This window comes from Streptomyces chiangmaiensis, assembly GCF_036281785.1.
In the GTDB taxonomy this organism is placed as follows: domain Bacteria; phylum Actinomycetota; class Actinomycetes; order Streptomycetales; family Streptomycetaceae; genus Streptomyces; species Streptomyces chiangmaiensis.
Genome location: NZ_JAYWVC010000048.1, coordinates 1 through 45,399, shown reverse-complemented (window position 1 = coordinate 45,399; position 45,399 = coordinate 1). Strand labels below are relative to the sequence as shown.

Genomic DNA, 45,399 nt, shown 5'->3' with positions numbered 1-45,399 from the left:
TCACCGCCTGGGCGACGGCACGGTGATCACGGTCCCGATGAACGCGGCCTGGTTCGACGAGTACGGCTGGTCGGTGGAGAACCGGGGCGTGGAGCCGGACCTGGAGATCCTGCGCACCCCGCTGGACTGGGCCGAGGGCCGTTACAAGCAGCTGGAGGACGCGGTGCGACTGGCCCTGGACCTCCTCCACGCCAACCCGCCCGCGACACCACCCGACTACGACGACGTCCCCGACCGGACCCGCCCGAAACTGCCTCCGCGAACGACAGGTTGACCAACGGCAGGTCGGTCGCCGTACCGGTGCCACTACGAATGTCCGCGGGTGCCGAAAGTGGGGTGCCCCGAAGAGAGAGGGCACCCCACTCGACGGCCGAAGCCGGGTACAACGCCTAGGCGTCGTAGTCCTGGTTGAAGCGGTCCTCCGCCTCTTCCTGCTGCCGCCGCGCGTCCTGCTGAGCCTGCTGACCACGCTGCTGAGCCTGCTGGCCGCGCTGCTGAGCCTGCTGGCCGCGCTGCTGGGCCTGCTGTTTGCCCTGCTCCATCTTGCGCTTGGCCTGCTGCTTCGCCTGCCCGGACTTCTCCTGGAACTGGTCCTTCATGCCCATGGGTGTTCACTCCCGTAGTGGGTGAGGGGATTGGGCCTCGACCAGACTGACACGCATGGACAAACAACGCATTTCGATCAGTTACGCAGCGTACTGCTCTGCTGCTCGTAGGCCTCTCCGCCGGCTCCCACCAGGCCCGTGCTCACGCTCCCCAGCCGCGGCTCGAACCTCCGCATGTCCCGCTGCCCCAGCGTCGCGACGATCCCCGGCAGATACCCGCGAACGGTCTGCATCCCGCGCAGCCACCCCTGCCCGTACACATGGCTCGACCGACGTTCGATCCCGGCCACGATCCGGTCCACCGCCGGCCCCAGCGGATAGGTCTTGTTGGAGGGCCACGGCAGTCGCTGCCGCAGCTCCCGCATCACCTCGTCCCGGTCGGCGCCCCGCACCATGTCCGTGTCGGTCCACGACAGATAGCCGACCCCGACCCGGACACCCCTGTGCGCGACCTCGGCCCGCAGACTGTGCGCGTACGCCTCCACGCCCGACTTGGACGCACAGTACGCCGTCATCATCGGCGCGGGCGTGATCGCCGCGAGCGAGGCGATCTGGAGCAGATAGCCGCGGCTCTCCAACAGCACCGGCAGGAAGGCGCGGGCGGTCACCGCGGAGCCGATCAGATTGACCTCGATGACCCGGCGCCACGACTCGGGGTCGGAGCCGGTGAACGGACCGCCGTTCGCCACACCGGCGTTGGCGACGACGATGTCGACCTTCCCGAACCGCTCCTTCACCTCCCGCGCGACCCGCGTCATCGCCTCATGGTCGGTGACGTCGGCGTGCCAGTGTCCGTTGTCCCCGTACAACTGCTCCGAGACCTTCTTGAGCGCGTCCGGCTCCAATCCGACGAGCGCCACCTTCGCCCCGCGCGCCGACAACTTGCGGGCCAGCAGCTCCCCCACACCCCGCGCGGCGCCGGTGACGACCGCGACCTGCCCCTCCAGGCTCACCCTGCTCATGCGCCCTCCTCGTTCCGCACGCCCGCCGCGTACGCCGCGACCAGTTCCCGGATCCGCCCGGTCACCAGCTCCGGTGCCTCCACCGGTGTCATATGGCCGAGGCCCGGCAGCTCCGTGCTGCCCACGCAGTGCGGCAGCGTGGAGACCAGCGCCCGGGCGTGCACCGGCGGTGTGAGCCGGTCGGCCGTCCCCACCACGACCTCCGTCGGCGCCGTCAACTCCCGTATGCCGGCTGCCAGATCCAGCCCTTCGAGCACGCGCGACCAGGCGTGGCGGACATCGCGGGGACAGGCGTGCACCACGTACGCGCACGCCTCGACCATGTCCGGCGTCGAACCGGCGCCCATGGTGGCGTACTTGAGGATGCGTTTGGCCAGCGGAGTGACCGGACCGAGCGGAGCGCGGGAACCCAGGATGCGCGCCGTGAGCCAGGTACGTACGCGTCCGGCCGGCAGCGGCACCACCAGCGCCTCGGCGACCAGATGCGAACTCCCCGTGCTGCACAGCAGGACCGCCGCCGTGTGCGCCCGGAAGCGCGGGCGTGCGGCCGCCGCCAGCACGGTCATCCCGCCCATGGAGTGCCCCACCACCACGGCCTTCTCGCCCGGCGCGAGCGTGGCGGCGAGAACCGCCTCCAGATCGTCAGCGAGCGCCTCCGTGCTGCACGCGGGGCTCGCGGGGCTGCGCCCGTGTCCGCGCTGGTCGTACGCGATCACCCGGTGGTCGGCGGCGAGATCCCGGATCTGCGCCGCCCAGAAGGCGGTCGAGCAGGTCCAGCCGTGGGAGAGGACGACCGGCGGCGCGGCCTCGGGTCCGTGCACCTCCACGTGCAGCCGGGCGCCGTCGGCGGAGCGGACGGTCAGCTCACGGGCGGCAGCCGGGGGCGCGTACGGCCCGCTCCTCACATGCGTCACCCTGCTCATGCGCCCACCCCCAGCTTCGTCTCCTCGGAGCCTCTGCCCGGCTCCGCCGCCCCGGTGCCGCGGAGCACCTCGTACTCCGCGAGGTCCACACGCCGCGTCGCGCCCCGGAACTCCGACGTCGTACCGGGCCAGATGGTGGTGTTGCGGCCGCGGGCGTCCAGGTACCAGCTGGTGCAGCCACCGGTGTTCCACACCGTGCGCTTCATGCGTTCCTGCACCGTGTGGTTCCAGGCGTCGATGGCGCGCGGCCGGGCGTCGAACGCGACCCGGCCGCCGAGGACGTTCAACTGCCGCAGGTAGTCGGCCATGTAGTTCAGCTGGGACTCGATCATCAGGATCATCGAGGAGTTCCCGAGACCCGTGTTGGGCCCGATGATCGTCATCCAGTTGGGGAAGCCGGCCGCGGTGGCCCCTCGCAGGGCCGCCATCCCGTCCTTCCATGCCTCCGCCAGGGTCCTGCCGTCCGCCCCGACCACCCGCTCGGCGATCGGCATGTCCGTGACGTGGAAGCCCGTCCCGAAGATGATCGTGTCGACCTCCGCCTCGGTCCCGTCGACGGCGACGAGGGTCGATCCACGGACCTCGGTCAGCCCACTGGCGACGACGTCCACATTGGGCTGCGTCAGAGCCGGGTAGTAGCTGCTGGACAGCAGGATCCGCTTGCAGCCGATGCGGTAGTCGGGGGTGAGTTTCGCCCGCAGTGCCGGGTCCTTGATCGCGCGGGCCATGTTGCGCTTGGCCAGCCGCTCGACGAAGCCGAGTTCGTCGGGGTGCTTGGTGAACGCCTGGACCTGCAGCTCCCGGATGCCCCACAGCAGTCCGCGCCGCAGTTGCGTCGTGAAGGGCAACGCCCGGTGCAGCCCGCGTTCGAAACCGCTGATAGGGCGGTCGACGCGGGGCATCACCCAGGGCGGGGTGCGCTGGAAGAGAGTGAGTTTCGCGACGTCGGGCTGGATGGACGGCACGATCTGGATGGCCGACGCACCTGTGCCGATCAGGGCGACGCGCTTGCCCCGCAGGTCGTACTCGTGGTCCCAGCGTGCGGAGTGGAAGACCTTGCCGGGAAAGGAGTCGAGGCCGGGGATGTCCGGGATCCTGGGATCGGACAGCGGCCCGGTGGCGGAGACGACGACGTCCGCGGTCAGGCTGCCGCTACTGGTCTCGATCGACCAGTGCAGCCGCTCCGCGTCCCAAGTCATCAGCTTGACCTCGGAGTCGAAGCGGATGTGGGGGCGCAGCCGGAAGACGTCCGTCACATGCTCCAGATACGCGCGGATGTGCTCCTGCCCGGAAAAAGTGCGTGGCCAGTCGGGGTTGGGCGCGAAGGAGAAGGAGTACAGATGCGAGGGCACGTCGCAGGCGCACCCGGGGTAGCTGTTGTCGCGCCAGGTTCCACCCACGGCGCCGGCCCGCTCCAGGACGACGAAGTCCGTGACTCCCTCGCGGCGCAACCGCACTGCGGCGCCGAGCCCGCCGAAGCCGGACCCGATCACCGCCACTCGTACATGAGGCACATGCTCGTGCTCGGCCATCCCGACGCCCCTCCATGCCTACGTGACTCCGCCAGTGAACACTGGCGCAATGGGAGGGTAGGCCAGCGGCGTACCGATGGGTAGGGGGCGGGACAAGGAAAGTTACCCGGGGTACGACGTAGGGTGCGGGAGTGGCAGACGGCGGGGAGCGGCGCGAGTACCGCATGGATGAGCTGGCCGAGGAGGCCGGCATCACAGTGCGCACCCTGCGCTTCTACCGCGAGCGCAGGCTCATCCAGCCGCCGCGCCGCGAGGGCCGCATCGCCTGGTACGACGACACACATCTGGCCAGACTGCGCACGATCTCGGCCCTCCTGGAACGCGGCCACACCCTGAACGGCATCGCGGAACTGGCCGAGGCCTTCGACCACGGACGCGGCGTCGGGGACCTGCTCGGTCTCGGCGCGCCCACCGAGGAGACCCCGGTCCGCCTCACCCCCGAGGACCTGGCCGACGTCTTCGGTTCCGAGGCGACGCCGGAGAACCTCGCCGCGGCCCTCGACCTCGGCTACCTCGGCACGGACGGCGGCGAGATCGTCCACATCAGCCGCCGACTGCTGGACGTCTCGGCGGCCCTGGTCCGCGAGGGCATCCCGCTCGCGGATGTCCTCGCCGCCGGCCGCCGCGTCCGCGAGCACGCGGAGGCCCTGGCGGAGGTCTTCGCGGATCTGATGACCGCCCACAACCGCACTGCGGAGGACGCCCGACGCCTGCGCCCGCTGGCGAAGAGCGTCGCGGAGGCGGAACTCTCTCTGGCCATGGACCGGCGCCTGCGCGAACGGTAGGGCCGTTTCGGAACGCCCCGCAAGGCCGTTGCTACCGCTCGAAGGTCACCGACACGGGAGCGTGGTCGGACCAACGTTCGCCATGGGTGGCCGCTCGCTCCACGACCGCCTTGACGGCCCGCCCGGCGAGCCCGGGGGTCGCCACGGCCAGGTCGATCCTCCACCCCGTGTCGTTGTCGAAGGCCCGCCCACGGTAGGACCACCACGTGTACGGCCCCTCGACGTCGGGGTGCAGCGCCCGCACCACATCGACATAGCCGCCGTCCTCGGGGTCGAAGACCCGGCCCAGCCACTGTCGTTCCTCGGGCAGGAAACCGGAGTTCTTCCGATTGCCGCGCCAGTTCCTCAGGTCGGCCTCACGGTGGGCGATGTTCCAGTCGCCGCAGACCAGGACCTCGCGGCCGTCGGCGGCGGCTCGCTGCCGCAGGTCCTTCAGGTGACCGAGGAACTCGGCCATGAAGCGGGTCTTCTCGTCCTGCCGCGCGGTCCCGACCTCTCCGGAGGGGAGGTAGAGAGAGGCCACCGTGACACCCGGCAGATCGGCCTCGACGTACCGGCCGCTGCCGTCGAACTCGGCCGACCCGAACCCGACCCGCACCCGGTCCGGCTCGCGCCGCGTGTAGAGCGACACCCCGGCACGCCCCTTGACGGCGGCGGGCGCGTGGACGACATGCCACCCCTCGGGCTCCCGGACGCTCTCCGGCATCTGTCCCGGCTCGGCGCGCACCTCCTGGAGGCACAGCACATCGGCCGAGGTCTCCGCCAGCCACTCCGCGAAGCCCTTCTTCGCGGCGGCGCGAATCCCGTTCACATTCACGGAGGTCACCGTCAGCAAAACACTCTCCTCGACCTCACAGTGGACCCCCGTCGACAGGACGCTTTGTCGGAGGTCACAGTCGGCACGCGGGAACCCTACCGGCACACTGGAGAGGCCATCATGTCCGCCTATGCATAGATGTACGATGATCAGCATGAATGTTCGTCCCGCCCCGTTCGACCACCCCGACGCCGTCAAGCTCAACGACCAGGTCCAGGCCGAGTACCACGTGCGCTACGGCGACGGGGGCGACGCCACCCACCTGGACCCGGCGATGTTCGTGCCTCCGGCCGGGCTCTACCTGATTGCGTACGACGAGCAGGACCGTCCCGTCGCCACCGGCGGCTGGCGCACCCAGGACGAGAGCGAAGAGGGCTACCTGGACGGGGACGCCGAACTCAAGCGGATGTACGTCATAGAGGAACTGCGCGGCCGCGGCCTGGCCCGGCGCATCCTGGCGGCGCTGGAGGAGGACGCCCGCGCGGCCGGCCGTACCCGCATGGTCCTGGAGACGGGCAGCAAGCAGCCGGAGGCCGTGGCCCTCTACACCTCCAGCGGCTACGAACCGTGCGCCAAGTTCGGCTACTACCGCTTCCACGAACTCAGCATGTGCTTCGCGAAGCCGTTGTAGACCCCCGTGGGGGCCGGGCGACTCCGGCTCCCACACGCCACTTACCGCCGTGAACTCTGCGCCGTCCGCGCCGGGTTCACCGGCTTCGGGGTACAACAAAGATCCCGCCCGATCTTCCGATCGGACGGGATCTTCTCAACTGCCCTGAACCTCAGGGAGTTGTTGCGGTGGACCTGAGGGGATTTGAACCCCTGGCCCCCTCGATGCGAACGAGGTGCGCTACCGGACTGCGCCACAGGCCCTTGCAACGAATGAAACTCTAGCATCCTCATCGGCCCGCCCGGAAATCCGTTCCGCCCTGGTCAGCACCGGGGGTGCACGAACGTCGTCGGCACACCCCCACCTACTCGTTGGCGGCCCGGGGCCGTTCGCCGTCCTCGTACTGGTCGAACAGCGGAGTGCGCCCCCGTTCCCGGGAGCGCCGCGCTGATGCCGCCCGCCGGGCGTCGCTGCGGCCGCCGTCCCCGGGCTCGGCCCGCTGCTCCGCCCCGGCTCCGGCCTCCCCGGAGTCCGTCTCGGCGCCTGCCCCGGACACCCCGGGCACGGGCGCCGCCGCCTCCGCCGCACTGGACCGGGCGGAGCTCCACGCGTCCGGCGCCCCGAGGTCCACGCTCGGTGTCGCACGCGGGGCGACCGGGGCGGTCACATACGTCGGCAGGGGCACCGGCACCGGGTCCCAGCTCTCCCCGTGGCCCGGTCGGCACTGCCGCTCGCGCTGCTGGTCCACCCACTCCGCGTGATCGGTCTGCTCGACGAGCGCCCGGCGGTCGGCCGCGAGCGTGGACAGCCCGGGGTCGCTCTCCGGCGCGGGGGCGTCCCGCGACTCGTCCGCGCCGGAGTCGGCCGGCGGCCGCCGCCTGGGCTGCCGCTCCCGTAGCCGCTGCGCCGCCGCCTCGGCCCGGCGGCGGTCCATCGTGTAGGTGAACCGCTTGCGCTCCTGCGCCCGCAGATATGCGATGTATGCGCTGAGCAGCACCGCGGGCACACTGGGCGCCCACAGGAAGGCGAGGCCCCCGACCGCGGCGACGATCGCGCCGAGTGTGAACGCCACGAAGAGCAGGATGGTCGTACGCCGTCTGCGCGCGAGCGCCTTCGAGCGGCGGGCACGCGCCATGGCCTCCGCGGAGGACGCCTTCCGCGCCCGCGGCACGCCCTTGCCCGCGGGGGGCCGGGCGCTCTTCGGCTCGGGGGCGGCGGGAGGGCCCTTGGCGGAACGCCGGCCCGCCGCGGCCCGGGACGGGGCCGGAGTGCCGGATGTGGACGCCCCCGGGGCTGCCGGCTCGCGCCGGGCCGTCCCCTCCGGCTCCACCCGGGCCCGCGCCTGCTGCCCGGTGGGAGGCATGGCAAAGGCCCGGACGTCCACCGAATCGGTGACGCCGTCCGGGTCGGCGTTGTGCTCCCCCTCTTCGGTGGAGCGCGCCCGCAGGTCCTTGGCGTATCGGCGCTCCATGCCCGCCCGTCCGGACAGCAGCCGGATGGCGGTGCTGAAGCGTTCCGTCGGACGAGACTCGTTGAGCTCGTCCTGCCTACGGAGCCACATCGGCACCAAGTAGGCGGCCCAGGCCCCGACAATGACTGCGTAGATGAGGCCGCTGCTGCTCACGCCTCACACGGTAGAGGGGTTTGCGTGAGGCCATCTGCCAATTGCGCCGGTGTGTCGCACGATCTGGCTGATATTTCGAACTTTTTTTGGGACCGATGCGATCAGCTGGCCGACGTGCCCGCTAATTCATTGGGCCCACGCGATCGCCACCCGATCAATTTCGAACATACTTTTTATTTGCCGGGGTGCGCCGGCTTGCTCGGATCGGCGCCCGTACTCTTCGCATGTGCCTGCTTCTGGCGTGCCCGGTGCCAGCGTGCCAGCAACCCCTCGGGCACCTCTTCCGCGGTGAGCGCGAACACCAGATGGTCCCGCCAGGCCCCGTCGATGTGCAGATAACGCGGACGGAGCCCCTCCTCACGGAATCCGAGTTTCTCCACGACCCGGCGGCTCGGCGCGTTCTCGGGGCGAATACAGACTTCGATGCGGTGCAGTCCGACGGTCCTGAAGCAGTGGTCGACGACGAGTGCCACGGCCGTCGGCATCACCCCGCGCCCCGCGACCGCCTGGTCCACCCAGTAACCGACATGCCCCGAGCACATCGAGCCCCAGGTGATCCCGGCCACCGTCAACTGCCCGACGAGCCGGCCCTGGTACTCGATGACGAAGGGCAGCATCCGGCCCGCGTTGGCCTCGCTGCGCAGATGCCGGACCATCTGGCGGTAGGTCGGCCGGTGCGTGATCGGACCACCGGGCGTGGGCGGCGGAACAGTCGCCTCCCACGGCCGCAGCCAGTCCCGGTTGCGGCGGTTGACCTCGCGCCAGACCCGCTGGTCGCGCAGCCTTATCGGCCGGAGGACGACATCGCCGTCCGCCAGCTCGACGGGCCAGGATGGGCTGTTCAGCTCGCACCCCCACTCGGTCTGGTGCGGTCCTCGCCGACCGGGGACCCGGTCGCCTCGGCCCTCGGGTGGTCACCGCCGCGGATCTGGTCGACGGCGTGTACCAACAGGGGCTCCAGGACGGCCAGTCCGTCCTTCACCCCGCCGGTGGAGCCCGGCAGGTTGACGATCAGCGTCCTGCCGGCGACTCCCGCGAGTCCCCGGGACAGGGCCGCTGTCGGCACCTTCTCTCTTCCGAACGCCCTGATGGCCTCGGGAATGCCCGGCACCTCGAAGTCGATCACGGCCCGGGTCGCCTCGGGCGTGCGGTCGGTGGGCGAGATGCCGGTGCCCCCGGTCGTCACGATCACGTCGTAGCCCGCACGGGCGCCGGTCCGCAGCGCGTTCTCCACCGGATCCCCGTCCGGGACCACCCAGGGCCCGTCGACCGCGAAGCCGAACCGGATGAGCGCCTGTGCGATGAGGGGCCCGCCCTTGTCCTCGTACACGCCCGCGGCCGCCCGGTTGGAGGCGGTGACCACCAGGGCCGCGTACGGCGCCGACAGGGCGCCGCCGACCGCCGGCCCTTCCGGTGCGGTCATGCCCGGCTCCAGTCGCCCGATGTGCCGCCCGTCTTCCGCTCCACGCGCACGTCCGTGATCACCGCCGCCTTGTCGACCGCCTTGACCATGTCGATCACGGTCAGCGCCGCGACACTGACCGCGGTGAGCGCCTCCATCTCGACGCCCGTGCGGTCGGTGGTCTTCACGGTCGCCGTGATCTCGACGGCATCGTCCACGACGGACAGGTCCAGCTTCACACCGGAGACCGCGAGCGGGTGGCACAGGGGAATCAGGTCCGGCGTGCGCTTCGCGCCCATGATCCCCGCGATACGCGCGGTGGCGAGCGCATCACCCTTGGGGACCCCCTCGCCGCGCAGCAGCTCCACCACGCGCGGCGAAACGAGCACGCGACCGCTGGCGCGTGCGGTGCGCTCGGTCACGTCCTTCCCGGAGACGTCGACCATGCGGGCTGCCCCCGCGTCGTCGATGTGGGTCAGTCGGTCGTGCGTACTCATCTGCTGCGGCGCTCCCGGTCTCGGCCCGGCACGGTACGGCGCGCGGGCCTGCTGTGCGCGACACGGTACCGCCACCCGGGCAGGATCAGCGGAGCAAGGTCCCGGGTACGGACCGCCCGACCAGGAACGGGCCGCGGACGGGGCGTCCCGGCGGCCGGGAGCGCCTGTCCGGTAGCGCCGCGCGGTGCGCGCGGGCGGTCAGCCGAGGAGGAGCACCTCGACCTCGGCACCCGGCTCGACGGACCTGTCGTCCTCGGGGACGACGATCAGGGCGTCGGCGTGCGCGAGGGCCGCGATCAGGTGCGAGCCGGCGCCGCCGACCGGGGTCACGTGCCCGTCGGCGTACTTCCCGCGGAGGAACTGCCTGCGGCCCGCGGGCGAGGTCAGCGCCTTGTCCGCGCTGAGGACGGCCCTGACCCGGGGGCGGTGCACGTCCTTCAGCCCCATCAGGGTGCGGATCGCGGGGCGTACGAACAGCTCGAAGGAGACGTACGACGACACCGGGTTGCCCGGCAGCGCGAGCAGCGGGGTGTGGTCGGGGCCGATGGAACCGAAGCCCTGGGGCTTGCCGGGCTGCATGGCGAGCTTGCGGAACTCGATGCCGCTGCCCGGCTCGTCCTCGTCCCCGACGGAGGAGAGCGCCTCCTTGACGACGTCGTACGCCCCCACGCTCACCCCGCCCGTGGTGACCACGAGGTCGGCGCGGACGAGCTGGTCCTCGACGGTGGACCGGAGGGTGTCGGCGTCGTCGGCCACCGCGCCGACCCGGTAGGCGATGGCTCCGGCGTCCCGCGCCGCGGCGGTGAGGGCGAAGCTGTTGGAGTCGTAGATCTGGCCGCCGGCCAACTCCTCGTCGGGCTGGATCAGTTCGCTCCCGGTGGACAGGACGACCACGCGCGGGCGCGGACGCACCCGCACCGTGCCGCGGCCGATGGCGGCGAGCAGCCCGATCTGCGGCGGACCGAGCACGGTGCCCGCCTCGAGGGCGAGCTCGCCGGCCTTCACGTCGCTGCCCTTCTCCCGCACATGCGCGCGCGCCTCGGCCGGGCGGTGCACCCGCACCTGCCCTGAGGCGCCCTCGGGGGACAGGCTGCGGGCCGGCATCGCGGAGACGGGTCCGCCGCCGAGCCCTCCGTCGGTCCACTCCACCGGGACGACGGTCTCCGCGCCGGGCGGCAGCGGAGCGCCGGTCATGATGCGCGCGGCCTCGCCCGGCCCCACCTGGAGCTTGCCGGTCGAGCCCGCCGCGACGTCCCCGACCACCGTGAGGGCGGCCGGGAACTCCTCGCTCGCGCCCGCGACATCCGCGACCCGTACCGCGTATCCATCCATCGAGCTGTTGTCGAACGGCGGCAGGGAGACCGGCACCGTGACGTCGTCGACCAGCACGCACCCCTGGGCGTCGAGCAGCTGCAGCTCAATGGGCTCCAGAGGCTGGACGCCGGCGAGGATGTCCTCTAGGTGGTCGTCCACCGACCAGAGAGGGTCCTGGCCGGTGTTGCGGGTCGCGGCGGCGCTCAAAATCCCTACATCTCCTCGGTCACATAACTGCGAAGCCAGGTCTGGAAGTCCGGACCCAGATCTTCACGTTCGCACGCGAGTCTGACAATGGCACGCAGGTAGTCGCCACGGTCACCGGTGTCATAACGGCGGCCCTTGAAGACGACGCCGAACACGGGGCCGCCGACCTTCTCGTCCTCCGCGAGCTGCTGAAGCGCGTCGGTGAGCTGGATCTCGCCACCCCGGCCCGGCTCTGTCTTGCGGAGTATCTCGAAGATCCGCGGGTCGAGGACGTAGCGGCCGATGACCGCGTAGTTCGACGGGGCGTCCTTCGGGTCCGGCTTCTCGACCAGGCCGGTCACCTTGACGACGTCGCTTTCCTCGGTGGGTTCGACGGCCGCGCTGCCGTAGAGGTGGATCTGCTCGGGCGCGACCTCCATGAGGGCGATGACGCTGCCGCCGTTGCGCTCCTGGATCTCGACCATGCGGGCCAGCAGGGGGTCGCGCGGGTCGATCAGGTCGTCACCGAGCAGGACGGCGAAGGGCTCGTGGCCGACGTGCGGAGCGGCGCACAGAACGGCGTGCCCGAGGCCCCTGGGATCGCCCTGGCGCACGTAGTGCATCGTGGCGAGGTCGCTGGACTCCCGAACCTTCGCGAGCCGTTCGGCGTCGCCCTTCTTCTCGAGGGCGGACTCGAGCTCGTAGTTGCGGTCGAAGTGGTCCTCAAGGGGCCGCTTGTTGCGGCCGGTGATCATCAGAACGTCGTCGAGCCCCGCGGACACGGCCTCCTCGACCACGTACTGGATCGCGGGCTTGTCGACGACCGGCAGCATCTCTTTGGGGGTGGCTTTAGTGGCCGGCAGGAACCGGGTGCCGAGGCCTGCTGCGGGAATGACAGCCTTGGTCATCCTGGGGTGCGACTCAGTCATGTCCGCAACCATATCCGGTGGCTATGCACTGAATCTGTGCCTCCGGTTAATTCGCTCTCAAATGAGCGCATTGAGGAAGGCAGGGCACTGACCAGTGGTTCCCATGGAACGCGAGGCCGAGCGTGGCAAGCGAATGTTGCGGCGACGGCTACGCGAGATGAGAAGCAGGTTGACGTCCGATGACGTTCGTGAGGCGGCAGCCGCACTGGCCGAGCGGGCGCTGGAGCTGCCGGAACTCGCGCACGCGCGCACGGTGGCCGCGTACGTCTCGGTGGGTGGCGAACCCGGCACCATGCCTCTGCTGGAGGCGCTGCGCGCACGGGACGTGCGTGTGCTGCTGCCGGCGCTCCGCACCGACAACGACCTCGACTGGGGCGCGTACGCCGGACCCGACTCCCTGGTACGCGTCCGGCACGGCGGGAAGATGGCCCTCCTGGAACCCGCGGGCGTGCGCCTGGGTCCGGAGGCCGTGGGGCGGGCCGACGCCGTGCTGCTGCCCGGCCTGGCGGTCGACGCGCGGGGGATGCGCCTCGGGCGCGGCGGGGGCTCGTACGACCGCGTACTGGCCCGGCTGGAGCGTGCGGGCGCCGACCCGGCCCTGGTGGTGCTCCTGTACGACACGGAGGTCGTGGAACGCGTCCCCGAGGAGCCCCACGACCGCCCGGTGCACGCGGTGGTGACCCCCTCGGGCGTGCGCCGCTTCCGGGAATCCCCGCCCGGGCACTAGCGGCCCCCTCGCCCCATCGGGAATCGGGCCCTGCACGCACGCGTGCAGGGCCCGATTCCCGATACGTCGTCCGTCAGGGCTTGAGCGCCAGGGTGTCGGCAGTGCTCTTGTCGACCGCGCTCTTGGAGAAGTTCCACGACAGCAGCTCGCCCTGCGCCCACTCGTCCGTCTGGTCGGTGTAGTGGGCGCTGTAGGCATGCCCGGAGGCACCCGTGAGGTTGATCCACTTGGACTTGTCGAGATCGTCCAGGTTGACCACCATCCGCATCGACGGAACCCAGATGACGCCATAGCCGCCCGCCGCGTTCCAGCCGGTGGCATCCACGGCCGCCTCGCCGCCGTCGAGCTTCCAGGGACCACGGTTCAGCATGTACTGCAGCACTCCGGGACCGCTGGTGCCCAGGGTCTGGTTCTTCAGGAACAGGCGGTGCAGCCGGCCCCAGCTCCAGGTGTCGAGGTCCTTGCCGAGCTTGGCGGTCAGCTCCCAGCGCGCGTCCGTCATGGCGCGCTTGAACAGCTCGTCGCGCGTCGTGGTGGCCTTCTGGGTGCGCGTCTTGGGCAAGTGCCACCAGTCGTTGGTCTGGTCGTCGATGATGTTGCTCACCACCTGGAACCAGCGGTCGCCACCGTCCGGCTGCGCCTGGTCCGCGTCCCGCTCACCGCACTCCCGCACCTTCTGGTCCTCGTCCGCGGGCCCGGTGCTGTCGGCCCTCTCGACCCACAGGCACTGGCCCTTGACGCGCAGTTCCTTGGGCAGCTTGTTGCCGAAGGCGAGCTTGAGGATGTTGCGCCAGACGGCGTTGAAGTACGCGGCCGCCGCCGAGTCGGCGTCCTGTGTGTAGTCCCAGCCCTCGAGCAGCTTCTGCGCCTCGCGGACGTTCTTGTCGGAGATATCGATCTTGAGGAGCTTGCGCACCAGCAGCCTTGCGATCTCACTGCTGTTGTCGAGCTGCATCTGGCGCATGTCGTCGGTCGAGATCATGCCGCCGCCCTTGATCTTCGACTCGATCAGGTCGTTGATCCGCTGACTGCGTGTGCCGTAGCCCCAGTCCGTGGTGAGCGTGTAGCGGTACTTGTCCTTGTCGATCACGGCCTGGTTGGCGGTGACGATGTAGCCGCGCTTCGGGTTGAACTCGTAGGGCAGCGCGTTCTGGGGGATGTACCCGGTCCAGCTGTACTTGGAGTCCCAGCCGGGTGCCGGGATCGAACCGCTGTTGCCCTTCGCGCGCGTGGGGATCTTGCCCGGCAGCTGGTAACCGATGTTGCCCTTGGTGTCCGCGTAGATCAGGTTCTGCGAGGGGACGTCGAAGGACCGGGACGCCTCGACGAACTCCTTCCAGTTCGACGCCTTGTCGATCTCGAAGACGGCGTCCATGGAAGTCCCGGGGTCCAGGGCGGTCCAGCGCAGCGCGATGCCGTAGCCGTCGCCGCGGTCGGGCGCCGCGGTGTCGACCGTCGCCTTCTTGCCGACCTTGACCAGCTCGTCGTCGCGGTCGGACAGCAGCGGGCCGTTGTTCGTCTCCCGCACGACGATCTTCTTGGACTCGCCGCCGGCGACCTTGATCGTCTCGGTACGGGTGGTGAACGGGCGCACCTTCCTGTCGTAGAGGTAACCGCTGCCCGACAGCTTCTCCAGGTAGAGGTCGGTGACGTCGACCCCGGAGTTGGTCATGCCCCAGGCGATGTGCTGGTTGTGGCCGATTATCACGCCGGGCATGCCCGCGAAGGTGTAGCCGGTGACGTCGTACTGGCACTTGCTGGAGACCGCGGTGCAGTGCAGGCCCATCTGGTACCAGACCGACGGCAGTGCGGGCGACAGGTGCGGGTCGTTGGCCAGCAGCGGCTTGCCGGTGATGGTGTGGCTGCCCGCCACGACCCAGGAGTTGGAGCCGATGCCGTTGCCGTTCACGCCGACGGCCGCCGGAATGCCGTCCAGGACGTTGTAGAGGCCCGCCAGCTGGCCCTGCAGGGCCGAGGAGGCCGGCGTGGAGGTGCCGGTCGACGACTGCGTGCCCGTGGAGCCACTCCCCTTGAACGTCTTGGTGAGCTCGTCGTACTGGCCCTCCCGGACGATCGGCTTGTTGCGGTCGTAGGGGTACTCCGGGTAGAGGTCCGCGATCTGCTGGGGGCCGAGGCGGCTGGTCATCAGGGAGCGGTCGATCTCCTCCTGCATGTTGCCGCGCAGGTCCCAGGCCATCGCCTTGAGCCAGGAGACCGAGTCGACGGGCGTCCACTGCTCGGGCTTGTAGTCGTTGGCGAACCCCAGGGCCGCGTACTCCAGGGAGATGTCCTTGCCGTCCTTGCCCTTCAGAAAGGCGTTCACGCCCTTGGCGTACGCCTGGAGGTACTTCTTCGTCGCGGGGGACAGCTTGGTGTCGTACTCCTGCTGCGCCACCCGGTCCCAGCCGAGGGTGCGCAGGAACTCGTCGTTCTCGACCTGGTCCTTGCCGAACATCTCGGACAGGCGCCCGGACGTCAGATGGCGGCGCACGTCCATCTCGTAGAACCGGTCCTGCGCCTGGACGTAGCCCTGCGCCATGAAGAGGTCCTCGTCGGACGAGCCGTAGATCTGCGGGATCCCGTAACCGTCGCGTTTGACGTCGACGGGGCCCGACAGGCCTTCGAGCGTGATCGACCCCTCGGTCTGTGGAAGGGAGGCACGCACGGTGCTGACGGACCAGTACCCTCCGTAACCGAACCCTCCCACAAGGGCCAGAACCAGGACGATCAGAAGCAGACGGGCTCTGCGCCCCTTCTTCCTGCCGGACTTGCCGGGCTTCTGGCCGGAAGAGGCGTTGGTGTTGGCGGGCATCGCTGTCCTTGCTGTCCTCACACGAGCGGCAGGGCGGGCTGTGCTTTCTACTGAGCGCTGGAGCAACCATAGGCGCAGGACCCGGCACGCCTTGACGCGGAGTCCGGAACCAGCCCGGACTTCAGTTCGAACACACGGCCGGAACGTCAAGAAAGCGTCAAGAGTTAGGTAAGGTAACGAAGTACTTGTACTGATGTCCTCACCCATGTCGGGCTTCAGGTACTCGGATCGGGGCGTTCGCATTGCGGCTCCCGGACTGGCGAGAAGGGAACGGCCGCTGACTGTCCACCACCTCAACCAGCTCCTGCTCGTCTGCTCGCTCGTTCTGCTCATCGCGGTGGCAGCGGTTCGGATCTCGTCGCGCAGCGGGCTCCCCAGCCTGCTCATCTACCTGGGCATCGGCATCGCGATGGGCCAGGACGGCATCGGCGACATCCACTTCGACAACGCCGAACTCACCCAGGTCATCGGATACGCGGCGCTGGTCGTGATCCTGGCGGAGGGCGGTCTCGGCACGAAGTGGAAGGACATCCGGCCGGCCCTGTCGGCGGCCACCTCCATGGCGCTCATCGGTGTTGCGGTGAGCGTCGGAGTCACGGCGGTCGGCGCACACTTTCTGAGCGGTCTCGAGTGGCGGCAGTCGCTCATCATCGGAGCGGTGGTGTCCTCGACCGACGCGGCGGCGGTCTTCTCGGTGCTGCGGAGGGTCCCCCTCCCCGCGCGCGTGGCGGGCGTCCTGGAGGCCGAGTCCGGCTTCAACGACGCCCCGGTGGTCATCCTGGTCGTCGCCTTCTCCACGGCCGGCCCGGTGCAGCACTGGTACACGCTGCTGCTGACGATCGTCGGGGAGCTGGCCGTCGGAGCCGCGATCGGCCTCGCGGTGGGCTGGCTGGGCTCCTGGGGTATGCGGCACGTGGCCCTGCCCGCCTCCGGCCTCTACCCGATCGCTGTCATGGCCATCGCGGTCGCGGCCTACGCGGCCGGCGCGCTGGCCCATGGCAGCGGCTTCCTCGCCGTGTACCTCGCGTCGATGCTGCTCGGAAATGCGAAGCTGCCGCACTGGCCCGCGACGCGCGGCTTCGCCGAGGGGCTCGGCTGGATCGCACAGATCGGCATGTTCGTCCTGCTCGGTCTGCTGGTGACCCCGCACGAACTGGGCGCCGACGTCCTGCCCGCCCTGGTCATCGGCCTGGTGCTGACCATGGTCGCGCGGCCGCTGAGCGTGGTGGTGAGCCTTGCGCCCTTCCGGCTGCCGTGGCAGGAACAGACACTGATGTCATGGGCCGGTCTGCGCGGTGCAGTACCCATCATCCTGGCGACGATCCCCATGGTGAACGGCGTCGACGCCAGCCGGCACATCTTCAACATCGTCTTCGTCCTGGTGGTCGCGTACACCCTCGTCCAGGGTCCGACGCTGCCCTGGCTGGCCCGCACGCTGCGCCTGGCCGGCGGCCCCGAGGCCTCCGACCTCGGCATCGAGTCGGCACCCCTGGAGCGGCTGCGCGGGCATCTGCTGTCCGTGGCGATCCCCGAGGGTTCACGGATGCACGGCGTCGAGGTCAACGAACTGCGCCTGCCGACCGGCTCCGCGGTCACCCTCGTGGTCCGGGAGGGCAAGTCGTTCGTGCCCCTGCCGACGACGGAGCTTCGACGTGGGGACGAACTCCTGGTGGTCACCACCGACCAGGTCCGCGACGCGGCGGAGAGGCGCCTGCGGGCGGTCGGCCAGGGCGGGAAGCTCGCCGGATGGCTCGGCATGACCGGGAACGGGACGCCCGGCCGCAGACGTTGAGGGCACGTTTCGGACAGTTCACATATCTGGTAATCCCAGGTGGAGGACAGCACGGTGCCCCGTTTCACAGGTGTCCTGACCCTTCGCCTCTGTACAATCAAGGCGCACCCTGATCGAACCAACTCTGCCTGACGCAGAGCTGGCGCGACCGTATGGCGGCCGGGACGCCCCCGCAGCGGGCGCCGGTATCTACCGCAGTCCGCGCAAGAGGACAGCTCTCGGCGCCCTCGCGCTACCAGGCGGCAGAAAGGCACGGGCCGTGGCGTCCACGGTCACCCCGAAGTCGTCCCGTCCGGGCTACGGACAACTGCTGCGCACCCGAGGCGCGTGGACGTTCCTGTTCCCCGGCTTCGCGGCGCGTCAGCCGTTCGCGATGCTCACCCTCTCCATCGTGCTGCTCGTGCAGCACACGACCGGCTCCTACGGCGCCGCGGGCGCCGTCGCGGCGGTCACCGGCGTCTCCATGGCCCTGTTCGCGCCCTACAGCGGCCGTCTAGCCGACCGCCACGGCCAGCGGGCGGTCCTGCTTCCCGGCGTCCTGGTGCACACCGTCGCGGTCGCGTCCCTGACGGCGCTGGCACTGGCCCACGCGCCGTTGTGGGCCCTGTTCCTGGCGGCCGTCCCGACCGGCGCCTCGGTGCCGCAGATCGGCCCCATGGTGCGGGCCCGCTGGGGCGTGAAGCTTCAGGACTCGCCCCTGATGACGACGGCCGCGGCCTTCGAGTCCGTCACCGACGAGCTGACCTTCGTGCTCGGCCCGCTGCTGGCGACGGCGCTGTGCACGGCGGTCGCCCCGGCCGCGGGCCTGCTCGCCGAGGCGACGCTGACACTGGTCGGCGGCATGCTGTTCGCGGCGCAGAAGGGCACCCAGCCGCCCGTCGCCGCCGTGACACACGCTCGGGTGGACCAGGTTTCCGCGCTGCGCGTCCCGGGTGTGCGGGTGCTGATCGCGGCCTTCCTGGGCATCGGCTCCGTCTTCGGCGGCATGCAGGTCTCGCTCGCCGCGTTCAGCGAGTCGATCGGCGAGCCCGGCCTGAACGGCATCCTGTACGGGATCTTCGCTGCGGGCAACATGCTCTCCGGCATCGTGTGCGGCGCCATCGCCTGGAAGGCCGCCCCGCAGCGCCGCCTGGTCATCGGCTACACGGCCCTCGCGCTGGCCGCCTCCGGTCTGTGGACCGCGCACTCGGTGGTGGTCCTCGCCGGCCTCGGCCTCCTGGTGGGTATGAGCATCGCGCCGTCCCTGATCACCGGCTACACACTGGTCGAGGGGCTGGTCCCGGCCGCGGCGCGCACCGAGGCCTTCACCTGGCTCACCGGCGCGGTCGCGCTCGGCCAGGCGGCCGCGGTCACGGTTGCGGGACAATTGGAGGACCGCCTGTGGGACGGCGCCGGTTTCCTGGTCCCGATGGCCGGGACGGTGCTGGCACTGGCGACGCTGTTGTCCCTGCGGTCACGGCTGACGGCGGGCCCGGGCGGCCGCACCGTGGCACGTGGCGTCGGTCACCGCGTGCCGCTCTCGGTGGACTGATCCCAAGGAATACGTCACTATAGATCGTCGTTAGCACTCACTGAGTAAGAGTGCCAGGAGGAAGACAAGTGCCGACCTACCAGTACCAGTGCACCGAGTGCGGCGAGGGCCTCGAGGCGGTGCAGAAGTTCACCGACGACGCCCTGACCGAGTGCCCCAACTGCGGTGGCCGCCTGAAGAAGGTGTTCTCGGCCGTCGGCATCGTCTTCAAGGGCTCCGGCTTCTACCGCAACGACAGCCGCGGCTCCTCCTCGAGCAGCAGCCCGGCGTCGTCGAAGTCGTCGAGTTCCACCTCGTCGTCCGGCTCCTCTTCCTCGTCGGACTCCGGCTCGTCGTCGACGAGCAGCACCTCCTCCAGCTCCAGCTCCGCCGCATAGGGTCGGCCGACCCGGCCCGGCCGTCACGCGACGGCGGGGCCAGGGCCTCTCCCCGGCCAGCTACTGTGCTCGTCATGGAGAACGCAGAGATAGGTGTCATCGGCGGCTCGGGTTTCTACTCCTTCCTCGACGACGTGACCGAGATCCGTGTCGACACCCCCTATGGGGCACCCAGCGACTCCCTCTTCCTCGGCGAGATCGCCGGCCGACGGGTCGCCTTCCTCCCCCGCCACGGCCGCGGCCACCATCTGCCGCCCCACCGCATCAACTACCGCGCCAACCTCTGGGCCCTTCGCTCCCTCGGCGTACGGCAGGTCCTCGGGCCGTGCGCGGTGGGCGGGCTGCAGCCCGAGCTCGGCCCCGGGACCCTGCTCGTCCCGGACCAGCTGGTGGACCGTACGAAGGCGCGTACGCAGACGTACTTCGACGGACTCCCCCTGCCCGACGGCACTGTGCCGAACGTGGTGCACGTGTCCCTCGCCGACCCGTACTGCCCCGTCGGCCGTGCGGCCGCGCTGCGTGCGGCACGCGGACGGGACTGGGAGCCGGTGGACGGCGGCACGCTGGTGGTGATCGAGGGCCCGCGCTTCTCCACCCGCGCCGAATCGTTGTGGCACCGGGCGCAGGGCTGGTCGGTGGTGGGCATGACGGGTCATCCCGAGGCGGCGCTCGCCCGCGAACTGGAGCTCTGCTACACCTCGTTGACCCTCGTCACGGATCTGGACGCGGGCGCCGAGACCGGGGAGGGCGTCTCGCACGACGAGGTGCTGAGGGTCTTCGCGGGGAATGTGGACCGGCTGCGGGGCGTGCTGTTCGACGCGGTGGCCGCACTGCCGGCGAACGAGAAGCGGGACTGCCTGTGCAAGGCGGCGCTGGGCGGGATGGATCCGGGGTTCGAGCTGCCGTGACCGGGGCGGTGGAGGGGGGCGGGGACGGAGGCTCCCGGAACATCTCGTTCGAGTGAGCGAGTTGTCCACAACCGGCCGGTAGTGCACGGGCGTCCGCGGACTTCGCCGCGAGGCCCCATCGTTGATCGCGTCCCGATCTCGCGATGCAGGTGGTGATCAGCATGGCCCGGTTCTCGCCCTCCCCACGTCCCTCGTACATGGCCGCTTCGGTGCCGCGCTTCGGCGCGCACGGCTCCATGAAACGCACGCCGTCGGACGCGTCCACACCTCCGCCGGACGGGTCCACACCCTCGCCGTACGGTGAGGCCCTCCTGGGTCCTCCGTACGGGGAAGACCTGGTTCGGCGGACGCGCGGGGAGGCCTTCGGTCACCTGTCGTGCGGCGACGCTCCCGTGGTCCCGCCGTATGCCGATGCCCTGCCGCGCCCGGCGGGGGTGGGCCTCCCGGGCCGCGCGGACACACCTGCGACGTGCTCGGTGCCGCACTTCGCTCCCGTCCGCGTGCGCAGCGGGTGCCACGGGTTGCGGCGCCTCGTGCGGCACCGGAGCAGGGCCGTGGCCATGGGCCTGGCGGTCACGGCGGCCACGTTCGTGGCGGCCGGGCCGGGCGGCTCCGAGGACGCACGAGGGCACACGGACGCCGCCGCGCACCCGCGGGCGGCGCCCGAGCCCTCGCGGGAGCGGGTCGCGGTCGAGATGGTGACGGCGCCGGTGCGGATCGCGGACGGGGCCACGGTGCGACTGCTGCGGCCCGGCGCCAAGGTCGACGTGATCGCCGCCGACAGCGGCGGCGGCGGCGCCAAGGTCGTGGCGGCAGGCGCCCTCGTCACGCGGGTGCCGGACGTCGACCCCACCGAGAACGGCGCGCTGGTCGTGCTCTCCGTGCCGCGGACCACGGCGGCGCTGCTGGCCGGTGCCGGCGCCACCTCACGGCTGGCGGTGACGCTTGGCTGAGCGGGCCGACGGACCCGTCACCGGGCCCGGATTGCGGCTTCCCTGGCCTGGGCTGGACAGGTACGGGACACCGTGCCGTAGGTTGCGGAGCTGTTCGTTCCGCAGTCTGTGCAGTCGAAGAGGAGCTCACTGGTGAGCGAGAAGAAGGTGCCGGAAGTCTGGCAGGGCTTCAAGGCCTTCCTGATGCGGGGAAACGTCGTCGATCTGGCGGTCGCGGTGGTCATCGGCGCCGCCTTCACCAACATCGTCAACTCCGTGGTGAAGGGGGTCATCAACCCGGTCGTGGGTGCGCTCGGCACCAAGAGCCTGGACAGCTACAACTCCTGCCTCCGGGGACCCTGCACGGGCACCGGCGACACCGCGACGGGCGTGCGCATCCTGTGGGGCTCGGTCCTCGGCGCGACGCTCAACTTCGTGATCACCGCCGCCGTCGTCTACTTCCTGATGGTCCTGCCCATGGCCAAGTACCTGGCCCGCCAGGAGGCCCGCCGCAAGGTCAGACAAGGCACCCAGGGCGAGATGGTGGACGTGACCGAGCTGGAGGTGCTCAAGGACATACGCGACACGCTGGTCGCACAGCGCGGCCCCAGCCGCAGCGAGTCGTAGCTCACAGGCGGCGGGGCGGCACCGCGCGGCGGCCGCTCACAGATGGTGGGGCGGCTTCTCGTCGAGGAAGCGCGCCAGGTCGGCGGCGCTGTCCCCGCTCGACTCGGGTCGCTCGCCCCACCCCTGGTCCGTGTCGTCCGAGGACTGCCGGCTCAGCGGGTCGTCGAAGACGAGGGCGTCCTTGGGGTCGGACTTCGGGTCCCGTGGATCGCGGGCGGGGGTGGTGCTCATGCCACCAGCGTACGTCCAGGGCGTCCGGGGCGGGCGTCGCAGGATCCGCGCGCCCCTGCGTCCGCCGGTGACCGCAGGGGCGACACCGGTCGCGTGGCCCTCACCCGGGTGGTGGTGACCGACGGGAGACGAAGGATCATGGGGCCATGACAGTTGACGCGTTGACAGATGTCATGAATCTGCGTGTGGGACACGCCACACGGACGGGCGACGGCTGGCTCACCGGCACCACGGTCGTCCTCGCCCCGGAGGGCGGGGCAGTGGCGGCCGTGGACGTGCGGGGCGGCGGGCCCGGCACCAAGGAGACCGACGCGCTCGATCCCCGCAACCTGGTACAGAAGGTCGAAGCGGTCGTGCTCACCGGCGGCAGCGCATACGGGCTCGACTCGGCGTCGGGCGTGATGGCCTGGCTGGAGGAGCGCGGGCGTGGTGTGCGAGTCGGTCCACAACCGACGCACGTGGTGCCGGTCGTGCCCGCCGCCTGCGTCTTCGACCTGGGACGCGGCGGCGACTTCAGGGCCCGGCCCGACGCGGCCGTCGGCCGGGACGCCGTGGAGGCGGCCGCTGCGAGCGAGCCGGGCGCGCCGGTGGCGGAAGGCTGCGTGGGGGCGGGCACGGGAGCGACGATCGGGCCGGTCAAGGGTGGCGTCGGCACCGCGAGCACCGTGCTCGACTCGGGGATCACGGTGGGCGCTCTGGTGGTGTGCAACGCGGTGGGTTCGGCGGTCGACCCGGAAACGGGTGCCCTGTACGGGGAGTTGTTCCAGGGCCGGGTCGACCGTCCCGCACCAGAGGTGCACGACGCGGCACAGCGGCGGCTCGCCGAGCTCGCCGCGCACAGACCCCAGCCCCCGCTCAACACCACCATCGCCGTCGTGGCGACCGACGCCGAACTCACCAAGGCCCAGGCACAGAAGCTCGCCGGTGTGGCGCACGACGGTATCGCGCGGGCCGTACGGCCGGTGCACCTGCTCAACGACGGGGACACGGTGTTCGCGCTGGCGACCGGCGCGCGTCCGCTCGACTCCACAAGCCCCCTTGCGCTCAACGAGGTGCTCGCGGCGGGCGCGGACCTCGTGACACGCGCGATCGTACGGGCCGTGCGCGCCGCCGAGTCGGTGGAAGGACCGGGCGGAGTGTGGCCCTCGTACGAGGAGTTGTACGGCGACCACTAGTCGCCGGGACGGGCGATTGTCCCGGTTCTGTCACGTGATGGCGTGGACCGCGACGACCGGGAACCCGTGGCCGTGGCATTCGCTCTTTCTCCACGTACTCGAGCGGAACCCCCACACCACGACGAATCTGGAGAAGCCCGTGGCAACGCCGGACCTGCGAGCGCGGCGCGTACTGGCGGCCTGTGCCGCCCTGATGGCCGGCGCCCTCGCCCTCACTGCCTGCGGCGGCAACGCCAATGCCGACAACAAGGACGGAGCCGGCTCACAGGACTCCGCCAAGACCTCGACCGCCACGATCGTCATCTCCGCGAAGGACGGTTCGACCGGCGCCTCGATCAACACGACCGGGGTGAAGGTCAGCGACGGAAGGCTGACCGAGGTGAAGATGACGGTGGCGGAGACGGGCACAGTCGTGCCCGGGGAGACGTCCGCGGACGGAACGTCCTGGAAGCCGAAGCAGCAGCTGGAGCGCGGGGCCAAGTACGAGATCTCGGCCACCGCCAAGGATGCGGGCAACCGCGTGGCGGCCGCCAACTCGATCTTCACCACGGTCACATCGGCCAACAGCTTCATCGGGACGTACACGCCCGACAACGGGACGACGGTCGGCGTCGGGATGCCGCTCTCCTTCACCTTCGACAAGGCGATCAGCGACAGGAAGACCGTGCAGTCCCACATCACGGTGACCTCCAGCAGCGGGCAGCAGGTCGTCGGGCACTGGTTCGGGGCGCAGCGCCTGGACTTCCGGCCCGAGGACTACTGGAAGGCCGGTTCCAAGGTCACGATGAAGCTCGACCTCGACGGGGTCGAGGGCGCGAACGGCGTCTACGGAGTGCAGAAGAAGACCGTGTCCTTCACCGTCGGCCGCTCACAGGTCTCCACGGTCGACGTCCGCACCCAGACGATGACGGTCGTGCGGGACGGCAGGACCCTCAGGACGGTCCCGATCTCGTCGGGCAGCCCGCAGCACACCACGTACAACGGGCAGATGGTGATCTCCGAGAAGTTCGTCCAGACCCGTATGAACAGCCAGACGGTCGCCCTGGGCGGCGAGTACGACATACCGGATGTCCCGCACGCGATGCGGCTGACCACCTCGGGGACGTTCATCCACGGCAACTACTGGTACAACAAGGCCAACCCGCCCTTCGGCCGCGAGGGCACCAGTCACGGCTGTGTCGGAATGCCGGACGTGCGGGGCGCGCGGGGGGACACGATCGCCAAGTGGTTCTACGACAACTCACTCGTCGGGGACGTCGTGATCGTCACGAACTCCCCCGACCGGACGGTCGCGCCGGACAACGGGCTCAACGGCTGGAACATGCCGTGGAGCGCCTGGAGTGCGGAAAGTGCCGCCTGACCGGGGGCGCATGACGATACATCGGACCGCGCGGGAACGCACCGCGCGGCCCGTCCGTTTTCCCACCGTACGTTTTCTCGGTTCCCGGACATGATGTCCGACCGAGGGGCTACGGTATGCACCCACAAGGTGACATGCAGCGACGCCGGGAGAAACCTTGAGCGTTCCGTACGAGACGGCGGCGTACGAGCCAGCCGAGTCGCCCGAGTCTCCGGAGGAGCACCTCGCGCGACTCCTCGGCCGCGCCCTGAACTCCTTCGACCTGCCCGACGAGACGATAGGACGGCTCGACTGCGCGCTGGCGTACGACAGTTCTCTGCACTCCGCGCACCACAGCGCGGGGCTGCACCGCGAGACGTACCGGCACACATGGCTGCTCGCAGACGGTTCGGCGGTCACCCTGTCGGAGCTCGTGCACAACACCGGGCCGGACGGTCACCTGGAGCACGAGGTGTACGTGGACGAAGAGGAGCTGCGCGCGGCCACGTCCCGGCTTCCGCTGCCGCCGGACACCCCCGATTTCGAGCTGCCCGTACTGGTGCAGTCGCCACCCGTTTCCGAGCTCCGTCACGCCTACGTACCGGACGACTCGGCGGACCACGCGCGGCGGCTGCTGCGCCGGGCGGAGAACCCGGACCCGCCGGACTCGGATCTCGCGGCGTTACTGCTGCGCTCCGCGCTGGCCCACGAGATCACACAGGCCTTCGGCCGCCCGTTCCGGGCCGGCCGCCAGGCGGGGCTGTCCTACGCGCTCTACGAACACGCGTTCCTGCTGCGTGACGGCCGCGAGGTGTCCCTGTGGGAGGTCGAGCACACGGCGACACCGGACGGCCGGCACATGTGCGAGGTGTACGCGTCCGAGGAGGCGGCGAGAGAGGCGATGGAGCGACGCGCGGCGGCGCTCGGCTGACCCCAGCCCCAGGACGGCGTCTGCGGCGCGCGGTCTAGGAGCGGCCCTCGTCGAACTGCCGCATCAGGCCCGCGAAGGCGTCGCGTTCGGCCGGGGTGAGTTCGACGGACTCCAGGGCCGGACCCCCCTTCCGCTGGTCCGGAAGGGACCCGAGCCGGTTGCGGTAACGCCGTGCGGCCTCCTCGAAGCGACGGCGACGCAGAATGCGACCCGCGCAGACGATCCAGATGGCGCTCGCCAGGGCGAGGAGGGGCACACCCAACAGCTGGAAGGTCGACGCGTCCGCAGGCATGCCCCAAGTAGACACCACGATCCGGGCTTTTGGCGCCGGACCGTGACGCATATCGCAGATACGACGAGTGCCCCGAAGGGTTCAGATGGGCCGCAATGGGCCCCTTGGAACCGGCCTCGGCCACGCACGGGGCGCGACACACCTCCCGCGCGGGGCGCGACGCGCCTCCCGCCTGTCGCACGTCGGCCGCAACACCGTCAAGGGGGTTGCGGACGACGTCTGATGGGTGTTGCCGCTCGTCAGGCGGCGACCGGCTGCCGGGATTCGTCGCGGGCCGCTGTCGCCACTCCCGGGGCCTCCTTCGCCGCACCCTCGGGGCTCTGCCGGCGCATTCCCTTCAGGACCACCACCAGGGCCGTGGTCACGCACACACCGGCGGCGATGGCGACGAGATAGAGGAGCGGGTTGCCGATCAGCGGGACCACGAAGATGCCGCCGTGCGGGGCGCGCAGAGTGGCACCGAAGGACATCGACAGGGCTCCGGTGACCGCACCGCCGATCATCGACGAGGGGATCACGCGCAGCGGATCGGCCGCCGCGAACGGGATCGCGCCCTCGGAGATGAAGGAGGCGCCCAGCACCCAGGCGGCCTTGCCGTTCTCACGCTCGGTCTGCGTGAACAGCCTGCCGCGCACGGTCGTGGCCAGCGCCATCGCCAGCGGCGGGACCATACCTGCGGCCATCACCGCGGCCATGATCTTCATCGCCGAGTCGCTCGGGTCGGAGACGGCGATACCGGCCGTCGCGAAGGTGTAGGCGACCTTGTTGACGGGGCCGCCGAGGTCGAAGCACATCATCAGGCCGAGGAGCACGCCGAGCAGGATGGCGTTGGCGCCGGAGAGGCCGTTCAGCCAGTCGGTCATGCCCTTCTGCGCGGAGGCGATGGGCTTGCCGACGACCACGAACATCAGGAACCCGACGACCGCCGAGGAGATCAGCGGGATCACCACCACCGGCATGATGCCGCGCAGCGCCTGGGGGATGTGGATCCTCTGGATCGCCATCACCACACCGCCGGCGAGCAGACCGGCCACCAGGCCGCCGAGGAAGCCCGCGTTGATGGTGAGGGAGATCGAGCCGCCGACGAAGCCGGGCACGAGACCCGGCCGGTCCGCCATGCCGTAGGCGATGTACCCGGCCAGGACCGGGATGAGGAAGCTGAAGGCCACGCCGCCGATCTGGAACAACAGGGCGCCCCAGCTGTCCGCCTGCGTCCACACGAAGTGGTCCATGACCGAAGGCGCCTTGTTGATCCTGTAGCCGCCGATCGCGAAGCCGAGGGCGATGAGCAGACCGCCCGCGGCGACGAACGGAACCATGTAACTCACGCCGGACATCAGCCACTTGCGCAGCCTGGTGCCGTAGCCCTCGCCGGGGTCACCGGAGCGCTCGACCGGCGTCCCCGGAGCGGTCGCCGCGGTCACCTCGCCGCGCGCGGCTTTGCCACGCACGTCGGCGATGAGCTCGGCGGGGCGGTTGATGCCCGCCTTCACCCCGACGTCGACGGTCGGCTTGCCGGCGAAGCGGTCCTTGTCCCGCACGGGGACGTCGTGGGCGAAGATCACGCCGTCCGCCGCCTCGATCACGGCCGGGTCGAGCCGGGTGAACCCGGCCGAGCCCTGTGTCTCGACGACGACCTCGACGCCCGCATCACGGCCCGCGTTCTCCAGCGACTCGGCGGCCATGTAGGTGTGCGCGATGCCGGTGGGGCAGGAGGTGACGGCGACGATGCGGAACGGGCGGGCGGCGGCACCGGGCTGCGCGGCGGTCTCGCCCTCCACGCCGGCACCCGACACCGAGGCCGTGCCGTCCACCGCAGCGCCGGAGGAGGCCGACGATCCGGCCGGGGCCGCTGCGGCGTCCTCGGAGCCGGCCGTCGCAGCCCCGGCCGCGGCCGCCTCGTCCCCACGGATGAGCGCGGCCGCGGCCGCGGCGTCGTCCACCGCCCGCAGCGCGGACGTGAACTCGGCGTTCATGAGCTGGCGGGCGAGGGAGGACAGGATCGTCAGGTGTGCGTCGTCCGCGCCCGCCGGAGCGGCGATCAGGAAGATCAGGTCGGCCGGACCGTCCGGAGCACCGAAGTCGATGCCTTGCGTGCTGCGCCCGAAGGCGAGCGTCGGCTCGGTGACGTACTCGCTGCGGCAGTGCGGGATCCCGATGCCGCCGTCGAGCCCGGTCGGCATCTGTGCCTCGCGCGCCGCGACGTCGGCGAGGAAGCCGTCCAGGTCCGTCACCCGGCCCTCGGCCACCATCCGCTCGGCGAGGGCGCGTGCCGCCGCCTCCTTGGTGTCGGCGGACAGGTCGAGGTCGACCAGGTCCTCGTTGATCATCTCGCTCATCGCGGGCTCCTTCGCACGCGTATCGCCCGGGGAGTCTCATGGGCGGTGGTGGGGACGGGAATGCAGTGAGGTGGTACGGCGGGAAAGGGGACGCCCGGGCGGCCCGGGGAACCCCGTCTCCCCGTGGCGGTGGGAGTGGTCGGGTCCCCCCGCGGCTCAGGGGGTGTGAGACAGGCGCTCATGAGACGGGCTCCGTCAGAACGCGGTCCACGGGTACCTCCGGCGTGACCGTCACGGCGGAGGGGTCAAGGTCGGCCGGGGTCGGCATCACACTGCCGGGCAGCTGAACCGCCGCGGCCCCGTGGGCGACGGCGGAGGCCAGGGCCTTCGGGCCGCTGCCGCCGGCGATCAGAAAGCCGGCGAGGGAGGAGTCGCCTGCGCCGACGTTGCTGCGTACGACGTCGACGCGCGCGGTGCCGAACCAGACGCCGTCGGCGGACACGAGCAGCTGGCCGTCCGCACCGAGGCTCGCGAGCACGGCGCCTGCGCCCAGCTCGCGCAGTTCCTCGGCCGCCTTCACCGCGTCGCCCACCGTGGCCAGGGGGCGCCCGACGGCCTCGGCGAGCTCCTCGGCGTTCGGCTTCACCACGTCGGGGCACTCCCGCAACGCCTCCAGCAGGGCGGGCCCCGAGGTGTCGAGCGCGATCCGGGCGCCCGCGGCATGGGCGCGGGCCACCAGGTCCGCGTACCAGGAGGGGGCCAGCCCGCGCGGGAGACTGCCGCAGCAGGTGATCCAGGTGGTCTCGGCCGCGCGGTACTGCTCGCGGACCGTCTCCAGAAGAAGCTCGGCCTCGGCGGCGGAGAGTTCGGGACCAGGCGCGTTGATCTTGGTGAGGGTGCCGTCGGGCTCGGCGACCGAGATGTTGGAGCGGGTGGCCCCGGCCACCGGTACGGGCGCGGCCTCGATGCCCTGCGCGTACAGCAGGTCGGCGACGAGCGCGCCCGGCGCGCCTCCGAGGGGCAGGACGGCGACCGTGCGCCGTCCGGCGGCCGCGACCGCGCGCGAGACGTTCACGCCCTTGCCGCCCGGGTCCATACGTTCGCCGGTGGCCCGGATGACCTCACCGCGATCGAGGGACGGGACCTCGTAGGTGCGGTCGAGGGACGGGTTCGGGGTGACGGTGAGAATCATGCGCGCACTACTTCCGTGCCGCCGCGCTCGATCGCCGTGGCCTCCTCGAGGCTCAGCCCGCTGTCGGTGATGAGCAGATCCACGTCGCCGAGCTCTCCGAAGCGGGCGAAGTGCTCCTGGCCGTGCTTGGAGGAGTCGGCGAGCAGCACCACGCGGCGTGCGGCGCGGATCGCGGCGCGCTTGACGGCGGCCTCGGCGAGGTCGGGCGTGGTCAGTCCGTGGTCGGCGGAGAAGCCGTTGGCCGCGATGAACACGACGTCGGCCCGGATCTCGCCGTACGCGCGCAGCGCCCAGGCGTCCACGGCGGCGCGCGTACGGTGCCGTACGCGTCCCCCGACCAGATGGAGCTGGATGCCGGGGTGATCCGCGAGGCGGGCCGCGGTGGGCAGGCTGTGCGTGACCACGGTCAGCGTCGTGTCCAGGGGGATGGCACCGGCCAGCCGGGCGACGGTCGAGCCGGCGTCGAGGATCATCGTGCCCTCGCCCGGCAGCTCCGCGACGGCCGCCTTCGCGATCCGGTCCTTCTCGTCGGCCGCGGTGGACTCCCGTTCCGCGAGGTCCGGCTCGAAGTCCAGGCGTCCGACGGGTATGGCACCGCCGTGCACCCGGCGCACGAGGCCGGCCCGGTCCAGAGCCTTCAGATCGCGGCGGATCGTTTCGGCCGTGACCTGGAACTCCTCGGCCAGCGACACCACGTCCACCCGCCCGCCGTCACGGGCGAGCCGGAGAATCTCCTGCTGCCGCTCCGGTGCGTACATGCCCGTTCACCTCCGACTTATGCCCGAACGTGTGGTTTCCTCCGGAGGCTACGTCTGGATTGCCGAAAAGTAAACGGGTTCGGGCAGCAACTCGGACACAAACGGGCCTCAGCCCCGGAGGGCCGGGATTTCCTGCGGGCGCCCCCACGCGGCGGGGCCCGGCGGACTCGCGCAGAACGCGACCCGCCGGGCGCCATCGACCACCGCTCCAAAGACGACCACCGCTCAGGGAACGAGCACCGGCTCCGGCTCCCCGGCCGGCTCCTTCTCCGTGTCCGCCTCCGCCCCCTCCATGTGCTGCGCCGGCCGCCTCGGCAGGGCGAACATCAGCAGGAAGATCACCGCCAGCACGGCCGCGACCCAGCCCAGCGCGTACTGGAAGGCGTGCGCGAAGGCGGGGCCGACCTGCGTCGGAGTCAGCCGGTCGCCGATCTCGCCGAAGAAGACCACCGACACCAGGCCGAGACCCAGCGCGTTGCCCATCTGCTGCACCGTGTTGATCAAGCCGGAGGCCGAACCCGAGTGCTCCCGCGGCACCTCGGACAGGACCGCGTCCGTCAGCGGGGCGACGATGAGCCCCATGCCGACGCCCATGACCACCAGCGGCAGCGCCATCTGCCAGGAGGCTATGGCGAGGCCGTACCGGTCGGACTCCCAGATGTAGAGGAGCACGCCCGCCCCCATCACCAGCGCCCCGGCCTGCAGCACCTTGCGGCCGAAGCGCGGGACCAGTTTCTGCACGGACATCCCGGCAGCCGTGGAGACCGCGAGCGAGAACGGCACACCCGTCAGACCGGCCCGCAGTGCACTCCAGCCCAGCCCGACCTGCATGTACAGCGTCCAGACCAGGAAGAAGATCCCGAGGCCGACCCCGAAGACCGTCTGCACCGCGATGCCCGCCGCGAAGCTCTTCACGCGGAAGAGGGAGAGCTCGACGAGCGGAGACCCGTCCAGCCGGGTCTTCCGCCTCTCGTACGCCACGAGCGTCGCGAAGACGACGAGCGCGCCCGCCATCGACGCGTACCCCCACAGCGGCCAGCCCAGTTCCCGGCCGCGCGTGAGCGGGTAGAGCAGCATCAGCAGGCCCAGCGTGACCAGGGCGACGCCGACGAGGTCGAGGCGCAGGGCACGCGGGGCCCTGGACTCCGTGATGAAGGGACGGCCCAGCAGGAAGGCGCCGACGCCGACCGGCAGGTTGATCAGGAAGATGGGCCGCCACTCGAGCCCGAAGAGGTTCCACTCGGTCAGCAGCGCACCGAGGAGCGGTCCGGAGACGGCCCCGAGGCCGACGATCGCGCCGAACAGGCCGAAGACCTTGCCCCGCTCGTGTGCCGGGAAGGTGGCGTGCACGATCGACAGCACCTGCGGCACCATCAGCGCGGCCATCGCGCCCTGGAGGATCCGCGACGCGACGAGCATCTCCGGGTTCACCGCGAACCCGCACAGCGCCGAGGCTAGGGTGAAGCCGCCTATGCCAATCAGGAAGAGGCGCTTGCGCCCGTGGATGTCACCCAGCCGCCCGCCGGTGATGAGCCCGGCGGCGAAGGCGAGCGCGTACCCCGCGGTGATCCACTGGATCTGGCTGAAGGATGCGCCCGCGTCCCGCTGGATCGACGGGATCGCGATGTTGACGATCGTGACGTCGACCAGGTCCATGAAGGCCGCGGTCATCACGATGGCGAGCGCAAACCAACGCCTGCGATCGCCCGCGCCGCGGCCGGCCGCGGTGCTGCTGAGTGTGCTCTCGGTGGAGGTCATGGTCCGAAGGTAGGGCCCTATTAGGTCAGATCATGTCCTAGTCATCGGGCATCATCGGATTCATGACGACCGACACTCCCGCCCGGCTCCTGCAGCTGCTCTCCCTGCTCCAGACCCCGCGCGAGTGGCCCGGCGGTGAGCTCGCCGAGCGGCTCGGGGTCTCCCGGCGCACGGTCCGCCGGGACATCGACCGGCTGCGCGAGCTGGGCTACCCGGTCCAGGCCACCAAGGGCGCCGACGGCGGATACCGACTGGTCGCCGGGAAGGCCATGCCGCCGCTCCTGCTCGACGACGAGGAGGCGGTGGCGATCGCGGTCGGGCTGCGCGCCGGCGCCGCGCACGCGGTCGAGGGCGTCGACGAGGCGTCCGTGCGGGCCTTGGCCAAGCTGGAACAGGTCCTGCCGGCCCGGCTGCGCCATCGCGTCGCCACGTTCCAGGCCGCCACCACTCATCTGACCAGTGGTGACGGGGCGAGCATCGCGCCCGAGACACTGACCGTGATGGCCTCGACGATCGCGGGCCGCGAGCGGCTGCGGTTCGCCTACCGCTCCGGGGACGGAACCCGGTCACGGCGCCTGACCGAGCCATACCGGCTGGTCTCGACGGGGCGCCGCTGGTACCTCGTCGCCTACGACCTCGAGCGCGACGACTGGCGCACATTCCGGGTCGACCGGGTCGCCGAGCCGTTGGCGACGGGCGCCCGGTTCGCACCGCGGGAACTGCCGGCGGGGAGCGCGGCGGAGTATCTGCGGCAGTCGGTGTACCGGCGGCAGGAGACGTACGAGTTCGAGGCGACGTTCGCCGCGCCGGCGAACGTGGTCGCCGCGCGCCTGCCCCACTGGTTCGACGCACCCGAGCCGCTCGACGAGGACAGCTGCCGGCTGCACGGCGCGACAACCGACTCCATGGAGTGGCTCGCGGTGCGGCTCGCCATGATCGGCTGCGAGTTCACGGTGCACCGCCCTGACGAACTGGTCACACGCATACGGGACTTGGGGGATCTTCTGAGTCGGGCGGCGCAGGCGCGGCAGGACTGAGAGGCAGGGCTCAGCCGATCTCCCACACGAAGTCCCGCAGGGCTTCCAGGTTCCGGACGGCGAGGCAGGCCGGACCGCTCGGTCCGACGGCCGGTTCATCGCCCGCGGCCCAGCTCTCCACCGCCACGCGCACGGAGGCACTGGCGAGAGCGGCGGCGAAACGGAGAGCGGGGGTGACGTTCACTGACGCCTGGTCACCACCCTGCGTCCGCACCGCCAGCACCTCCGCCAACTCCCGTTCCCCGGCCTGACAGATCTCGGCCCACACCTTGGTGAGCGCGGGGTTGGTGCCGGTGAGGCGCAGCAGGGCGCGAACGCACTCCAGGGACCTCGCGGAGACGCCTGCGCCGGGGGTCAGGGTGTGGACCGCCGCATGGTGCAGGGCCTCGGCGACGGAGAGGCCCACGGGGGCATCACGGACGGCCTGCGACCACTGGTGCGCGCCCGCCGAGAACAGCGGGGCGAGCGCCTCCTCCTTGGTCGCGAAGTAGCGGTAGAAGGTGCGCGGTGCGACCCCGGCGGAACGGGCGATGTCCTCGGCACGGGTGGCCCGCAGGCCGTTCGCCATGAAGAGCCCCGCGGCGGCCCGGGCGATCTCCATCCGGGTCGCCGCCTTGCGCCGCTCGGTGAGTGACATGCCCTCGGGTTCTTGCGTCGTACGGCCGGACGAAGCCCCGGTCATACGCCTGGTACCGGTCACGACGGCAGGTTATGCCGCTGTGGCACAATCTGCCATTCGAGGCCGCCCCGGGGTTCAGGTCCGGGGCGGCCCGTCGATCTGTCCTGCCCGCGACGGGGCAGGAAAAGAGCCGGGCCCCGGCGCCAGGGGGGAGTGGCGCCGAAGCCCGGCTCGGGGAGAGTCCCGGCACCGGGGGGAAGTGCGTCGGGACTCGGCTCTCGGGGACGCGAACGGTGCGTCCGGCCCGTACCCTGCGGGACCTGGAGGTCTTGTGCCCCGGACCCGGCGAGTTGAAGCGATGGAACGCGCCAACTCCGTGCGACGCGGCGGGCGGCCTGACGGCTTCCGCCCGGGCGGAAGCCGTCAGGCCGCCGCGTCGAAGCCCGTCTGCCGTGCCATCTTCTTCAGCTCGAGCAGCGCGTGCTTCTCGATCTGCCGGATGCGCTCGCGCGTCAGACCGTGCTCCTTGCCGACCTCCGTCAGGGTGCGCTCCCGGCCGTCCTCGATGCCGTACCGCATCTTGATGATGGACGCCGTCCGCTCGTCGAGTCGTCCGATGAGGTCGTCCAGTTCCTCGCTGCGCAGCAGCGTGAGCACCGACTGCTCCGGGGACACCGCGGACGTGTCCTCCAGCAGGTCGCCGAACTGGGTCTCGCCCTCGTCGTCCACCGACATGTTCAGTGAGACCGGGTCACGGGCCCAGTCGAGGACGTCGCTGATGCGGTCCGGCGTGGAGTCCAGCTCGGCCGCGATCTCGCCCGGCTCGGGGTCCCGCCCGTGCTCACGGTTGAACTCCCGCTGGACACGGCGGATCCGGCCCAGTTCCTCGACCAGGTGCACGGGCAGCCGGATGGTCCGGGACTGGTCCGCGATGGACCGGGTGATCGCCTGACGGATCCACCAGGTCGCGTAGGTCGAGAACTTGAAGCCCTTGCGGTAGTCGAACTTCTCGACTGCGCGCACCAGGCCCGCGTTGCCTTCCTGGATCAGGTCGAGCAGCGGGAGACCGCTGCGCGGATAGCGTCGCGCCACGGCGACGACGAGCCGGAGGTTCGAGCGGATGAAGATGTCCTTGGCCCGCTCGCCCTCGGCGACCAGGGCCTCGAGTTCCTCACGGGTGGCGTCGGCCCTCGCCTCCTCCTCCCCGTCGAGGATCTGGCGCGCGAACACACCCGCCTCGATGATCTGGGACAGCTCGACCTCCCGGGCGGCGTCGAGCAGCGGCGTACGCGCGATCTCATCGAGGTACATGCCGACCAGGTCGCGATCGGCGATCTCGCCGCCATGGGCGCGAACACTGTTTGCCGCGTCGGCGGTCTCGCTCTCGGCGGACTTGCGACGGGCGACGGCACGGGTTGCCATGCGTGCTCCCTTGCGATGGTGGGCTGGCGAATGGTCCAGTGACGCTTCGGACACCCTTCCGGGTGCCCTGCATCCGATGGAAACAACGACTGGAATCAGGACAGAATTCCCAACCGGCACCTCAATTTTTCTGATCATGCAGTACCCTGTCCCGCCACGAGGGAGGCCGGATGCTGCCGGAACCTAGAGAGGTGCAGGTCAGGCCGGGAGTCGAGAGTGACCTCGGGGCCCTCACCGACCTCTACAACCACTATGTGCGCGAGACGCCCATCACCTTCGACACCGCGGCCTTCACCCCGAAGGAGCGGCGTCCTTGGCTGCTCTCCCACCCTGAAGACGGGCCGCACCGGCTCATGGTTGCCGTGGATCCCGACACACAGGGGATTCTCGGGTACGCCGCATCCAGCGCCTTCCGCCCCAAGCCGGCGTAGGCGACCTCGGTGGAGGTGACGGTCTACCTCGCCCCGCGGGCCACGGGCCGCGGCGTCGGCACTCGGCTCTACAGCGCCCTCTTCGCGTCTCTCACCGGGGAAAACCTCCACCGGGCGTACGCGGGTGTGGCCCAACCCAACGAAGCGTCCGTACGACTGCACGAACGCTTCGGCTTCCGCCACATCGGCACGTACCGCGAGGTGGGGTACAAGTTCGGACGGTACTGGGACGTGGCCTGGTACGAGAAGGAGCTGTAGCCCCGGCGGCCGGTCAGCCGAACTGCACCGACCTCTTCGCCAGCCCCATCCAGAACCCGTCGATCACCGACTTCTGCGCGTCGAGTTCCCCGCTCGCGTCCGCCGCGCCCAGGGCCACGAACAGCGGGGCGAAGTGCTCCGTGCGGGGGTGGGCGAGCCGGCCCGCCGGAGACTTGCGGATGAAGCCGACCAGCGCGTCGACGTCGCCGGCCTCCAGCGCGCGATGCCCCCAGTCGTCGAACTCCGCCGACCAGCCCGGCACTCCCCCGCCCGCCTGCCGCAGGGCCGCCAGGTTGTGGGTGAAGAAGCCCGAGCCGATGATCAGGACACCCTCGTCGCGCAACGGGGCCAGCTTGCGGCCGATCTCCAGGAGCTTTTGCGGGTCGAGGGTCGGCATGGAGACCTGCAGGACCGGGATGTCGGCGCCGGGGTACATCTCGACCAGCGGAACGTAGGCGCCGTGGTCGAGGCCGCGGTCGGGTACGTCCTGCACGGGGGTGCCGGGAGCGCGCAGCAGCTTGCGCACCGCCTCGGCGAGCTCGGGAGCGCCCGGGGCGCCGTATGTCACCCGGTAGTAGTGCTCGGGGAAGCCCCAGAAGTCGTAGACCAGCGGAACCGTCTCCACGGCACCGAGCGCCAGCGGCGCCTCCTCCCAGTGGGCGGAGACCACGAGGATCGCCTTCGGGCGCGGCAGGTCCGCGGACCAGGCGGCCAGCTGGCCGGGCCAGACCGGGTCGTCGGCGAGCGGGGGTGCGCCATGGCTCAGGTAGAGGGCGGGCATGCGCTCGGGCGCGGTGCGCTCCTCGATGACAGCGGACATGGCGCCGCTCCCTTCCCCGTTTACTTGAAGACTCAAGTTGTAACGGGAGCGTACCCCTCACTTGTTTAAACTTCAAGGAGGAGCCTCGTAAAGTGGTCTCATGACGACGGCATCCGCTGATGACACACGCTGGCTCACCGACGCGCAACAGCGCACCTGGCGTGCGTACATGCACGCCGTCACCCTGCTCGAGGACCATCTCGACCGTCAGCTGCAGCGCGACGCGGGCATGCCGCACGTGTATTACGGACTGCTCGTCCATCTCGCCGAGGCACCGCACGGGCGGCTGCGGATGACGGAGCTGGCCAGGCGGGCGAAGATCACGCGCTCCCGGCTCTCGCACGCCGTCGCCCGCCTGGAGAACCACGGCTGGGTGCGGCGCGAGGACTGTCCCTCCGACAAGCGCGGACAGCTCGCGGCCCTCACCGACGCGGGGTACGCGGTGCTGTCGCGCACCGCACCCGGACACGTGGCGGCCGTGCGCCAGGCCCTTTTCGACCGGCTCACCCCCGAACAGCAGAAGTCCCTCGGCGAGATCATGTCGATCATCGCCGAGGGACTGCAGCCCAAGGAGGCCGGGGCGGACCTTCCCTGGATGCGCTGAGGCGCCGGGCGGGACAGCGCGGACGCAGGTCCGCGCCGGCCCCGCGAGGTTGCGGGTGCCGGGGCGGACCCGGAGTGCTCGGGCGAGGCGCCCTGCCCTCGCCCGTGGTGTCCCGCTCGCCTCCGGGGCGCCGAAGCCCCTCGGGCTCACTCCCGTGACCTGCCGATGGACGGACACCCGCCGGGCACGATCAGTGGGCGACCACCGGAACCTGCACCTCGTCCTCGGCGCCCTTGCCCGCACCCTGGCCGGAGACCGAGGCCGCGCCCGGGCGGCCGGCGTTGACGAAGGTCAGGGCGATGACCGCGGCGAGCACGAGGATGCCGACGGCGAACCAGATCGCGTTCGCGTAGCCGTGCACCTGACCCTGCAACTGGACCAGCTGCGCCTGCGACTTGGAGGTGGCGGTCGCGATGTGGTCCTTGATGTAGGACGTGGTCGCCGAGGCCGCGATCGTGTTCAGCAGGGCTGTGCCGATCGCGCCGCCCACCTGCTGGGAGGTGTTGACCATCGCGGAGGCGACACCGGCGTCCCGCGGCTGGACTCCGTACGTGGCCAGGGCCATGGCCGGCATGAACGCCGTACCCATGCCGAGGCCGAGCAGCAGCATGGCCGGCAGCACCAGGGCCGCATACGACGAACCGAGCTCCAGCTGGGCCAGCAGGAACATGCCGGTGGCGGCGACCAGGAAGCCGGGACCCATCAGCAGCCGCGCCGGCACGCGGGTCATCAGCCGCGTACCGATCTGGGTGGAGCTCGTGATCATGCCCGCGATCATGGGCAAAAAGGCGAAGCCGGTCTTGACCGGCGAGAAGCCCTTCACGACCTGCAGGTAGTAGGTGAGGAAGAGGAACGTGCCGAACATCGCGATGATCGCGAGACCGAGGGAGAGGTAGACGCCTCCGCGGTTGCGGTCGGTGATGACGCGCAGCGGCAGCAGCGGGGTCTTGACCTTGGACTCGGTGACCACGAAGGCCACGAGCAGCACGGCGGACGCGGCGAACAGGCCGACGGTCAGGGTGTCGCCCCAGCCGTCCGACTCGGCGCGCGTGAAGCCGTAGACGAGCGAGACCAGGCCGAGGGTGGAGAGGATGACGCCCGGGATGTCGAGCGACGAGCGGTTGCGGCCACCCTCCGGCTCCCGGATGACGAAGTAGGCGCCGGCCGCCGCGACGACGGCGAAGGGGATGTTGACGTAGAACGTCCAGCGCCAGTCCAGGTACTCGGTGAGGAAGCCGCCGAGGATCAGGCCGACGGCGCCGCCGCCACCGGCGATCGCACCGTAGATGCCGAAGGCCTTGGCACGTTCCTTGGCGTCCGTGAACATCACCGCGAGCAGGGACAGCGCGGCAGGCGCGAGAAGTGCGCCGAAGACGCCCTGGAGGGCGCGGGAGCCGAACATCATCGCGCCGCTCTGCGCCGCGCCGCCGAGCGCGGAGGCGAGGGCGAAGCCGGCGAGGCCGATGACGAAGGCACGCTTGCGGCCCCACAGGTCGGCGACCCGGCCGCCGAAGAGCAGCAGACCACCGAAGGCGAGGGCGTAGGCGGTGACGACCCACTGGCGGTTGCCGTCCGATATCCCCAGGTCCTGCTGGGCGGACGGAAGCGCGATGTTCACGATGGTGGCGTCGAGGACGACCATCAGCTGGGCAAGCGCGATGAAGACGAGGGCCCGCCAGCGACTGGAGTCGGGAGCGGAAGCGCCCGGGATGTTTCGGGCTGTTTCAGACATGGAGGTATCCACTTCGGGACTTCGTGACGGAAATGTCAGGACTCGGGAGCGAAAAGAGATCAGACGGAAGAGGGGCAAGCGGAATGGGGTGCGGGAGGGCGCGGCCTGTCGACGGTGACGACCTGAGCGCCTGTCATGTCACGGATTTCTGACGTCTTGCAGACGGGCGGAGCACGCGGAACTCATCGCTCAGGACTGGCGCAGATCCTCCATGGTCGCGGTCGTACCGGGCAGTTCGGAGCGGGCCGGGGCCCGCAGGCCGTCCAGGAACAGTTGCAGATGGCGGTGGACGAAGCGGTCGAGGCTCACGCAACCGGTGCCGGCCGGCGGCCTGCTCAGTTGCGCGACGGCGATCATCAGGTCCCCGACGCCGATGTCGGGGCGGAGCTGCCCGGCCGCGCAGGCGCGGTCCATGAGCTCTGCGATCAGTCGCCCGACCCGTTCGCGCGCCGCTTCCAGGTCGGGGTGGTGCTTGTCGAACGCGCCGGCCGCCATCGGACACAGCGCGCTGATCCGCTCGTCGGCGGCGGTGTGCACAAAGCGCGAGAGCGCCTCGAAGGCGTCGCCGCTCTCGGCGAGGGCCCGTTCGGCGTCTTCGGCCGTTCGGTCCATGACCCAGCAGACGACCTCGCTGGCGAGTGCGTCGCGGTCAGGGAAGTTGCGGTACACCGTGGCGTTGCCGACACCGGCCCGGCGGGCGATCTCGTCGAACGGCACCTCGGGGCCGAACTCGACGAACATCTCCCGGGCTGCGGTGAGGATCCGCTCCCGGTTGCGCAGAGCATCGGCACGCGGCCGGGACGCTCGGCGCGGCACGGGGGGTGCGGTCTGCACGGCGTACTCCTCGGGTGGAGTGGAAACGCGTTCCGGGGAATCAGTCCCCGTTTCGCTCGGACACAGGGCTAAACGGGGAATCGGTCCCCGGTTATTTCCCGGCCCGGCACCGACTCGATGTGAGCTGAGACACATTCGACACCCGGCCGGGCGACCCCTGACTACCGGCCGCCGACCGCCCGGCCGCTTCGGGCCACCGCCCCCTCCGCCCGCCTCTCCGCGGCCGTCGGACCGTCACCCTTTCCGTGTCCGCGAACCCCTCGTTCGGGCTGCTCCAGCGCGCGGCCCGACCCCCCTTCGACACAGGGTGAGCCCAAGGGGGCAGTCGGTGACCGGCGGCTGCCGTGGAGCGAAGGGTCACCGCATGCAGCTGTCCCGCCGCCGGATACGCTCCCGCCGCGTCGCCTCGCTCGCCTCAGTCGCAGTCCTGACACTCGCGGTCTCCACCTCCGCCGGCACCGGACATCTGGTGACGGGCTCCACGACACCGGGACCCATCGCACCGGGCCGTGACTCTGCGCTACGCGCCTGCATGATCCACGGCCACAGCGGCGTCCAGATGCCTGAAGGCATCCCGACCCCCGCCGGGTACGTCCGCTCCACCGGCACCGTCCACGCCCTGAACCTGATGATCGACTTCTCCGACGCACCCGGCCAGGGCAGCGCGTCGGCCCGGTTCGCGGAGTTCTTCCCGCAGACCCAGAAGTGGTTCATGACCAGCTCCTACGGCCGGCTCGACTACCGCCCGGAGACCCCGATAGATCACTGGCTGCGCATGCCCAAGCCGTTCGCGGCATACGGCATAGAGCGCGGCGCACCCTTCGACCCCGGCTACCGCCGGCTGGTGCAGGACATAGTGGCCGCCGCCGACCCCCAAGTGGACTTCCGCCGCTACGACCTGCTGAATGTACTGGTCACACCGAACGCGGGCCCCTCCGCCCTGGACACCGTTCTGTCGGTGACCTTCGCGGGCAACACCGACGCCCCGGTCGCCGACGGCGTGCCGCTGTCCAACGCGTCCTTCATCTACAGCCGCCAGGACGACGGCTCCGGCTCCTACGCCCGGACCGGCTACCGGGTCCTGCCGCACGAGAACAGCCACACCTTCGGCCTGCCCGACCTCTACACCCAGGACGGCGGAGGCGCCGTCGGGCACTGGGACATCATGAGCGAGGACTGGGGCGCCGACAACGACCTGCTGGCCTGGCACAAATGGAAGCTCGGCTGGCTCGACGACTCCCAGGTCAGATGTGTCAGCACCCGCGGCACCGCCGTCTACCCGCTGACCCCGCTGGGCCGCCGCGGCGGCCGCAAGCTGGTCTTCATACCGATCAGCTCCCGGGCCGGATACGCCCTCGAACTGCGCACCCGCGCCGGCAACGACGCGGCGGTGTGCCGGCCCGGCATCCTCGTCTACCGGGTCGACGCGGACGTCGACACCGGCAACGGGCCCATCACGGTCTACGACGCCGAGCGCGACAGCGGCGGCTGCACCCGCAGTCCCAATGTCCACGCCGAACTGTCCGACGCCACGTTCCTCCCCGGCCAGACCTTCGCGGATCCGAAAGCAGAAATCGTCGTCACCGTCGTGGGCACCGATGGATCCGGGGACTTCCGCGTGCGCGTGACACGACGGTGAGGCGTCCCCGGGGGCATCCGGGGCCAGGGGCGGCGCACGACGCGGGCGAACACGGCGGACCGGTCCTGCCCGGCATTACCGTGATTCCATGCGCCCGAACGCCACTCCCGCCCAGGACTCGGCCGCCCCCGCCGAAGCCGTCACGCCCCTGATGCGTGGGCTCACCGTGCTGCGGCGGCTCACCGACGCGGACGGCAGCTGCAGCCTCAGCGCCCTGGAGCGGGCCAGCGGGCTCGCCCGCTCCACGGTCGACCGGATCACGGCGACGCTCGCCCGCATGGGGTACGTACGGCTCGACGGGCGGGACGCCGTTCTCGCCCCACGGCTGATGGAACTGGGCAACTCCTATCTGGCCGCGCTGCGGCTGCCCAAGCTGCTGGATCCGCACGCGGATGCACTCGCCGACGAGCTCGACGAGTCGGTGTCGCTCGCCGTCGCCGACCGGGACGGCATCCGCTTCATCCACCAGGCGACCCGCCGCCGCGCGATGTCGCTGAGTTTCCGCATCGGCGATCTGCTGCCCGCGGAGCGAACCGCCCCCGGGCCGCTGTTCGCCACCGAGTGGGACGAGACGGAGTGGAAGCGGTGGCGCGAGCGGCGGGTCGCGGACCCCGAGGACCGCCGTTTCCCTGCGGTGCCGGTCCGCAGCCGCCCACTCGACGGGTCCGACGGCAGCACCCTGGGCGACGACTTCGAGGAGCGCACGGAGCAGGCCCGCGACCGGGGATGGGCACTGGACGACCAGCTGATCGAGCCGGGTCTGGTGGCGCTCGCCATGCCCGTACGGGAGGCGGTCGGCCGCATCGCCTGTGTGGTCAGTGTGGTCAGCCACACCAGCCGGCACTCCGCGGACGATCTGTACCAGGCCCTGCTGCCCCGGCTGCGCTCGGCGGTGGCGGCGATGGAACGCGAACTGCGCGAGGCGCCGCCCGCCACTCCGGACGTGCCGTCAGGGCTCGCGACCTGGACCGGGACGTCCAAGCAGGAGCTAGGGCGGGAGTTCGTGGAGTCGCTGGCCCGCGGCCTGACGGTGATCACGTCCTTCGGGGAAGGACGCCGCGAACTGACACTCACCGAGGTGGCCGAGGCGACAGGGCTGGCGCGGGCGACGGCCCGGCGGGCACTGATCACACTGGAGCACCTCGGGTACGTCACCGCACACGACCGTGTCTTCCGGCTCACCCCACGCGTCCTGGGCCTCGGCTATCCGCCGCTGTCCCGGGTCACGTTGCCGGACATCGCCGCTCCCCATCTGACCGCCCTGTCCGAGCTGGTGCACGAGTCGACCTCGTTGGCGGTGCTGACGGGTGACGAGATCCAGTACACGGCCCGCGTGGCCCCGCGTCGCATCATGAGCGTCAACGTCACCCTCGGAACCCGGCTGCCCGCGTATCCGACGTCGCTGGGCCGGGTCATGCTGGCGGACCTGGCGGAGCCGAGGCTGCCCGAGATCACCTCGCTGACACCGCGGACGGTCACGGACCCCGGCGAGCTGAGGGCCGTGCTGGGCCGCGTCCGGCGCGAGGGATACGCCTTGGTCGACGAGGAGTTGGAGGAGGGGCTGCGGTCGATCGCGGTGCCGGTGCGGGATCGCGGGGGCAGGGTGGTCGCGGCGGTGAACGTCGCCATGCACAGCAGCCGCCGGACGGTCGAGGAGTGCGTGACCGAGGTGCTGCCGGTACTGCGCGCGACCGCGGCACGGATCGAGGCGGATCTGCATATGGCGGGGCGGTTCAGGAAGGTGCCGAGCATCTGATGGAGGCCCGTGCCGGGGACCGTCGCACTCCGTCGTCCGGAAGGCACGGTTGCGCTCGAGCCCATGCGTACCGCAGGGTCCTCGGCCCGGAGAAGGTCGCGCACGCCTGAGCCGCCACACCCATGTGGGCCACCTCGTCTCCCCGATGAGAATGCAGTGCGGGACCGGCGAAGGAGAGTGCGTCAGGGCCTGCGCGAGCCGTGCAGCGACAGCCCCGGAGCCGTACTCGGCCTTCCTCCGAGCAGCCGCCGCTTCCCCCAAGGACCGGATATGTACGTCCTCGTGAAGCTGCGGGTTTGTGTGTGACGTGATCCCATAATCGCGAGAGCGCATGGCGAATACGCCGCGATGCATGCCCTGCTCGCGAGATCCGAAGTCGCCGGTTCCGAGTCTCGTGCTGACCACGCTCCAACACCCGACCGTTCGCGGGGATGAGATCGACCGTGCGGGAACGCCCACGTCGACGTGCCTCCGGTCCCGCGATGACGAGAGAACCTGACATGCAAGCAATCACCGTTCGAGACCGTGATGTTGGTGTCGCCGGACTGTCCTTGACGGAAACGCCCTATCCCCATGCGGCCGAGAACGACGTCATCGTGCGGGTCCACGCCGCGGGGTTCACCACCGGAGAGCTGGACTGGCCGGCCACGTGGACCGATCGCGCCGGCCGCGACCGGACCCCGAGCGTGCTCGGGCACGAGTTGTCCGGTGTCGTCGTCGAACTGGGGTACGGGACCACCGGCCTCACCGTCGGCCAGCGGGTGTTCGGACTGACCGACTGGGCCCGCAACGGCTCACTGGCCGAGTACACCGCGGTCGAGGCGCGCAACCTTGCTCCCCTTCCGGCGGACGTCGACCACACCGTGGCCGCCGCATTGCCGATCTCCGGCCTGACCGCATGGCAGGGCCTGTTCGACCACGGCAGGCTCACGACGGGCCAGACCCTCCTGATCCACGGCGCCGTGGGCGGAGTCGGGTCGATCGCGGTGCAGCTCGCGCGCGAGGCGGGCGTCCGGGTGATCGGTACCGGCCGGGCCTCCGGCAGGGACGCGGCAGTCGCTCTCGGCGTGGATGCCTTCGTGGACCTGCAGGCCGAACGGCTGGAGGACATCGGCGAGGTCGACGTGGTGTTCAACGCGATCGGCGGAGACGTCCTCGACCGTTCGGCCGCGCTGGTACGCGCCGGCGGCACGCTCGTCTCCATCGCCACGCCGCCCAGGGTCCGGCCCAAGGACGGACGTGCCGTCTTCTTCGTCGTCGAACCCGACCGCGCCCGGCTGGCCGAGCTCGCCCAGCGGCTCAGGGAGGGACGGCTCAAGCCCGTCGTCGGGGCGGTGCGGCCGCTCACCGAAGCGCCGGCCGCGTTCGCCCCCGACCGACGCACCCCAGGCAAGACGATCATCCGGGTCACCGAGGACTGAAGTGATCGCCCAGGTCACCGGAGGCCCAAGAAGGAGAGCAATCATGATCGGAACATGGATCGCCGGCGGCTTTCTGGCCGCCGGCATAGCGGCCACGGCCACCGCGTGCTCCCCCGCTACAGACCGTGCCACGGCCACCGCGCAGGTGGCGCCGGCCCCTGCCGTGGCCTCGCCACGCCCGACCGAGACGCTGACGCCCGTGTTCGAACAACCACTACCGGATGTCCAGGGCAAGACCTTCACCACGGCGATCGTGGACTTCCCGCCCGATTCCCATGCGCTGCCGCATCGGCACGGCGCGGCCTTCGTCTACGCCTACGTACTCGAGGGCACGGTACGCAGCCGGCTCGCCGGGGAGCCGACCCGCACATACCACCAGGGCCAGCACTGGGTCGAACCACCGGGCGCCCACCATGTGCTCACGGAGAACACCAGCCGGACGAAGCCGGCGAAACTGCTGGTCATCTTCATCACCGACACGGGAGACAAACTCAAGATCGACGATTCGCCGGCACCGGCACCGACACAGGGCACCGGCTCCACGACGGGCTGACAGCCAGTCGTTCCAGGTACCGACCGGCAGGCGCAGGTACGCATCGTCCGGAAAGTTCCCTGGGCGGACCATTCCCCTACGGCGTCGAGGCCAGGCCCCCTGCCCCTCGGCTTCGTACTCGTATGGACCTCGAGCGGCCACATGCTGCACCGGGGAGGAGCACGTCTGCCGAGCCACAGGGCCGAACCACGTCGACTTGGCTCCCCGACACCAACGCCCGCCCCACCCCAGATCCGGTACGCTGTGGATCGAGCGCCCCGGCAGGGCGCTGCGGCGTGTCACGCGGGTCCCGCGCGCTCTTCGCAGCAGCCTGCCCCAGGTCGCTCAGGGCTTGACCACGAGACCTGGCTCCGACCCGCACATCGAGTTCCGAGCAAGGTTTCACACAAGCAACGCCTTCGTAGCTCAGGGGATAGAGCACCGCTC

Annotated in this window: 42 protein-coding genes, 1 tRNA gene and 1 pseudogene; 20 read left to right on the top strand and 24 right to left on the bottom strand. The window is 70.7% G+C overall.

Going from position 1 to position 45,399, the window contains the following annotated elements:
• The coding region (locus tag VXC91_RS16925; RefSeq protein ID WP_329508085.1) for a S41 family peptidase at window positions 1-274 on the top strand (274 nt) is incomplete at its 5' end.
• 115 nt (window positions 275-389) lie between these two features.
• Here VXC91_RS16925 and VXC91_RS16920 read toward each other — a convergent pair.
• The 4 genes from VXC91_RS16920 to VXC91_RS16905 form a co-directional block, all read right to left on the bottom strand.
• A complete protein-coding gene (locus VXC91_RS16920) occupies window positions 390-605 on the bottom strand; it encodes a hypothetical protein (RefSeq protein WP_329508084.1) in 216 nt (71 codons plus the stop codon).
• Window positions 606-682: 77 nt separating this feature from the next.
• Entirely contained in the window at window positions 683-1,567 is an 885-nt protein-coding gene (locus VXC91_RS16915; RefSeq protein ID WP_329508083.1) for an SDR family oxidoreductase, read from the bottom strand.
• Window positions 1,564-2,490: an alpha/beta fold hydrolase gene (locus VXC91_RS16910; RefSeq protein WP_329508082.1), complete on the bottom strand. Its 927-nt coding sequence runs from the start codon at window positions 2,488-2,490 to the stop codon at window positions 1,564-1,566. Before VXC91_RS16910 ends, VXC91_RS16915 begins: the two co-directional genes overlap by 4 nt.
• On the bottom strand, window positions 2,487-4,022 hold the full coding sequence (locus tag VXC91_RS16905; protein WP_329508081.1) for a flavin-containing monooxygenase: 1,536 nt from the start codon (window positions 4,020-4,022) through the stop codon (window positions 2,487-2,489). Before VXC91_RS16905 ends, VXC91_RS16910 begins: the two co-directional genes overlap by 4 nt.
• Before the next feature lie 164 nt (window positions 4,023-4,186).
• Here VXC91_RS16905 and VXC91_RS16900 point away from each other — a divergent pair, with 164 nt between their 5' ends.
• Entirely contained in the window at window positions 4,187-4,807 is a 621-nt protein-coding gene (locus VXC91_RS16900; protein WP_408057398.1) for a MerR family transcriptional regulator, read from the top strand.
• A gap of 31 nt (window positions 4,808-4,838) precedes the next feature.
• On the opposite strand, the gene VXC91_RS16895 is transcribed toward VXC91_RS16900, so the two are convergent.
• Window positions 4,839-5,642: an exodeoxyribonuclease III gene (locus VXC91_RS16895; RefSeq protein WP_329508079.1), complete on the bottom strand. Its 804-nt coding sequence runs from the start codon at window positions 5,640-5,642 to the stop codon at window positions 4,839-4,841.
• 136 nt (window positions 5,643-5,778) lie between these two features.
• Here VXC91_RS16895 and VXC91_RS16890 point away from each other — a divergent pair, with 136 nt between their 5' ends.
• Window positions 5,779-6,255 (top strand): GNAT family N-acetyltransferase, encoded by a 477-nt coding sequence (locus VXC91_RS16890; RefSeq protein ID WP_329508078.1) that lies wholly within the window; start codon window positions 5,779-5,781, stop codon window positions 6,253-6,255.
• Between the two features lie 168 nt (window positions 6,256-6,423).
• On the opposite strand, the gene VXC91_RS16885 is transcribed toward VXC91_RS16890, so the two are convergent.
• The 7 genes from VXC91_RS16885 to galU all read right to left on the bottom strand — a co-directional run bounded on the left by VXC91_RS16885 (window position 6,424) and on the right by galU (window position 12,186).
• A tRNA-Ala gene (locus VXC91_RS16885) sits at window positions 6,424-6,497 on the bottom strand.
• Window positions 6,498-6,598: 101 nt separating this feature from the next.
• Entirely contained in the window at window positions 6,599-7,858 is a 1,260-nt protein-coding gene (sepX, locus tag VXC91_RS16880; RefSeq protein ID WP_329508077.1) for a divisome protein SepX/GlpR, read from the bottom strand.
• 173 nt (window positions 7,859-8,031) lie between these two features.
• On the bottom strand, window positions 8,032-8,703 hold the full coding sequence (locus VXC91_RS16875; RefSeq protein WP_329508089.1) for a GNAT family N-acetyltransferase: 672 nt from the start codon (window positions 8,701-8,703) through the stop codon (window positions 8,032-8,034).
• Window positions 8,700-9,281 (bottom strand): MogA/MoaB family molybdenum cofactor biosynthesis protein, encoded by a 582-nt coding sequence (locus VXC91_RS16870; RefSeq protein ID WP_329508076.1) that lies wholly within the window; start codon window positions 9,279-9,281, stop codon window positions 8,700-8,702. Before VXC91_RS16870 ends, VXC91_RS16875 begins: the two co-directional genes overlap by 4 nt.
• Complete coding sequence (gene moaC, locus VXC91_RS16865; protein ID WP_329508075.1) at window positions 9,278-9,757, bottom strand: cyclic pyranopterin monophosphate synthase MoaC; 480 nt, start codon at window positions 9,755-9,757, stop codon at window positions 9,278-9,280. The genes VXC91_RS16870 and moaC overlap by 4 nt, the downstream gene beginning before the upstream one ends.
• A gap of 198 nt (window positions 9,758-9,955) precedes the next feature.
• The gene (gene glp, locus VXC91_RS16860; RefSeq protein WP_329508074.1) at window positions 9,956-11,278 is read right to left on the bottom strand and encodes a molybdotransferase-like divisome protein Glp; all 1,323 of its coding nucleotides are present in this window, start codon (window positions 11,276-11,278) and stop codon (window positions 9,956-9,958) included.
• 5 nt (window positions 11,279-11,283) lie between these two features.
• Window positions 11,284-12,186, bottom strand: a complete 903-nt coding sequence (galU, locus tag VXC91_RS16855) for a UTP--glucose-1-phosphate uridylyltransferase GalU (RefSeq protein ID WP_329508073.1) — start codon at window positions 12,184-12,186, stop codon at window positions 11,284-11,286.
• A gap of 103 nt (window positions 12,187-12,289) precedes the next feature.
• Here galU and VXC91_RS16850 point away from each other — a divergent pair, with 103 nt between their 5' ends.
• Window positions 12,290-12,913, top strand: coding sequence for a 5-formyltetrahydrofolate cyclo-ligase (locus tag VXC91_RS16850; protein ID WP_408057397.1), 624 nt, complete (start codon window positions 12,290-12,292; stop codon window positions 12,911-12,913).
• 73 nt (window positions 12,914-12,986) lie between these two features.
• On the opposite strand, the gene VXC91_RS16845 is transcribed toward VXC91_RS16850, so the two are convergent.
• Window positions 12,987-15,725, bottom strand: a complete 2,739-nt coding sequence (locus VXC91_RS16845; protein WP_329508072.1) for a penicillin acylase family protein — start codon at window positions 15,723-15,725, stop codon at window positions 12,987-12,989.
• Window positions 15,726-15,930: 205 nt separating this feature from the next.
• Here VXC91_RS16845 and VXC91_RS16840 point away from each other — a divergent pair, with 205 nt between their 5' ends.
• The 6 genes from VXC91_RS16840 to mscL all read left to right on the top strand — a co-directional run bounded on the left by VXC91_RS16840 (window position 15,931) and on the right by mscL (window position 21,892).
• Window positions 15,931-17,517, top strand: coding sequence for a potassium/proton antiporter (locus VXC91_RS16840; RefSeq protein ID WP_329508071.1), 1,587 nt, complete (start codon window positions 15,931-15,933; stop codon window positions 17,515-17,517).
• A 259-nt stretch (window positions 17,518-17,776) separates the two neighbouring features.
• Window positions 17,777-19,048, top strand: coding sequence for an MFS transporter (locus tag VXC91_RS16835; protein ID WP_329508070.1), 1,272 nt, complete (start codon window positions 17,777-17,779; stop codon window positions 19,046-19,048).
• Between the two features lie 68 nt (window positions 19,049-19,116).
• Window positions 19,117-19,425, top strand: a complete 309-nt coding sequence (locus tag VXC91_RS16830; protein WP_329508069.1) for an FmdB family zinc ribbon protein — start codon at window positions 19,117-19,119, stop codon at window positions 19,423-19,425.
• Window positions 19,426-19,499: 74 nt separating this feature from the next.
• The gene (locus tag VXC91_RS16825) at window positions 19,500-20,333 is read left to right on the top strand and encodes an S-methyl-5'-thioadenosine phosphorylase (protein ID WP_329508068.1); all 834 of its coding nucleotides are present in this window, start codon (window positions 19,500-19,502) and stop codon (window positions 20,331-20,333) included.
• Window positions 20,334-20,476: 143 nt separating this feature from the next.
• Window positions 20,477-21,286, top strand: coding sequence for a hypothetical protein (locus VXC91_RS16820; protein WP_408057396.1), 810 nt, complete (start codon window positions 20,477-20,479; stop codon window positions 21,284-21,286).
• Between the two features lie 132 nt (window positions 21,287-21,418).
• Window positions 21,419-21,892, top strand: a complete 474-nt coding sequence (mscL, locus tag VXC91_RS16815; protein ID WP_329508067.1) for a large conductance mechanosensitive channel protein MscL — start codon at window positions 21,419-21,421, stop codon at window positions 21,890-21,892.
• A gap of 36 nt (window positions 21,893-21,928) precedes the next feature.
• Here the strand turns inward: mscL and VXC91_RS16810 are convergent, their stop codons facing one another.
• Window positions 21,929-22,123, bottom strand: a complete 195-nt coding sequence (locus VXC91_RS16810) for a hypothetical protein (RefSeq protein WP_329508066.1) — start codon at window positions 22,121-22,123, stop codon at window positions 21,929-21,931.
• Between the two features lie 146 nt (window positions 22,124-22,269).
• On the opposite strand from VXC91_RS16810, the gene VXC91_RS16805 reads away from it, so the two are divergent.
• From VXC91_RS16805 to VXC91_RS16795, 3 genes are all read left to right on the top strand, one after another.
• Complete coding sequence (locus VXC91_RS16805; RefSeq protein ID WP_329508065.1) at window positions 22,270-23,298, top strand: P1 family peptidase; 1,029 nt, start codon at window positions 22,270-22,272, stop codon at window positions 23,296-23,298.
• 139 nt (window positions 23,299-23,437) lie between these two features.
• Window positions 23,438-24,658 (top strand): L,D-transpeptidase, encoded by a 1,221-nt coding sequence (locus tag VXC91_RS16800; protein WP_329508064.1) that lies wholly within the window; start codon window positions 23,438-23,440, stop codon window positions 24,656-24,658.
• Window positions 24,659-24,815: 157 nt separating this feature from the next.
• Window positions 24,816-25,568 carry a DUF6227 family protein gene (locus tag VXC91_RS16795; protein WP_329508063.1) on the top strand — a complete coding sequence of 251 codons (753 nt, stop codon included), beginning with the start codon at window positions 24,816-24,818 and terminating at the stop codon, window positions 25,566-25,568.
• Window positions 25,569-25,602: 34 nt separating this feature from the next.
• On the opposite strand, the gene VXC91_RS16790 is transcribed toward VXC91_RS16795, so the two are convergent.
• The 5 genes from VXC91_RS16790 to VXC91_RS16770 all read right to left on the bottom strand — a co-directional run bounded on the left by VXC91_RS16790 (window position 25,603) and on the right by VXC91_RS16770 (window position 31,847).
• Window positions 25,603-25,860 (bottom strand): hypothetical protein, encoded by a 258-nt coding sequence (locus tag VXC91_RS16790; RefSeq protein ID WP_329508062.1) that lies wholly within the window; start codon window positions 25,858-25,860, stop codon window positions 25,603-25,605.
• 239 nt (window positions 25,861-26,099) lie between these two features.
• On the bottom strand, window positions 26,100-28,199 hold the full coding sequence (locus VXC91_RS16785) for a PTS fructose transporter subunit IIABC (protein WP_329508061.1): 2,100 nt from the start codon (window positions 28,197-28,199) through the stop codon (window positions 26,100-26,102).
• 178 nt (window positions 28,200-28,377) lie between these two features.
• On the bottom strand, window positions 28,378-29,331 hold the full coding sequence (pfkB, locus tag VXC91_RS16780) for a 1-phosphofructokinase (RefSeq protein ID WP_329508060.1): 954 nt from the start codon (window positions 29,329-29,331) through the stop codon (window positions 28,378-28,380).
• Window positions 29,328-30,089, bottom strand: coding sequence for a DeoR/GlpR family DNA-binding transcription regulator (locus tag VXC91_RS16775; protein WP_329508059.1), 762 nt, complete (start codon window positions 30,087-30,089; stop codon window positions 29,328-29,330). Before VXC91_RS16775 ends, pfkB begins: the two co-directional genes overlap by 4 nt.
• Window positions 30,090-30,314: 225 nt before the next feature.
• Complete coding sequence (locus tag VXC91_RS16770; protein ID WP_329508058.1) at window positions 30,315-31,847, bottom strand: MFS transporter; 1,533 nt, start codon at window positions 31,845-31,847, stop codon at window positions 30,315-30,317.
• A 62-nt stretch (window positions 31,848-31,909) separates the two neighbouring features.
• On the opposite strand from VXC91_RS16770, the gene VXC91_RS16765 reads away from it, so the two are divergent.
• Window positions 31,910-32,884 carry a helix-turn-helix transcriptional regulator gene (locus VXC91_RS16765; protein WP_329508057.1) on the top strand — a complete coding sequence of 325 codons (975 nt, stop codon included), beginning with the start codon at window positions 31,910-31,912 and terminating at the stop codon, window positions 32,882-32,884.
• 10 nt (window positions 32,885-32,894) lie between these two features.
• Here VXC91_RS16765 and VXC91_RS16760 read toward each other — a convergent pair whose 3' ends face one another.
• Entirely contained in the window at window positions 32,895-33,485 is a 591-nt protein-coding gene (locus tag VXC91_RS16760; protein WP_329508086.1) for a TetR/AcrR family transcriptional regulator, read from the bottom strand.
• Between the two features lie 441 nt (window positions 33,486-33,926).
• Entirely contained in the window at window positions 33,927-34,925 is a 999-nt protein-coding gene (locus tag VXC91_RS16755) for a sigma-70 family RNA polymerase sigma factor (RefSeq protein WP_329508056.1), read from the bottom strand.
• Between the two features lie 170 nt (window positions 34,926-35,095).
• Between VXC91_RS16755 and VXC91_RS16750 the strand changes: the two are divergent.
• Window positions 35,096-35,614, top strand: a pseudogene (locus VXC91_RS16750) (N-acetyltransferase family protein).
• Between the two features lie 13 nt (window positions 35,615-35,627).
• Here VXC91_RS16750 and VXC91_RS16745 read toward each other — a convergent pair.
• Entirely contained in the window at window positions 35,628-36,434 is an 807-nt protein-coding gene (locus tag VXC91_RS16745; protein WP_329508055.1) for a dioxygenase family protein, read from the bottom strand.
• A gap of 100 nt (window positions 36,435-36,534) precedes the next feature.
• On the opposite strand from VXC91_RS16745, the gene VXC91_RS16740 reads away from it, so the two are divergent.
• Window positions 36,535-37,038: a MarR family winged helix-turn-helix transcriptional regulator gene (locus VXC91_RS16740; protein ID WP_329508054.1), complete on the top strand. Its 504-nt coding sequence runs from the start codon at window positions 36,535-36,537 to the stop codon at window positions 37,036-37,038.
• Window positions 37,039-37,228: 190 nt separating this feature from the next.
• On the opposite strand, the gene VXC91_RS16735 is transcribed toward VXC91_RS16740, so the two are convergent.
• Both VXC91_RS16735 and VXC91_RS16730 read right to left on the bottom strand, forming a co-directional pair.
• On the bottom strand, window positions 37,229-38,770 hold the full coding sequence (locus VXC91_RS16735; protein ID WP_329508053.1) for an MFS transporter: 1,542 nt from the start codon (window positions 38,768-38,770) through the stop codon (window positions 37,229-37,231).
• Window positions 38,771-38,959: 189 nt separating this feature from the next.
• A complete protein-coding gene (locus tag VXC91_RS16730) occupies window positions 38,960-39,604 on the bottom strand; it encodes a TetR/AcrR family transcriptional regulator (RefSeq protein WP_329508052.1) in 645 nt (214 codons plus the stop codon).
• A 364-nt stretch (window positions 39,605-39,968) separates the two neighbouring features.
• Here VXC91_RS16730 and VXC91_RS16725 point away from each other — a divergent pair, with 364 nt between their 5' ends.
• The 4 genes from VXC91_RS16725 (at window position 39,969) to VXC91_RS16710 (ending at window position 44,973) form a co-directional block, all read left to right on the top strand.
• Window positions 39,969-41,243, top strand: coding sequence for a M6 family metalloprotease domain-containing protein (locus VXC91_RS16725; RefSeq protein ID WP_329508051.1), 1,275 nt, complete (start codon window positions 39,969-39,971; stop codon window positions 41,241-41,243).
• An 88-nt stretch (window positions 41,244-41,331) separates the two neighbouring features.
• Window positions 41,332-42,999 carry an IclR family transcriptional regulator domain-containing protein gene (locus tag VXC91_RS16720; protein ID WP_329508050.1) on the top strand — a complete coding sequence of 556 codons (1,668 nt, stop codon included), beginning with the start codon at window positions 41,332-41,334 and terminating at the stop codon, window positions 42,997-42,999.
• 500 nt (window positions 43,000-43,499) lie between these two features.
• A complete protein-coding gene (locus VXC91_RS16715; RefSeq protein WP_329508049.1) occupies window positions 43,500-44,420 on the top strand; it encodes an NADP-dependent oxidoreductase in 921 nt (306 codons plus the stop codon).
• A gap of 43 nt (window positions 44,421-44,463) precedes the next feature.
• Complete coding sequence (locus VXC91_RS16710) at window positions 44,464-44,973, top strand: cupin domain-containing protein (protein WP_329508048.1); 510 nt, start codon at window positions 44,464-44,466, stop codon at window positions 44,971-44,973.
• Window positions 44,974-45,399: the final 426 nt, after the last annotated feature.

Coding starts and splice junctions, on each gene's coding strand:
- VXC91_RS16920 (WP_329508084.1), bottom strand. CDS start 605: ATGGGCATGAAGGACCAGTTCCAGGAGAAGTCCGGGCAGGCGAAGCAG.
- VXC91_RS16915 (WP_329508083.1), bottom strand. CDS start 1,567: ATGAGCAGGGTGAGCCTGGAGGGGCAGGTCGCGGTCGTCACCGGCGCC.
- VXC91_RS16910 (WP_329508082.1), bottom strand. CDS start 2,490: ATGAGCAGGGTGACGCATGTGAGGAGCGGGCCGTACGCGCCCCCGGCT.
- VXC91_RS16905 (WP_329508081.1), bottom strand. CDS start 4,022: ATGGCCGAGCACGAGCATGTGCCTCATGTACGAGTGGCGGTGATCGGG.
- VXC91_RS16900 (WP_408057398.1), top strand. CDS start 4,187: ATGGATGAGCTGGCCGAGGAGGCCGGCATCACAGTGCGCACCCTGCGC.
- VXC91_RS16890 (WP_329508078.1), top strand. CDS start 5,779: ATGAATGTTCGTCCCGCCCCGTTCGACCACCCCGACGCCGTCAAGCTC.
- VXC91_RS16870 (WP_329508076.1), bottom strand. CDS start 9,281: ATGACCGCACCGGAAGGGCCGGCGGTCGGCGGCGCCCTGTCGGCGCCG.
- moaC (WP_329508075.1), bottom strand. CDS start 9,757: ATGAGTACGCACGACCGACTGACCCACATCGACGACGCGGGGGCAGCC.
- galU (WP_329508073.1), bottom strand. CDS start 12,186: ATGACTGAGTCGCACCCCAGGATGACCAAGGCTGTCATTCCCGCAGCA.
- VXC91_RS16850 (WP_408057397.1), top strand. CDS start 12,290: ATGGAACGCGAGGCCGAGCGTGGCAAGCGAATGTTGCGGCGACGGCTA.
- VXC91_RS16845 (WP_329508072.1), bottom strand. CDS start 15,725: ATGCCCGCCAACACCAACGCCTCTTCCGGCCAGAAGCCCGGCAAGTCC.
- VXC91_RS16840 (WP_329508071.1), top strand. CDS start 15,931: ATGTCGGGCTTCAGGTACTCGGATCGGGGCGTTCGCATTGCGGCTCCC.
- VXC91_RS16825 (WP_329508068.1), top strand. CDS start 19,500: ATGGAGAACGCAGAGATAGGTGTCATCGGCGGCTCGGGTTTCTACTCC.
- VXC91_RS16820 (WP_408057396.1), top strand. CDS start 20,477: ATGCAGGTGGTGATCAGCATGGCCCGGTTCTCGCCCTCCCCACGTCCC.
- VXC91_RS16810 (WP_329508066.1), bottom strand. CDS start 22,123: ATGAGCACCACCCCCGCCCGCGATCCACGGGACCCGAAGTCCGACCCC.
- VXC91_RS16805 (WP_329508065.1), top strand. CDS start 22,270: ATGACAGTTGACGCGTTGACAGATGTCATGAATCTGCGTGTGGGACAC.
- VXC91_RS16790 (WP_329508062.1), bottom strand. CDS start 25,860: ATGCCTGCGGACGCGTCGACCTTCCAGCTGTTGGGTGTGCCCCTCCTC.
- VXC91_RS16785 (WP_329508061.1), bottom strand. CDS start 28,199: ATGAGCGAGATGATCAACGAGGACCTGGTCGACCTCGACCTGTCCGCC.
- pfkB (WP_329508060.1), bottom strand. CDS start 29,331: ATGATTCTCACCGTCACCCCGAACCCGTCCCTCGACCGCACCTACGAG.
- VXC91_RS16775 (WP_329508059.1), bottom strand. CDS start 30,089: ATGTACGCACCGGAGCGGCAGCAGGAGATTCTCCGGCTCGCCCGTGAC.
- VXC91_RS16770 (WP_329508058.1), bottom strand. CDS start 31,847: ATGACCTCCACCGAGAGCACACTCAGCAGCACCGCGGCCGGCCGCGGC.
- VXC91_RS16765 (WP_329508057.1), top strand. CDS start 31,910: ATGACGACCGACACTCCCGCCCGGCTCCTGCAGCTGCTCTCCCTGCTC.
- VXC91_RS16760 (WP_329508086.1), bottom strand. CDS start 33,485: ATGGAGATCGCCCGGGCCGCCGCGGGGCTCTTCATGGCGAACGGCCTG.
- VXC91_RS16755 (WP_329508056.1), bottom strand. CDS start 34,925: ATGGCAACCCGTGCCGTCGCCCGTCGCAAGTCCGCCGAGAGCGAGACC.
- VXC91_RS16745 (WP_329508055.1), bottom strand. CDS start 36,434: ATGTCCGCTGTCATCGAGGAGCGCACCGCGCCCGAGCGCATGCCCGCC.
- VXC91_RS16740 (WP_329508054.1), top strand. CDS start 36,535: ATGACGACGGCATCCGCTGATGACACACGCTGGCTCACCGACGCGCAA.
- VXC91_RS16735 (WP_329508053.1), bottom strand. CDS start 38,770: ATGTCTGAAACAGCCCGAAACATCCCGGGCGCTTCCGCTCCCGACTCC.
- VXC91_RS16725 (WP_329508051.1), top strand. CDS start 39,969: ATGCAGCTGTCCCGCCGCCGGATACGCTCCCGCCGCGTCGCCTCGCTC.
- VXC91_RS16720 (WP_329508050.1), top strand. CDS start 41,332: ATGCGCCCGAACGCCACTCCCGCCCAGGACTCGGCCGCCCCCGCCGAA.
- VXC91_RS16715 (WP_329508049.1), top strand. CDS start 43,500: ATGCAAGCAATCACCGTTCGAGACCGTGATGTTGGTGTCGCCGGACTG.
- VXC91_RS16710 (WP_329508048.1), top strand. CDS start 44,464: ATGATCGGAACATGGATCGCCGGCGGCTTTCTGGCCGCCGGCATAGCG.